This is a genomic window from Zhongshania sp., from assembly GCF_041584495.1.
Lineage (GTDB): Bacteria > Pseudomonadota > Gammaproteobacteria > Pseudomonadales > Spongiibacteraceae > Spongiibacter.
Genome location: NZ_JBFHDY010000016.1, coordinates 1 through 40,604, shown reverse-complemented (window position 1 = coordinate 40,604; position 40,604 = coordinate 1). Strand labels below are relative to the sequence as shown.

Here is a 40,604-nt window from a genome sequence, read left to right as displayed (position 1 = left end):
ATGACAGCCATCTTCGGACACCAACCGGCAACCGTCTCAGGCCCTTTGGTGCCACTTAGGAAGGTGATGCGGCTAAGCAAATCAAATTCGGCGTCTTCCGGAAAACTAAAGCCCTGCTCCATATCGGTATTAATATCACCAAGGCAAACACAATTGGCACGCACCCCGCGTTTGGCGTATTCGATGGCAACACTTCGAGTCAGCGCTAGCGCCCCGCCCTTACTTGCGCTGCAAGCTGCGCCCAATGACAAGGCCTGCAACGATGCCGTAGACGCCGCATTGACGATATTGCCCTGGATTTAAAGCCATTCAGGTAAGGCGGCCTTACACAGCATAAACGTGCCGGTTAAATTGACTGCAATAATCTACGACTACATTGCAAAACTGGCCTCATGGCAATGTGAAAACCTTAAAATACCTGCCATATTGACGACAACACCAAGCTTACTGTAATACGCCACACAAGCGGCCACGGTTGCTTCCGCTGCGCCAAGCGCACTCACATCAAAACACTCAGCGACCGCCGTGCCGCCCGCGGCATTGATCTCTTGAACTAAACTCGCCAAATCGTCCTGTTGGATATCGGTGCAGTAGAGCTTATCGCCTTCTGCGGCAAGCCTGACTGCACAAGTTCGACCGATAATAGAGCCGGCACCGGTAATTAACACCACTTTAGTGGTGAATCTCGTCACACTGACTCCTATTGTTATTTTTAAAATATATCTAGAAATTCAATCGATATCACTTAACGGCCGATATGCCTCAATTTCAGTAAAGCAAACTTGCCAGCAACACCGCGGCGACCAGTGACCCCATTTGCCAATGAGATGACGTGTTTCGTTCTTGTCTTAATTTCTTTGTCGACTAAGCTGGCCGCTACCGTAATAATTTTGCCATTGATACATTTGAGACCATCACCATGAGCGATCTCGACGACTTCCGCGCCAGTGTCAAAGCCTGGCTGCAGAACAACTGCCCAGTATCACAGCGCCAGCCCATTACCAGAGAAGAGCAAGTTTGGAGCGGACGCAATATGCGCTTTCCGAATGCCGACGCCAAACTATGGTTCGAGCGGATGCGCGACAAAGGGTGGACGGTGCCAGAATGGCCCTACGAATTAGGCGGCGGCGGCTTAAATGAGCGCGAGGCGAAAATACTGAAGGAAGAAATGAAAGCCCTTGGCTGTCGTACACCACTGTATGACCTCGGCATATGGATGCTCGGCCCCGCCGTATTGGAATACGGCAGCGATGATCAACGTCGCCAACATATACCCAAAATCGCCCGTGGTGAGGTGCGCTGGTGCCAAGGCTACTCCGAACCCAGTGCCGGCTCCGATCTTGCTAGCCTGCAAACCCGCGCCGAAGACTGTGGTGACCACTTTTTAGTAAACGGCAGTAAAATTTGGACAACCAACGCCGATAAAGCGGACTGGATATTTTGCTTAGTACGTACTGACCCCGACGCTAAAAAACAGGAAGGCATCAGCTTTTTATTGATCGACATGGATCAGCCCGGCGTCACGGCAAAGCCCATTCCGCTGATTAGCGGCGACTCTGAATTTTGCCAAACATTTTTTGACAATGTCAAAGTCCCTAAAAGTAATCTTATCGGCGAGTTAAATAAAGGCTGGTCAGTCGCCAAGTCTCTGCTCAAACACGAGCGCAAGCTTATGGCCGAGATTGGCGGCGACACCCCAGGGCCAAGCTTTTCGCCAGTACAAGCGGCCTTAAAGTACGTTGGCTTAGATGCAGAAGGAAAGCTTAAAGATCGTGGCCTGCGCGAGCAATTGGTCGCCCATGAGATGCGCTTCCGGGCACTTGGGCTCACTCATTTCCGCAGTTTTGAAGAACGTATGCACGGCAATACCGATAACAGTATTCCCTTGATTATGAAGTATGTAGGCACAGAAGAAACCAAGCGCAAGGAAGAGGTCTTAATGGCACTTCTGGGCAATCGCGCCCTCGGCTGGGACGATCCGGAGTTTAGCGATGACGAGCTACTCAGCAACCGAGGCTGGCTATTTTCAAAAGCCCTCTCGATCGCCGGTGGCACCTCTGAAGTGCAATTAAATATTATCGCCAAGCGTGTATTGGAACTGCCAGTATGAATAGCCGCAACCAATTCTCGGTAACTATGCTTGTCGCAAACGCTAAGGAGACCCGCAATGCCACTCGTACTCAATGAAGAGCAGCGCTTGCTGAAAGATACCGCCAAAGATTTTTTAAATAAAACCGTGCCCGTTGAGGCGCTGCGACAACTTCGCGACAGCAAAGATGCGCTGGGCTATAAACCAGAACATTGGCAGAAAATGTCTGAACTGGGTTGGGCAAGCATGGTCATCCCCGAAGCCTATGACGGCTTAGATTTCAGTTTTTTAGGCTTAGGTGCCGTACTTGAAGAGAGTGGCCGCACACTTGCCGCGTCGCCCCTTTTTGCCAGTGTCGTGCTTGGTGCGTCTGCCATTATTATTGGTGGCACCGAGCCCCAAAAGGAGACACTATTACCGCAAATTGCGAGTGGCAATTTGCGATTTGCCCTCGCGCTTGACGAAAGTGCTCACCACAGCCCTGACGACATTAACTGTACCGCAACAGCAACCGACAACGGCTATAAGCTTAATGGCAGCAAGACCTTTGTTCTGGATGGCCACAGCGCCGACCAGCTCATTGTTGTCGCCCGTAGTCAGCCCCAAAGCGCCGGTCGAGATGGCCTGAGCTTGTTCATTGTCGATGTAAACACCGCGGGCATTGAACGTAAACGCCACTACATGCTCGACAGCCGCAGTGCAGCGAGCATCCTATTTAATGATGTGCATATCTCGGGTGAAGCGCTACTTGGCGATGCAGACCAAGGCTGGTCACTACTCGATAATGTTTTGGATCGCGGTCGTATTTGCCTCGCGGCAGAAATGCTCGGCGGCGCCCTAGAATGTTTTGAACGCACGGTTAGCTATCTCAAAGAGCGAGATCAATTTGGCGTTAAAATTGGTACGTTCCAAGCCCTACAGCATCGCGCCGCGATTATGTTCACCGAGTTGGAATTAGCAAAATCTGTCGTGTTAGACGGTTTGTCGGCTATTGACGACCATAGAACTGACCTCGCACAACTAGCCAGTTTAGCCAAGGCACGCTTGAACGATGTATTTGAATTAGTGACAAATGAAGCCGTGCAAATGCATGGTGGCATCGGTGTTACCGACGAGCTGGATATCGGTTTATTCCTAAAGCGTTCCAGAGTCGCGAATCAAATCTTTGGTAATAGCAGCTTCCATCGCGACCGCTACGCCAGCCTCTGTGGCTATTAGCAAGTACCGCCCCTGCGCTAACGGGCCAGGGGCTTTAAAGCCTAATAGGAATTTAAAAGCGCAACACAAAGTCGGCATTATCGCGTGGCGCCCCCAAAAACAGGGTTAAACTTTTAAACAGCTCACTACCAGGCGCTGGCGACAGCGTAAGATTACCGCTCACCCGCCCACTATTCATCAACTGCAACTGACCACGCACACGGTTCGGATTATTCTCATCCACAAGTACTGTTAGCAAGCCATTTACACAGCTCAACTCAGCAGACACTGGCGCGATAGTACTGATACCGTCAATATCACCAAGCAATGAGGCCAAGGTAAGCGTCCCTGCAATCGAACTGCAGCCAGTGTTGCTCAGTCTGGCCGACGCCAACACCACATCGACGCCACCGTCAAAACCCATGCTCGGTAGCTGGGCAATACCCATCAATTCAGCAATTTTGCCATGCGCATCAACATCGCGGAGCTTAAGGGTATCTCCTGCCGCCAAGCCCAGTAGCGCAGTCACCTTCACCGGGCTAGCAATACTAATCGCCAATGGTACGCCACGAAACAGTCCCACTGGACTAAAGCGCCACTGCAATTGACTGGCATGAACATCACCGAATTGCACATGCTCAATCTGCCCCCGCCACGCACGGCCAGTGACCGTTCCGACTTTAAGCTCAGGCACTTGTTTGGCTAAAATGTCCGTCACCAACCACGCTGGGCTCGTCATCAACAAACACACTAAAAAGAAGACCGTACCGCAAACAACCCACAGGGAACGCCTCATCCCTCGGCCCCAACTGATGCCCGCAAAGACACACTGCCAGGCACATCTAATAAACTCATATTGACTGAATACAATGTCATACCCGCAGTAGATAGAGCTTCAATTAACTGCACTGCGCTAGTGTAATCGGTGCTGGCCACCCATAGACTGTAGCGCCCAGCCGACTGCGGCTCAATACGGTTAACATTGACGCCCAGTGCCGCTGCCGCGCGGGTTATTTGTTGCTGCGGCGAGCCCGATAGCGCACTCGCTGAGCCATTGCCATGCGCCGCTTGTAATTGCTTTGCCGCTTGCTGCATCCAAAGATAGGAACTACGACGCTGTTCGACGCGAGTTTGGGCATTATCGCGGGCCGCTAACAATGGCTGCCACAATAGCAGCCATATCATTAAGGGCACCGCCACCGCGGCCCCAGCGATTAGCGTAAAGCGCTCTTGCTCAGTGCGGCCCTCAAGCAGCTGGTTTAACCATTTCATTGCGCGTCACCCCGTATGCTTATCTGTCCCGTTATGCCGCCATCTTGCTGGCCGAAAGCGCCCCTCTCCACATTGACGCCCTGTGCCTTCAGCGTCGCCAGCCATTGATCTATTACTTCATAGGAGGCCGCGTTCAGGATTAATTTCATCACCGCAGGGTCGTTCTCATAATTTAGCTGTGCAAGCGTAATACCCGGCTTGGCCTTAGTCGCCGCCGCTACTTTTTCAAGCCAAGGCATCATCAAACCTTTGCCCCCCGCTTGTTCCAGCGCATTGAGCTGGCTGCGCATCTGACTGCGGGCATTCACCACCCGACTCCCCGGGAAGGTTTGCTGATATACCGCGACCATTGCCTGATCAAGCGCATCGGCCTCACGGTTATCCCGATACGTCTGCAGGCCTAAACTCATCCAATGCAAACCCAAAAGGGCCAGAAGCAAGATAAGCGGCCACCGCAAACGAGCAATCACCTCACCGCTTTCGTCTTTTAGTAAATACGGGCCACTTAGCAAGGACAGTGGCCAAGCTTGAAAACCGATTGCGAAGGCACGCAGCCTATTTTCACATTGTTCTATAACATGCTCACCCGCACCAAATCGGCTTTCCTCGCAGTCGCCAATGCAATACACCTGCACGGGCGTCGCGCTGATTTCAGGTCCGACAATTTGCTGCCACACCGCAAAGTTTTCGCTGCGCATACCCATAGGCTGAGCATGAATATTCGCCGCCACCTGGGTATTGTCGATAACAACCGTATTCGGAGGTAACACTGCGTAATCAGGTAACAACGCTTTAATACGCAAACCGCTTTCTCGCAAAAGGTCTAAACTGACTTTTACCACACTGTGATCGGCCACCAGCACATCCGTAGGCTGTTTTGCCTGCAATACACCGACCGCAAGATGAACAGCGTCTAAATCAGCGCAGAGTTTATCTTCAAGTTGATAGGGCAATGCCGCCATACCAACCCGACCACCCTTGGGCAATACCACGCGATGGGCACTGACCGCCGCGCCTGGTAAAAGTGCGTAGCACGGTACCGCAGCGCAAGATTCCGCCAGCGTGCCGAGTTCACGACCATTGGCCAACACCCCCTCGGCAATCACCTTGTGATGCTCATTGTCCCAATGCAGCCAGGACACAGGTGCCTCTGCATCAAGGGGTAGATCTAGTAACAACAGCGCGCTCAAAAAACTTCTCCATACTCACGGGCATAGACAACCGCCTTGCCATTTCGTAACACGATTCGACTATATAAATGCAGCTGACGCTGTTCGTAAAAAACATCGCTCAGCCCTTTAAAATAGTGCGAGCTGACACCCAAACCCTGAATATAAACAGTTGGCAATGGCTCTTCCGCCGAAAGCCCTAATTCAGCAATAAAGCTAGCCACATCGGGCCAACCATTTTCCGGACGACGCTCTAAAATCGCAAGTACTTCAGCAACGCTGAGTACATTACCAATCGCCGCAGCAAGTAATGGGGCCTGAGCCGGGCTAAGGGTATTGATATTTAATACGGTATTGACCTCGGGCAAAGCGCAGAGGTATGACGCCAGTCGCGACTGCTCACCCTCTTCAAACTCGGCAAAAAGGCCGAGCTCACTGACCGAGTCTATCAAACTATTTGGCGGCAGATAGGGATAATCTTTGGCGGTGTAAAGCAGGTCTTCAGCACCGTAGATACCTTCTGGGGAAAAGTCCTCGTCAATCCAATCTTGGCTGCGCTCCATAATAAATTCAGCGCGCTGCGGAGGAAACTCAAGATTGCTTAACAAACCACTAAACACCTGCTCTGCAGTTGTTAACTCCGCGCTATCACCCGTCGTCGATTCAGGCTTATACAGTGAATTAATATTAAAACAGGCCTGCTCATCGGTAATTAAGCCGGCAATAGAGCCGCCGTCAATGGGAAAAACAATGTCCTTGCGCGCCCAATCTTGACCTAAATGCACCACAGACTCGCCAGCAATATCCTCAAGGGCAAATACTGCAATACGCTCCCCGCCCAATGAATACCAATACGCCTGATCCATAATTCGCTGATTTAATAAACGCTGGCTGCTATAGCGCACACCATCAACAAGCCCTACCGCCAGCACCACCATTACGGCAACAATCAACAAGACCATCATCAGCGCTGCGCCGCGCTGGCGCACGAGCCTGGAAGACTTCACTGAATCGCCTCCGGCAACAAGACATTCAATCGAATATCGTCCCACACCCCAACGGCCATCAACATTCGCAGCGCCTTGGGTTGGCTGGCATTTATTTGGGTACTTGGTGGCCAAAAAGTTGACCAGCGTTCACCATCATATAATTCAACAACAAACTGACTCACATCAGTCAATAAAACTTGACGCTGCCAATGGGTATTACTCGCAGGATCGGCAACCCCCGCGCTGTAACGAATTAGCGCTTCGTCTTCTTTTACATAGCGAACCCGCTCTAACTTGCTGCCCAAACCTCGCCCCGGTAAAACCCGGCGACCAGCATGTACAAACTCCAATTCGCTGTCTTCACCGATCTGCGCCGCAATAATATTTGCAGGCATTACGTCGCCCTGTGAATCTCTCGGAATACGCGGGGTAAGCTGCTCTACGTCGCGGCGAAATATTGTCAACGCCAGTGCGAGGCGCTCAAGATTCTGCTGACGCTGTTCAATAACAGCCTGATTATTGAGCGAGCTATTCAGCAAGAGCGAAGCTGCGGTGCCAATTAGAGCCATAATGCCGACCGCAATCAGTAACTCAACGAGGGTAAAGCCCCGCACGTCATTATACGTTTTCATTTATTAAGGAATGCCGAACGCGTGGCCAACACATCAGTAGCTTTTTGCAGTGTCACTGTTATGTCCACGCGACGAATATCTGGGTGTGGCGTTTGCTCAACACTGCGCTGCCACGTAAAGTCAAAACCTGCCATGGATTCTTTGCCACTATTATTCGTTCCATAGCCATCGCGAAGAATATCAATTAAAATATTGTGGGCCACCAAATCGGCAAACTGCCGCTCTTCAATCGCGCTAATACTGCGCGCGCTCTCCGTGAGACTTTTGGTCAGCGTCACCGCAGCTGTCGCAAAGATCATCAGCGCAACCATAATTTCCAATAAGGTGAACCCACGCTGATGGCATTGGCGCTTAGCCCTCATGGTCCATCTACCGTAAGCTGTTCGTCAAAACTAAGTGACTCTGCGCCAGCCGTCGATAGCCGCCACTCAAAGGGCGAGACTTGGCCGTCTGACAAAAACAACAACTGGGGGTTCACCTCTTGTTCCGCTTCCTCATTATCCAGTCGCACTTTTTCGTGTATAACTTCACCGTCAACGAGAAGCTCGGTTTGAACATCATCTGCCAAGACGATATTTTTCGCTAACACACCCTGCGCAATTTTTTGCCAGCCATCAGCAGTTAATACGTAAAAACTGCCGCGCTGACGTTGCCATTGCAAACCCAAACTATGACCGCTAAAAACGGCCTCGGCGCGCGCACTACGCAAACTACCAATCAGTTTAAAGCGCTGTTCTTGCAATAAAGCGCTGCCGTCTTTAGACGGCAGCGTCAATGCTGCGACACCACTGAGCAGACCGATAATAAAAACAACGACCATTAATTCTAGCAGTGAAAAGCCGGACTCATTCCTGCCAGTTGACGATATCACGTGCAAGCCCTTCTCCACCTTCTTCCCCATCAGAACCGGTAGAGTACAAATCGAAAGGTCCGTGTTCACCCGGCTGGATATACACATAAGGTGTTCCCCACGGATCTTCTGGCAGACGCTTTATATAGCCATTACTGCGATAATTTTTGGGTTGATTGCCCGTCTCTGGCCGAGTAATCAGCGCCTGCAAACCCTGGTTGGTAGTGGGGTAAACATGGTTATCAAGCTTGTACATATCCAGTGCTTGCTCAAGTACCGAGATATCGGCACGGGCCTTCTCGACCATGGCCCGATCTTGGTTTTGTAAGACATTCGGGGCAACCACGGCAACTAGCAGGCCCATAATAACGATGACAACCATGATTTCGAGAAGGGTAAAACCCGACTGGCGGCGAGCTACCCAAGGCGACTCTTCTATCTCAAACATATCCACAAACTCCTAAAACTGAGTCAAATTATTTAACTGTAATATCGGCAGCATAATCGCCAGTACAATGGATAAAACCACCCCGCCCAACACCACTATCAGTAGTGGCTCAAATAGGCTAACAAACATCTGCACCCGCTGCTGCAACTCTCTTTCAAGGTTGCTTGCCGCACGCTGTGTCATGGCTTCCATCTCACCGCTGGCCTCACCACTGGCAATCATATAAATCGCAAGCGGGGGTAGCTCAGCCTCGTCCTGAAGGCAGCGGCTAAAGCTTTTGCCTTCGCGCACTTGCTCCCGCACCAGCGCCATGCTTTGCTTTAAATGGGTATTACCCAAGGTATCGCAAGCGACTTTGAGGGTCTCCAAAAACGGCACACCAGACGACATCAATATCGCGAGGGTTCGCAACATCCTCGCGGCATCCAGCTCCAGCATCAGCAGCCCCCACAAAGGCAGTTTCAAAATAGCCTTGTCAGCTTGTAAGCGATGCTCCGGCGAGTTCAGCCACCAACGGCCAAGTACCGCTACCGTAATAGCGCCTAAAACAATGTACAGCCAATTCGCAATTAAACCGTCACTCAAGGTAATGAGCACGCGAGTTAGCGTCGGCAAGGCTTGATCATAGTGAGCAAATTGGGCAGTGACCTTGGGCACCACAAACGTCATTAAGGCGCCAACCACCGCTAAGGCAACAAACATTAGCACCACAGGATAAAGAGCGGCCTGCACAATAACACCACGTAGTTTTTGACTGTCTTCGGTATAATCCGCTAACTGATCCAATATTAGCCCCAGGTCGCCGGATTTTTCTCCGGAACTCACTAAAGCGCGGAACACCGGATTAAATACCCGAGGATGTTCGTTCAAGCCATCGGCGAGTGAATGCCCTTCTAACACCCGCGCCCGCAAATCAAGCACAACTCGCTTCAGATAAGGCTTACGCGTATGTTTGGCGGTTGCCGCCAACGCTTCCTCTAGGGGAATACCAGACTGAATCAAGGTCGCCAAATGCCGTACAAACAAGGCCAAATCAGCAATACTAACCCGCGCACCAGCAAAGCTGCGCCGCGCATTATCGGCGCGAGTCTTGTCACGAGTTTGCTTTAGTTCGATGGGAAAAAGCTGCTGATCACGCAGCATCTGCCGCGCCTGACGACTGGAATCGGCCTCAATCATGCCTTTTTTATTGGCACCAGCGCTGTCTAGGGCACGGTATTCAAAGGCCGGCATTGCTGATCTCGCGTACGCTGCGCAATAATTCGTCAAGGCTAGTTTGGCCGTCTAACACAAGGCGCCGCCCCTCACCCATCAAGGACGGCATATGATCGCCAAGCTGACGCAGAATATCTTGCTCACCTGCACGGTTGTGAATTAATTCTGCAACCTCGCGGTCAATCACCAGCAACTCGTACACACCCTGCCTACCGCGATAGCCAGTATGCTGACACTCATCACAACCCGCCGCGTTAAAGGCGCCCTGACCCTCTAGTTTTGGGTCGCCCAACAACCGCGCTTCAGTCTTGTCTAAGGCAATGGGATGACGGCAAGTTTGGCAGAGTTTTCTGACGAGACGCTGAGCTAATACGCCTTTCAAACTCGAGGCGATCAAATACGGTTCAACGCCAATATCAACCAAGCGCGTCACCGCGCCAACAGCGGTATTAGTGTGCAAAGTCGACAGCACCAAGTGTCCAGTCAAAGAGGCTTGCACTGCAATCTCTGCAGTTTCCTGGTCGCGAATTTCGCCCAGCATCACCACGTCTGGGTCTTGACGCAATATCGCCCGCAAACCTCGCGCGAAGGTCATGCCGACCTTGGCGTGCACCTGGGTTTGGCCGATGCCTTCAATATCGTATTCCACCGGATCTTCGACGGTGAGAATATTTCGGCGCCGATCGTTGAGGGCCATTAAACCCGCATACAAGGTCGTCGTTTTACCCGAGCCAGTGGGGCCGGTGACCAAAATAATTCCGTTAGGCTGTTGCAAAAGATCTTTAAGGGTGTCCAAGGTACGCGACGGCATACCCAGTTGCTCTAGATCGATACGCGCTGCTTGCTTGTCGAGCAATCGCATTACCACTCGCTCACCGTAATTCGAGGGAATGGTCGATACCCGCACATCAACAGCACGGCCAGCTATGCGCAAAGAAACACGGCCATCTTGCGGTACCCGCTTTTCGGCAATATCAAGTCGCGACATAACCTTAATCCGCGACACCAACAATGGTGCCAAACGGCGGCTTGGTGTTAAAACTTCCTGCAAAATACCGTCAACGCGCAATCGCACCGACATCGTTTTTTCATAGGTTTCAATATGAATATCAGAGGCATCACGTTTTAATGCTTCACCGAATAAGGCGTTGATTAAACGAATAACCGGCGCGTCGTCTTGCGCATCAAGTAAGTCTTGAGACTCAGGAATCTCTTCGGCGAGGCGGTCGAGATCCACCTCACTGGAAATATCATCCATTGCCGACATTGCGTCGCCCTGCTGGCGCTGGAAGGTCTCATTAATTTTATCCTGTAACACTTTTTCTTCACAGAGCGTAAATACTAAAGGCTGGGGAATAACCCGCTGCACTTCGGCAAGCGCCGACGGCGGCGTTTGCTTGCAACACAGCAGCATTAATTCACCGCTGGCATTCTCTTCAATGAGAACGCGGTTACTGCGGGCAAAGGCATACGTTAGGGTTTGCGACATATCAGTGTGAAGCCTCGTTCACACTTACTAGATCGGCCTTGCTACAATCGCCCTCAGCTTCACAATCGGCGCGCAATTCAGGCCCAGTTGTCTTATCGTCATTCGCCTGAGACTCACTGGGAACCTCGCTACGCTTATTTGATGACGGTTGAATTTGACGTTTTTCAACGGCGTCTTCGGCTGGCGACATTGGCGGCGGCACCGGCTTATGAGGCAATATATTTGGTGGCGATGCATCCATACCAGTCCATTCAGGCAACACAGCGAGATCGGTAAATGGGAATAAGTTTATGCCCTGCTCCGCCTTCACTAATTGTTCGGCGCGAATAAAGTTGTACTTGCGTGCACTTAAATCCGACAAAGTAGCTTGATCACGGACAATGGTGGGACGAATAAATACCATCAAATTACGCTTAACCTTGCTGGTGCTGTCCGAACGAAATAAGCGGCCAAGAAATGGAATATCACCGAGCAAGGGCACTTTTGCAGTCTGCTCCGTCACTTGATCATCAATTAAACCGCCAAGCACAATGGTCGTGCCATCATTCACCAAGACAGAGGTTTTAATGGTGCGCTTATTGGTAATGACGTCAGCGGCGTTGGTTGATGGGCTTAATGAAGAAACTTCCTGCTCAATATTCAGCTGCACTGCATCGCCTTCATTGATCTGAGGCGTAAACAAAAGCTTGATACCCACTTCTTGACGACTAATCGTCTGAAAGGGGTTGGTATTGGTGGAGCTTGCCGTTGAACCGGTAATGACCGGAATTTCTTGGCCAACCAAAATCGACGCTTCTTCGTTATCCAAGGTCAATAGGCTTGGCGTAGACAGGATATTCGATTCTGAGTCGCTCGCTAACGCAGTTAACAAGGTAGCAAAACTAAAGGCGCCATCGCGCAGTTTACCCAGACCAATCGCCGCGCCGCGTACTCCGCTCGCGGCCGCTGCCGCCGCCTCTTCACCGGCGAGTAAACTAATAATGCCGGGGGTACTGCTGCTACCCGACGCGCCACCGCCAAAGTTAATGCCACCGGCCGGCTGATTGCCGCCAGTTTCGCCCTTAAACAACCATTGCACACCCAGTTCTTTAGCGCGATTGTCTGAGACTTCGATAATAATCGCCTCAACCAAAACCTGGGCTCGGCGAATATCGAGGTCGCGAATAACCGAGAGCAAATCCGTAATAATATGAGGGCTGCCCGACAGCACAATAGAATTGGTTTGTTCGTGGGCTTCTATATTAATCAATGACGACGAATCGCCCGCGGCAGCTGGCCGACCAGCAGCCTGGTCGCCTTTTACAATAGTATCACTAATGCTTTTAAGCACTGGCGCTAAATCGACCGCTTTCGCGTACTTGAGGTATTGCACACGAATATTAGACTGGCTGCTCACTTCACTGTCGAGATCAGCCACCAAACGTCGCAAATAGCTCCGCGTTTCATCATCGCCAAACAAAATCAAGGTATTCGTGCGAGGGTCCGCTGCGACAACCGGCTTTGAGGCACCGCGTTTACGGGTTTGTTGCGACAGAACCTTAGTAAGAATACGCTCGACTTCTTCGGCCGAGGAATTTTTTAAGACCACAGTTTCCATTAATTGCGAATCAACCGAGTTGATGGAATTAATAATCGACATCAAACGCCGCACATTAGATTCGCGGTCAGTAATCAGGATAATATTGGAGTCGGCGTAGCTTGTGATAACACCAACTTTATTATCGACCAGCGGCCGTAGTGACTTAACCAGCTCATCAGCATCGGCATTTTGCAGCTGTGCGATACGGGTAATAATAGATTCGCTGCGGCCCGTTGCATTACGGCCAAGCTGGACCTCTATGCCCTCAATTTTTGCTGCTTGGTTGGGAATAACCTTGAGTATTCCGTCACCCACCTCAACGGCAGAATAGCCTTCGACACCCAGCTGTAACAAAAATATTTGGTAAAGTTCATCGGCATCGAGCTTACGATGGCTCTGCACCGTAATTTTACCTTTCACCCGACTATCAACCACAATGGTTTTACCAGTGAGCTTGGCGACGGTGTCGATAAATTCGCCAATATCAACATTTTGCATATCCAGCTCAAAGCGCTCGGCCAAGGCCGTACCAGACACAGTTAAAAATAGACAAAATGTGATGCTTAACTTCAGTAGCAAGGATTTCATAGATCAAATCTTTTGGTAAGTATGGTATCTGCGCGTTTAATCAGCAGCTCGTAGGAGCTGGTGTTTTCCATCATTTTCATTAATTCTTGGGTTGACATATCGGAGAGCGGCTGGCCATTAACGGACAGCAACACGTCGCCAGGCTCCAGTGATAGCTGCGAGAATAGGCGTGTATCCCGCCCCGGTTTTACTTCATAACCTGTAAGTCTGCCGCCATCCATGACCGGATTCACAGAAAAAAAACGCACTAACTGCAATGGACTGTTTTGCACCGTGTCGCGGGGGTCACCCACTAATTCGCGAATACCTGCAGTGCTTAAATCGACATTTTCCGCATTGTTTGGACGGCTGTTCGTCGAGGCGGCCCGCAAACCGGCCGCACCAGCTTTCTGATCTAGCTCGATTTTTTCCTGTTTACGATTGTTCTCAATAATTATGTGGTCGGCCAATACCGCGAGTAAGGTAACGGTACCCGGCACTTCAATTTTCTCACCGATGCCATAGGCCTTCGTTTTATTACCGTGACGCAACACCGCAACGCCGCGCTCATCGTTACCCGCCACAAGGCCGATTACAGTAATTTTTAGAGCGCTACGCCGAATGTCTTTTTGAATTTCTGTCGCGGCCACCGCGTTACTCGGCCGCAGACCAAACAAAGGTACTGCCAGCAAACTTTGCACATCGTAATTTTTGGCGCTAGATTTGCTTATCGAGGTCGCGACCACTGGGCCGGCACTCGGTAGCTGCACGCCACGAAAAAGCGCAAGCACCTGCCAACACAAGCCCGCAAGAACAGCCAAAAGCAAAGCCGCTATTAGGGCAGTTAAGCAGCTAGCCAACCGAGGCGTGAGCATTTTCACCCATGTCATAGACTGCTCCACGTCTCAGTTTTCCCCCTGAAAGAAGGTTAGGCGCCGAATAGTAGCCGAATAATATGACATTTTTCTTACATCATCCTGTGTAATATGCGACACCCGAAACAGGCGCGTGCCCGACTTGCACTGCAGATCTAGGCCTATTTAAACACGCAGTGCTTAGCGTAATCTTTGGCCTCATTGCCAGACCAATCACCCTTGGGCTTGTTTTCCATGGCTGTACACCACGCATCACTACCAACTTCCGGCGCGCAGGCTGCGACTACAGCCACCGACAGGAGCAAAGTAACCACTGTTATTATTCTCTTCATGAGATCTTCCTAGCAGCACAAATATTCACAGAGTGTAACAGAGGGCGACACCCACAGGCACGACCCCCGGCTCAATTACGCTTAAAAAATAGCGATAGCTCAAACCTCAACCATATCAAAGTCGAATTTGCTAATACCGCAGTCTGGGCACTCCCAGTCTTCTGGCACATCGGCCCAAGCCGTTCCGGCGGCAATGCCGTCGTCAGGCCAGCCCTCAGCCTCATCGTATACAAACCCACAAATCACACATTCCCATTTTTTAAACTCGCTCACAAACATCTCCTCTTTCGGCTTAAGCGCCTAGCGATAGTAATATAGTTATCTCAGCTCGTGCGCGGAGCCGACAGCTGCCGAGTATACTATTGAATCAGTGACGCAAATATTAAGTAAATTCAATAATGTATGCTATGCATATGCTTAAAAATGGCCCAACTTAAAACCGCAACAGCAATACCACGCGCTGCTCACCCCGCTCCAGAGTGAGGGCCAACTGCTCAATATTTGCTAAAACACCATATATATCTGTCAGCGCTTCACTGCTGGCCAATGATAATCCATTAATCGCAACGACTCGGTCACCAGCTCGTAAAGCTAACGTTTCGAATAGGGCCTGATCTTTACCCGGCGACAAATAGTAGCGCCGCTCACCCAAAGGGTCGACCCTAACCTCGATATCGACAGCCCCCCGCAAAGACAGTGGGCGCTGGTATAAACGCTGGCGGTAATCGGCGATCAACTTCCTTGCCGCAGGATTATTCCGCAAATCGACAATCCGCGGCTCAGCCAAATTTAATGCATCATATTGCGCAATATTGAGCGCAAATATGTCACCTGCAGACGTCAATAGCGGCGCCAACAAAGCGTAGCCGCCACAATTATTAATTAGCACAGAATCATCAAGGATCTTGGCAAGCACCACACAGGGCAAAATAGTCTCGCCCGCGCGCAGCTGCTGTACATCACTGCCGATCTTGAGCTGGGCAAACGCGCCGCCCTCGTCATGACCGAGTGTCAGAAGCTGAAGCTTGCGACGTGGCCGAGGGTCCTCACCAAATGTACTGGCATTATCGGCATTAAAAATCATCTCCTCTTCACTCGCCGCATCATTCGCCGGGGACAAAGTATTTAGCATCACTAGTAACATCGCCGTCACACCACCAATACTCAATGCCTGAAGCCACTTCAACAACACATCAACCTCCGCTAGCCAAATTCAAACCACGCCTCATATACGAGACAATACCGGTATCAGATAATTACTGTAGGCCCACCACTGAGGTACAATAGCGCTTTTGGGCAATGACTCCCTGTAATGCAACTACATCTCGCCCCAATGGAAGGCGTTGTTAACGCCCGTATGCGCGCCCTGCTTACCGCTGTGGGCGGCATAGATCGCTGCGTAACCGAATTTGTCCGAGTTAGCGACCAGCTATTGCCGCCACGGGTATTTCACCGCTTGTGCCCCGAGCTTAATAACAACGGTCTCACGCCCAGCGGCGTGCCCGTTTACCTGCAATTACTCGGCGGCGACCCAGGGCCAATGGCTGAAAATGCAGCCCGCGCAGCCAGCCTAGGCGCTCCCGGTATCGACACCAATTTTGGCTGTCCCGCAAAATGCATTAATCGGCACCGCGGCGGCTCAGTTTTATTAGACGAACCAGAGCTACTACACCAAATCATTAGCGCTATGCGTGCGGCTGTACCAAAAGAAATACCTGTGACCGCAAAGATTCGCCTTGGTTTTAAGGACAGTAGTCGACTCACTGAAATTATCGCCGCTATCAGCGAAGCGGGCGCGAACGGTATCACCATTCACGCCCGCACCAAAGAGGATGGCTACAAACCACCTGCGCGCTGGCACCAACTTGCGCAAGCACACAAAATCACAAATATACCTATTATTGCCAACGGCGAAGTGTGGAGCCCCACAGACTTTACGCAATGCCGAGCCCAAAGCCATTGCGAAGATGTGATGCTGGGCCGAGGACTACTAGCGCGGCCGGATCTCGCCCTCGAAATCAAATCAGTATCAAAAGGTTTGCACTATAAGCGCGACACCTGGCCCGCAGTATTACATCTTGTTGAGGCTTTATTTGCAGACAGCATTGTAAATTGTGCACCGCGCCATGTCGGCGGACCTATAAAACAATGGCTGGGTTACTTGCGCAGAGAATACCAAGAAGCGCAGCTATTATTTGAGCGAATTAAACGCCTAAACACCGCTGCAGATATTACGGCGGCGCTAGACGAACACCGCCACTACCTAGCCATAGCAGCCTAAAGGCTAAGCAGTTAGCTTCGCTTTCAGATAATTCAGCTCATCCAAAGCGCCATCGTCGGTCTGAGACAGCACGTACTTTTCGACCTTACCGCCCACCAAGGGGATTTTCGCCTTGCAGTGATGACTCACAATGTACTCACAACCCGACGCCGTCGGCAGCAAAGACATTGTCGCACCCAGCTGCACTGGCTGTTTTTTAATCTCGATGCTCATCTTACCTTCCCAACCACCGTCTTTATGCTGCCAGGTTTCAACAAACACCAAGCTTTGCTGAGAATTAAACACCCGAGCCAAAACCGACGGTAACTCGCGTACCACCTCTCGACTCATTTTAACCGTGACCTGCTCGCCACGCTCTTCCACATCGCACTCGGCACTCAATTCACCTAGCGCTATACTGCGCTCTACGCGAAAATCCGGGTCACACAACAATGCCCAAACCTCATCAATACTGCGGTCAAACTGACACCTAACAGCCATAGTGCATCCTCAAAAATTGCATTATTTTTATCAACACTGCCAGTTTAACCTATCAATTCAGTCTGGCACACTATTTCTCAAACACCCGCTTATGCAACAACATGCCCGAAAACATTGCCAGCGCAAAAACCAGAAATGAGCTTGCCCCCGTTAGTAAGGCAGCAAGTGCTGGTGCGGGGCATAAGCCACTCAACCCCCAACCCGCACCAAACAAAACCGCACCCAATATTAACTTAATATCGACATCTTTCTTTGTTGGCAGAGCAAAGGTGTCGGCGAACCGGGGCTTTTGCTGCTTAAACACCACAAAAAAGCCAGGTGTGGTAATAAGGAGTGCAGCCCCCATCACTAGGGCGAGGCTAGGATCCCACTGCCCAGTAATATCCAAAAAGTTTTGGACTTTAGCCGGATTTGCCATGCCCGACACGGTAATTCCGGCGCCAAATAAAGCGCCCGCAAACACTACAAATAAGCGGCTCATACACCCCCTCCCAACAAATGACGCACAACAAATACCGTTACTACGCCACTCGCCATAAATACCGCTGTAGCGACCATTGAGCGTTGTGAAAATCGTGAAATTCCACACACTCCGTGACCTGACGTGCAGCCGCCCCCCATTCGGGTGCCAACACCAACCAATAAGCCGGCTACGACTAACACCGGCGTCGACGCGACGCGCTGCACACTCTCCAGGGCACCACTGAAATAAGCGGCCAATATTGCCCCAAGAAAGAATCCAAGTAAAAAGCTCAATCGCCAACTCCGCTCATCGCCGCGCTCACTTAGCGCCCCAGCCACGATACCGGATATACCTGCAATTCGTCCTTTAGACCACATTAATATGACAGCAGCTAAGCCAATTAAGCTGCCCCCAATTATTGCCAGCCAAGGTGTAAACACTGTGCTTTCAACCATCGCTACAAACTCCTAACATTAGCGCAAATCTGCTTTAAAAGCCTTTCGAGAGGTAAGCAAAAATATACCCCCCACGGTATTAAGCAGTATACCTTTATCACCACCAAACACCAGCGATCAAGACCAAACAGCAATTGTTTCACGCTACGCAATATTCTCGTTATTTAACCTAGTCAATGCTGGACCTAAAGCCCCGAATATAGCGCAAGCTTACACCAAGCCCAGAAGCAAAAAGCCCCAGTATTTCTACTGGGGCTCGTATACGGAACAAAGACTGGACTAGGCTATATAAGAATCTAGAAATAACTAGGCGCGAACTTTACTCCGCGTCATTTCCCCGCCGAGATGGTGGGGCTTAGACTGAGACAATCGACTAAACTCCTCCGCCTCATAAACTTCCAGTATCTGACTGAGCCTGCGACTTATTTTCGTACTCGCACGAATCATTTCCAGCTTGGGCCAGGTCGCCCGCTCACCCTCAAGTATAAAGAACTGCAATTCCTCCGGCTTTAACTCAGTCAATAGCTTGCGGGGATCAAAAAAGCGGTATCGAGGAATAATATTAATATCGCCCGTGTACTCCTGATTAATCACAGAATAGACAATATTGGCAATCCGCCGCACCCGAGGTGAATTTTTGAAATACTTTCTCGCAACACTGCTACCGACTTTAGAGACTTCTTTGAGGCTGCGCCCACCCAACTGACGTAACGCTGGTATTAAACCGCTATTTTCCGTTTTGGCGTCGTGTACAGCCCATAAAACGATGGGGTTGGTCTGACTTACAATAAAGTGGTTAACACCATACAGACGAGCAAGTCGCTTAGCAGGAAGATCATCACTTACCGAGCCATCAATCCAGCGCCGAGTAGCGAGGTAAGGCTGAGGGTGACCGTGCACATTTTTGGCTTCAAGCATGACTGGCGGATAAATTCCGGGAACCGCGCACGACGCCAGAACCGCCTTACGAATATAAACATTGGGGGACGCGATCGCATTCAAAAGCCGAGAGGTCTGATGTACGTCGGAGGGCGAAATGGAAATATTAATATGGCGACCCGTCCGCTCAAAGGCTTCTTGAAAAGTAATATCAGGAATCAATTTAGCGATTTTCTCTTTTAATAGCTGATGATTAATCCGTGGCGAGGACTCAGACAATCGACCATTGACCAAAGCAACCTCGGTCAGTAAAACCTTGCCCAAATTGTCTGCGTCAAGAAAATGCTTTAATTCCTCATCTGTCCGCGTACCCAATACCGCAGCGATCATTGAGCCAGCACTCGAGCCAGAAATAACGTCCGGCAATAAATCCTGCTCAACTAGCGCCTTGACAACACCCACGTGGAAATTGCCCAGCACCGCACCACCACTCAGCATTAACGCAGATTTACCGTAGCATTTATTAGCGCGCCTGAAGAAATCTAATCGCTCGAGAAAACTGGGGTGATCTGAATCAAGCTGAGCCAGATGATCAAGTGAGTCGCTTATTGCGTCAACATAATCGTGAACCAGCTGCTTGGTACCAAATTTCGCCCTAGCATACAAAACGGGCTTCCCCATCCCGCCCATATTGCCATGAATACCTTCATTCAAGGAAAAGAGCAGGCCAATATTGTCGTTGTTTTCGCGAAAATAACGCAGCCGCTCCAAGCGCGATCGAATTGACGCGTAGTCATAGAGGCTGGTCTTATCAATCTTTTTCCAGTGCTCTCTACCAGAACAGCGATCATGCTCTTTCGCTAGCGCTTTCCACTCCTCATAACTTGTTGAAAGCCGCAGTTTATTTTCTAGTTTCTTCACAATTTTCCCTATTCATCCAAACCACATACAGAGTTTATCAACAACACTGCTGTAAAACAGTAACGATCTTCAAGACGTAGACTTAGGGTGACTCCAAATACACTACCGACAAAATAAAACGCCGAAAAACCGACAAATCAACGAAATTAGTCAAATTTCTCTGCAAAATCTGTCAAAATTGGTGTATTTCTTAAAATGCTAACACGCCCTCTTGGCCAGCCTTATTTAATACTAGAATCTTATAACATGCCTTTGGGTAATGCTCTATGGCCCAAACTGCCGTTTTTAACAATAAGGTCACATGAACTCGGGGCGATCCGCCTAGATAGCTAGCAATTCACGGAATGCTGTTACGCCGCCGCACAGAAGCCTAGGCTACGCCCTGAAGGTCTTGCGGCTTGCCGTGTAAATGCCCCTGAGCATAATCAACGCCCAAGGCACGAAGTTGATCCATAATTTCTTGTCGCTCTACAAATTCGGCTATCGTTCTCTTGCCGAGCACATGACTAATGTCATTTATTGACCGCACCATGGCTTCATGAACGGGGTTTTTGTCCATATCATGCACAAAAAGCCCATCAATCTTGACAAAATCAACGGGCAACTCTTGCAGATAACCAAAGGACGACATTCCCGTACCGAAATCATCAAGAGCAAACTTCCCGCCCAATTCGTGTATTCGGTGAATAAAGCGAGTCACTACCGAGAAGTTCGTGATCGCCACAGTTTCAGTGATTTCAAAACAGATGATCTCTGGGTTAACCGTGCTGCGGCGCAGGCAGCGGTAAACGAACTCTAAAAATGACTCCTGACACAGGGACTGCCCTGAAATATTAATGGAATACATCACATTTTGCGTATTTAACTCGGGATTGCGCTGCAAATAGCTAAAGAAGCTTTTAATTACCCACCGGTCAATCTGAGGCATCAAGCCAAAGCGCTCTGCCGCGGGCATGAACTGGCCTGGACTGAGTACTTCACCGTTATAGCGCATTCGAACCAGTAGCTCGTTATATAATGCTGTACGTCGATTCTCATCCACCAGCGGCAAAATTCGCTCGGTTACCAAGCAAAAATCGTCCGCTGCTAGCGCTTTATTAATTCTATGCACCCAATCCATATCATCGTGCAAGCGACTAAGCTTCTTATCTCGCGTATCGTAAACATGCACCCGACCACGGCCGTCTTCCTTCGCTGAGTACATCGCCACATCGGCTTGACTCATCACGGTCTCACGGTCTAGTGAGTACTCGTCTACCAACACCACACCAACACTAATTGACACTTTATGCGCGATGCCGCTCCACAAAAAGGTCATGCGCTTCACCGCCTTCACGAGACGGCTTGCCACAGAACGAGCTTCAAAGGTGTCGACATTACTGAGCAAAACACCGAACTCATCGCCACCCAAGCGACACAACATATCACCGGTAAAAAGCTCTAGCTGCAAAGCCTGCGCTATATTTTTAATTAAATTATCACCAGACACATGCCCGCTGGTATCGTTAATCAACTTAAACTGGTCAATATCAATATAGAGTAAAGCATGAGTACGAGAACTCGTCGCCGCATCGTTAACAAGATTGGCCAAACGCCGTTCGAATTCCTTTCGGCCCATTAGCTCAGTTAATGGATCAAGCCCATTCTCACCGTCACCAAATAACTCTTCCTGGCTAGTAGCATTGGCGATAGCAATGCTATAGCCAATCTTGCTGCCGTCGTCGTCGAGCACATCAGACACTGACGCTAAATAGCGGCTTTCAATATTTGACGGCAGTACAACTAAAAGTGGCTTGCCATAATGACCGATACCAACTAATTGCTCGCTCAAAGCTCTGCCGTTCGGCACACTTACAAAAGGCAGCACTTCCGCGACATTTTTTCCTAACAATTCTACTAGTGGGAGGCCGGTTAGAAATTTAGCAGCCGCATTGACATAAGTAATACGGCCATGGAGGTCCACACACAAAAGACTGTGTGAAAGGTTATTAAGCACTAATTCCGCTCGCATTATTTTTTCCTACTCCGCCAAGGGGATAGTAAAGTAAAACGTAGAGCCTTTGCCTAGTTCAGATTCAAGCCATATCTTTCCGCCGTGCCAACGCACTATTTTTTCACAGATAGCCAAGCCAACCCCTGATTCTTTAACCACCCCTTCGCCACTGTCGCGGTGAAACAAGTTAAACAAGCCGCTGTGATGCTCTGGCGCGATGCCAATACCGGCATCACTGATTGAAAAAATCCAATTCCGCTCATGTGTCGTCGCGTTGATATAGATTTCAGGGGGCTTGCCTTCCGAGTAGCGAATCGCATTACCAATCAGATTCTGAAATAGTTGAGTCAATTGACGACGGCAAGCAAAAACTGTTGGCAACGTTTCGCAGTGCAAATTGGCATGGCTGACCTGAAACTCGCTATCCAAATTCAGCAGAACGTCACTGACAACAGAATTGCAGTCAACCATTTCCCGATTTTCATTAAAGCGACCGACTGACGTCAGCGCGACTAACTTATTTAAAGCTGACTGCATGGCATACACATTTTCGCGGATATCGAGAAATTCTTCTGCCAAACCTGTTGGAGGAAGCTCGTTTACCCTAGCGCCAATTTTACGCATTGCACCAACCACTTCGTTCAGCGGCATTTGTAAATCCCGAGCAGCCAAATGCGAGAGCTGCTCAATTTCATTAACCAGGCCAATAAGCTGATGACGACTTCTCGCCAACGCGATTAAATCTCGATAAGACGATAGCGCGGTATAAATAACCGAAAAGAGACGATCTTGGGTTAATTCCGTTTTCGCGCGATAATCATTAATATCGTAAACTTTCAACACTCGTCGCTCTGGCGCCAAACCTGGCTGACCTGTACGCAGAATAATACGCACAAAATGATTACCTATTTCTTGACGAATAAACCTCGCCACGTCCAAGCCTGCGCTGTCAGTTTCCATAACGACGTCGAGCAGAATAATTGCCGTGTCTGGATTTTCCTGAATCATCTGTCGCGCTTGCTCACCAGAGTAGGCGCTAACAAACTCCAAATGGCGACCCCCAAAACTAAAGTCATGAAGTGCCAAACGGGTGACTACATGAATTTCCTCCTCATCATCAACAATGAGGACTTTCCACGCATTCTTAGCTGTTGTCGCCGAATCCTGTGTCAGCATAGTACTTTGCTCGCTTGCCAGAATAAGCTCATCATTACCTGCCATTTTATCTGGGATTTCTTTGCTATTGGTATTAACCATGATTGTTCGACTCCAGCAACGCGACTGTCTCGTGGGCTATTGCAACGTTTCTTACAAACAGCTCAATCATTGCAATATCCGGAATTAAAAATACATCCTTCGCCGACACATACAGCAACTGCTCCATACCTGATTCTGTAATATAGTAGCTCACCCAGTAATTATCACCATAGTTGCTCGAGCGCTGCACAATTGCCGCGCTTAATCGATCGCCAACGTCGCTATCAAACGCTGAAATTTCGACTGTTCCTTCATAACCTGAATAGCAACCGGTAGCCGCCAGTATATTTAATGCATCACTTGCCGGCCGAGCCAACATTCCACAGGGCTGCACTAGCATGGCATCCTTATTTAAATACAGTAGTGCGGTTAGCTGCTGCAAAACCCCCTCAGAAAACACAGCCAAATTACGCCGCTCGAAAATATTGGCGGAGGCCTCAATGACTTTCAGCAAGCCAAGCCGATTATTCTCTAAGGCCATCAAGTCTCGATAAGAACACAAGCTGGTATACACTGTTGAAAAGAGCTTTTGCCTAGTTAACTCTGTTTTCTCTTTATAATCGTTTATGTCGTACTGCGTTATCACTTCCAGCTCAGGCGCTTGGCCAGGTTGTCCGGTGCGCAACACAATACGCACAAACTTATTATTTAACTCCCGACGAATATAGTGCACGAGATCAAGTCCAGCATGATCTGTTTCCATTACCACGTCGAGTAGGATTAAGGCGATATCATCGTGTTGAGCAAGTTGCTCTCGTGCTTCTGCAGCAGAATAGGCACTAATAAAAAGTAAACCACGCCCCGCTAATTCAAACTCTGCCAAGGCTAAACGCGTAACCGAATGAACCACCGCCTCATCGTCAACCAACAACAACTTCCATGACTCTAGACCGCTATCAACCTCGGTGGCTGTCGGCTCCGCTGCAAATTGCAACTTATCACCATCGTTTACGTCAAACTGACTCATATAACCCTACCTTAGCGACGTCTGGGGGAAAGAAAAGACTTATACAGCTCCCCTTCCCCACCTCACTGTCAATTTTGATTCGCCCACAAAGCTGCTGAGTTATCAAGTTAAACACGATATGCAAACCCAACCCACTGCCGCCACTACCTCGTTTTGTTGTGAAAAAGGGGTCGCAGACTCTAGCCAAATGCTCGGCGGGAATTCCGCTTCCGTCATCGTTAAACTGCAGCGATATTTCCCCAGCTTCGGACATCCCAACCTTCAATGATAAATTGCCATCTTCGCCGTTTGGATAGGCGTGATTAATCGCGTTCATCACTAAATTGCTTACGATTTGCGATATGGCGCCAGGGTAAGAGCGAATTATCAAGTTTTCATCACATTCTAGCGTGTAATGCAGACCAGCTTTCCTTACTTGCGGGTAGAGGCTTTGCATTACCTCACCCAAATATTCGCCAAGATTAAAACGCCTAATCTCACTGTTACACTGATCCACCGCAACACGTTTAAAGCTTTGAATTAAGCCAGCCGCCCGCTCAAGATTGCCCAGAATCATCTTAGTTGCTGATATGGTTTGTTCCCAATACAGGCGCAACGCCGACTGTGTTAAATCGCCCTGCTCATATCGCGCTCTGGCATTTTCGGTATTAGCCTGCAAGGTCGACGCAGCCGTCACTCCGACGCCAATAGGCGTATTGATTTCATGAGCAACACCGGCAACTAAGGCGCCAAGCGACGCCATTTTTTCGGTATTGATAAGCTGCTGCTGCGTCTGCTTTAAGCGCTGCAAAGTGCTACTCAATTCACGATTACTGACGTCAACCTCGCAAATTCGTAATTCCAGCTCTCTACGCGCATTAAGCACCTCTTGGTCGCGACGCTCAACATCAGCAATCATGTCATTAAAATTATCGCAGAGCTGACCAAATTCATCGTCAGCGAACTTATTCGCGCGCAAACGATAATCCCGATTGCGGCGAACCAAGCTTATAACCTCAAGCAAGCTCACTATTGGGAGCAATAGTTGCCGACCCAACCACGACGAAAAGCCGAAAGCAAAAAGCACGCTAACCGCCATCATTAACGCTGCCAACCACCAAATGGAGTGAATATAATCACTTAGATATTGATTATTAGTATGCAGCACAAGTTGCAAGCCATCGTGCTGAGCACTCGGCACCGCAACACGGAAATCATTCATTGACAAAGCAGGTAACTCTGGAAGACAAGCGCTCCCCCCCTGCTCAGCTTTATACATATACAAAAGCTTAGTCACTGGTTCGCCAGAATAAGCACAAATCGCCGCAATACTGGTGTCTAGCGCTAGCTTATGCACTGCCGATTCAAAGGCGTCAAGATCGCCCTGCTTAAGTATTTGCCCGAGCAAGCCCGCTATAACAGGGTATTTTTCTTGTCGGCTAGAATTAGATACACTTACCGCTAACAGTATACACATGCCGACAATCAAGCCACCGGCCATCAAGTTACTGGCGATAAGCGACCAAGCAAGCTTGCGGTCAAAGCTCGTTGTCGCTAAAAAATGGCGCAATTCAGTCGTCATTCCAATAACAGCACATAAAAACCCCCGTCTCGGTGACACTTAACACAGGAGAGCCACTGAAATACGGCTCAACTGCAACAGGCTGACTATGAAGCTAACTGTACTGCTTATATAGCTATATATAAAATAGTGTCATCTACTTACAAAAAATGCCGCTAATGCACCGAAGTGCTTGATTTCATGGGGACTTGGAATGGTCTTTCCGTATTATTAAGGTATTTGATTAAGAGGTAGGCTAAGGCAATATCATCGCCAAAGCCCCAAACTGAATTACTCGCCGAATAGATTCAGTGCAAAAAGAAGTCGACCCGGTCATCGTGGAAAATGTCAGCGCCAGGAGCCAACAGCTCCATGTAGCGATCAAAATACAGAAACTGCTTTAATAGCATCGTAAATGCCCGGGGAAAGCGAATACCGTAGGTTCTGGCAATATCACCTAATTCACTCAACAATGAGGTAATACCATCTGTTTGTTTGTTTTCGAGAACTGCCTGAGGGTCCAAGGCATTTAGACCATCAAATAAATTACGAATATCTCGGGTCAATGCGACTTCATCAACCACCTCACGGGTAATACCGACACTAATCATCGATTGCGCCATCAACTCATAGTTTCGTTCACTAATCGCCATGAATAAACTAAATATAGCCTGCCACGCCTCAGGCTGAATGCGACCAACCATACCAAAGTCAATAAACCCGACCCTACCGTCATTGAGCAGTAATAAATTGCCACTGTGTAAGTCGGCATGGAAAAACGCACACTGGGTCAGGCTCGCAAACCATGTATTGAGTGCGTTAAACAGGCTGTTGGCTCGGTCAAACCCTACCTCGCCCTTCGCCACGTCATTATTCAGTGCCGTGCCATACAAGCGTTCCATCGTCAGCACCTTTCGAGAGGAGGCTTGACTATAAGGCTTTGGCGCAAGTACATGATTATTGCCACTTTGCAACAAGAACGCGCGAAACTGCGTTAAATTATCTGCTTCTTTGTAAAAATCGCACTCGTCGATCATAGATTGGTACATTTCTTCTACCAACCCAGCTACAGCGTCTTTGTCAGTATTGGGTAAAATCAATTCAAACAAGCGAATACACAGGTATACCGCATTCATATCCGTCGTTAAAATCGTCTGCACTCCAGGCTTTTGCACTTTAACCACAACGTCTTCACCGGTGACCAAGCGCGCCGCGTGTACCTGCGCAATAGAGGCCGACGCCAAGGCCTTTTCATCGAAATGAGCAAACACCTCGGCAATAGGCTGGCCAAGGTCCTCTTCGATAATCTGTTTGATTTTATTAAAGGGTAGCGACGGAGTTTGATCTAGACAAAACTGAAATTCGTCTACATATTCCTTTGGAAAGATAGAAGGTGAACTAGCAATAAACTGGCCGAACTTAATATAAGTGGCGCCTAAATCCTCAAAAAGCTCGCGTAGCTCCCGCGGACTTGGTTGGCGGCGGCGCAACAGACACTTTAGCGCCCTAGGCGAGACTGCTGATGCGGTTTGCAACACCCGCCACGACCCCCTCAGGCCAAACTCTGCCAAACTGATGCGCCGACCGGAGGTATCGGCCGCCGCACTTAAGAATTTCGTCTTCGATGCAGCCTGCATCACCTTTTCCCTGACGCTACTGGAAAGCTTTTTAGCCATTTTTCCTTAATCCTCTGCGGGCCAGTGCCCGAAAATAATACTGCCGATTCAAGTAACACCATTGTAATCAGATAGTGCCGCGCTGTGCGTTACACTTCTATTACTCAACACCTTCAGCTCACAAACCAAAACACGAATAAACCGATAATAATGGAGTCATGGCTAATGCAGGATACCCGCATCTTATACACTGAGCAGCGCGTTAGCGCTGCCGAGCAAGAACAAGTAACAGACACCCTATGCAGTAAAACCAACGCCCGGGAATATCAAATAAACGGGCAGACCGTCACCCTCCCCGTCAACGTTAACAACGCCGCGATGCTCATGAATATGTTTACGGTCAATGCCGCTAAAGCGCAAGCACTCATAGCCGACAGCGGATTTAAGGTTGTTGAAATACTGCCCGGAACGGCGCTCATGCAATTGCTCGCCGTCGACTACCGAGAAAACGATTTAGGCGACTACAACGAAGCCGCCATTGTTTTTCCCGTCACCACGCCCGGCGAACGCAAGTCACTGCCATTTTTTGGCGCATTAAGCCGAATGATGCGCGGCCAGCTTGGCAATTTTGTCTACCGCATGCCCGTCAATCAAGACTTTACCACCCATGCTGGACGTTTTATCTGGGGCTTTCCAAAATGGGTTTGTCACGTCGACATTGATTTTGGGCCGAAAACTGCCTTTGCGCAGCTTCATGACGAAGGTCACGCCGTTTTCAGCATTAGCGCGCCAACAGGTGGCAAAACCGTCGCTAAACCACAGCGAGCACCGTCATTGGCGATTCGCAACAAACAAGCTTGGAAAACAATGGGCATTACCGAAGGCGAGGGCTTAAGTTTCAAACTCGGCGGACAAGTGCCTGAGATCGGTGAGCAGCACCCCCTAGCAATGGTATTGCGCAATCTCGGCCTACCCAAAAAACCTCTATTTAGTTTATCAATCCGCAAAGCCAAAATGCAATTTGATGGCCCAGAGCTGGTGAACATCGGAGAGCCCTTTGAACGCTAGCCCCTCCCTGTAACACACGGTGCTTAGCTGGCGACCAAACCCGCCAGCAAACCACTTTGGGCAATACCGTCAAATAAAAACTGCATCGCCAAGGCGCAGAGCAATACCCCAAATACTCGGCTAATCATATGCATGCCGGTAACGCCCAACCAATTTTGCAAACGACTCGCCAGCAATAATGCCCCCAGAGTCATCGTCATCACCAACAGCAAAGCAACCACGACCGCGCCCTGCTCAAGGAAATTGCCCTCGGCATGGGCCATTAACAAAATCACCGCACCAATAGCACCGGGACCCGCAATCAGCGGCGTCGCCAAGGGAAACACAGCAATGTCCGCCTTCTCTTCAGCTTCCATATCTTCATCGGTGGTGGTCGTGGTGGCCCCACTGCCTTTTACTGTAACGAGGTCGATACCAATTAATAGCAGCAAAATCCCACCGGCCGCGCGTAACGCCGCCAGCGAAATCCCCAAGGCATTCAGTATCATCTCCCCCAGTACCGCAAACGCCAACAATATCCCTGTGGCGATCAACACACCGCGAAGCGCTGTACGAGCGCGCTCTTTCGCGGACAGACTACCCGTTAGCGCAGCAAACATGGCGGCGACGTCAATAGGCCCAATGGTGGCAAAAAAAGTGGTAACCGAGACGCTAAAAGCCTCAATAACAGTGCTACTCAATACCATTAGGCAGCCTCAGTCTTTGCAATAGCGGCTGCCGCCTCCGCAATTAAAGCCGGGCCGCGATATATAAAGCCGGTATAAATCTGAACCAGAGATGCCCCCGCCGCAATTTTTTCAGCCGCTGATTCCCCGTCACTAATACCGCCCACGCCGATGATAGGCAGACGGCCCTGCAAGGCGTCAGCCAATATTCGAATAACCCGAGTTGAGCTGTCTCGTACCGGCCCGCCACTCAAGCCCCCTATCTCGTCGCCATAAGGTAAACCGACAACAGCATCGCGGGCAATGGTGGTATTGGTGGCAATAACACCATCAATACCCTGCTCAACAAACACCTCGGCAACCTTGCGGATATCCTCCTCAGCCATATCCGGCGCTATCTTTACCGCCATTGGCACATATTTACCGTGGGTGTCGGCCAGGCTTAATTGCGCCTTTTTTAATGCCGCCAACAAGTCGATTAATGGCTGCCCAAACTGTAAATCCCGCAAACCAGGCGTGTTTGGTGAAGACAAATTAACGGTGATATAACTCGCATAGGGATACACGCTGCGCAAGCCAAGTAGATAGTCATCTACGGCACGCTCGGCTGGCGTGTCTTTGTTTTTACCAATATTAATACCCAACACCCCGGTAAAGCCGCTGGCTTTAACCTGAGCTAGCAAATGCTCAAGGCCAAGGTTGTTAAAGCCCATACGATTAATAATCGCTTGGGCTTCCGGCAGCCTAAATAGACGCGGCTGCGGATTACCAGGCTGCGCCAATGGGGTCACCGTGCCAACTTCAATAAAACCGAAACCCAAGGCCGCCAAGCCATTGATATGTTTAGCGTCTTTGTCTAGACCTGCAGCTAAGCCCACTGGATTAGGGAATTCGATTCCCATAACAAGACGGCTCCGGCTGGGTATCGGACGCGCCAACAAGCCACTTAAGCCACAGCGTTCAAGCAGAGAGATTAAAACTAAAGATAGATGGTGAGCGCGCTCAGGAGACAAACAAAACAATAAACAGCGTAAAACAGCATACATGAGAAAAACCTTATCTAGAAAGCCGCAGAAACCCCGAATTCAGCGAAAAGAGGAATTCATTCCTCCTAAAAATTACGCTGAAGTATGCAAACCGCACTCACGGTTCTCTGCCACTTTGGTGGGGTCGAAATAATGCTTACAGCTTGGCAGTTTGTGTTCACTCATATAAGCCTGCACATCAGCCTCGGTCCAGTAAAAAATCGGGGCGACTTTCAGAATACCGCGACCATCCCATGACAATATATCGAGATTTTGTCTAAACTCCGTCTCCTCCTTGCGAATACCCGTCACCCATATCTTGGGCGCCAATTCCGCAAAGGCACGATTAAACGGCTCTAATTTAACTTGGCGGGTAAACTCCCGGTGCAGCTCAGGGTTGTCATCTGGGTGCGGAATTCCGCCCATAATGGCATTGCGATGCTCTGCGGTAATCAAAGGAACATAGGGCTTGATATTCGGTTTGAGCAGTTTTATCAATTGCTCGGCAACCCGGTAAGCGTCTGGCACATTATAACCGCTGTCTGCCCAAACCACCGGCATTTCAGGGGCCGTATCGGTTACAAGCTTCAGCATCACCGCCGCATTCGGTGAAAAGCTGGTAGACGCCATTATCGGCTCATTTAATGACACCGCCCAGCGAATAATCTCCTCGGCGGAGGCATTGCGCAGCGTACTATTTAAGGCGTCGAGATCAAGATCCATAATTTTGTCTATAAAAGCATTAAGAGGTCGGCGACTTTAGCACAGCAGCCCCCAAAATATAAATAAAAATCTTTAAAATCATACACTTATAACAAATACGAATATAGTTATAACAAAAGCAATGCTTATTCCTCGCGATACTCCTGGACACTTTTTGACACCACCTCATACACATCACTAGATAAATCCGGCTGCGCTAAAATTCGCTGTAATTCCGCACACATTAGCTGCTGCGCCGCCGGTAAATATTTCCGCCACTTGGTCAGCGGCACCAGTAAGCGCGACGCAATTTGTGGGTTGCTGCGGTTTAGCACAATAACTTGATCGGCAAGGAAGCGGTAACCGGCACCATCTTCGCGGTGAAAATTAACACTATTCTGTCCACAAAATGCACCAATTAAGGCCCGCACTTTATTGGGATTACGAATATCGAAGGCCGGGTGCGCCATCAGGCCTTGAACTGTTTCAAGCGTGCCTGGCAAGCGACACATGGCTTGCACTTGGAACCACTGATTAATAACCAAGGGCTCGTGCTGCCAATTTTGATAAAAGCGCTGAAGCGCTTCAGCCTTATATGGCGCAGTGCTGTTTACCAGTGCATTAAGCGCCGCTAAACGATCTGTCATATTTTCACTGTATTCAAATTGGCGAGTCGCAAGCTCACTGCCGGTGTCGTCATTTAATAACATCAGATATGACAATGCGGTATTTTTCAGGCTGCGCTGGGCTATCTGTCCGGCATCTGCAGCATAAACGGCATTGCTGGCACAGCGCGAATAACACGCCAGTAATTCCCCACGTAAGGCCTGAGCTATTGCCAAGCGCAAAGTCTCGCGAGCGCGGTGAAGACCAAGCACATCAACAGGGTGGAATATCTCAGCCAAATACGCTTCGGAGGGCAGCTGCAGCATCATTGCCACCATTGCACCATCGAGGGATTCATCGCTAAGCAACGCCCGGCAGGCGTCTAAATAAGCTGGTTCAGGTACGACATCACGCTCAGCAGCAATATCAGCAAGCGCTTGACTAAGCTCCGCCAAGCCCAGTTGCTGACTGGCATCCCAGCGACAGAAACCGTCGCTGTCACTGCTCATCAAGCGCAATAATTGCTCACGACTATAATCAAATTCCAGTTTCACTGGTGCAGAAAAGCCGCGCAGCAAGCTTGGTACCGGCTCTTCTTTAATTCCGGTGAAAGTAAAACTCTGCTCGGCCTTCGTCACGTTCAATACCATTTCAGTATTGTCTGCGGTTTCAGTATTCGGCACCGCATCCTGTAACTGCAAAGCGAGCTGACCGGCCTCCCCCAATAGCGCCACAGCAAAGGGAATATGAAACGGCGCCTTTTTACTCTGGCCTGGCGTTGCCGGACAGGACTGCTGCACATGCAGAGTATAAGTTTGTGCTGCAGCGTCATACTCAGCACTTACCATCAGCTTGGGCGTACCTGCCTGAGAATACCAATTGCGGAACTGGCCCAGATCTACACCACTAGCGTCTTCCATTGCCAACACGAAGTCTTCGCAGGTAACCGCCTGGCCATCGTGACGATCAAAGTACAGGTCACTACCCTTGCGGAACCGTTCTGGCCCTAACAGCGTGTGAATCATGCGCACAACTTCAGCGCCCTTTTCATACACCGTCACAGTGTAAAAATTAGAAATTTCAATAAAGGAATCTGGGCGAATCGGATGCGCCATTGGCCCAGCATCTTCGGCAAATTGCGCGGTGCGTAGCAGAGTAACATCCTCTACGCGCTTGACTGTTGGCGACCCCATATCAGCAGAAAACTCAGCATCCCGGAAGACCGTAAAACCTTCTTTTAAACTGAGCTGAAACCAATCGCGACAAGTGACCCTATTACCAGACCAGTTATGGAAATACTCGTGAGCTACTACCCCTTCAACCCGCTGAAAGCCCACGTCTGTGGTGGTTTCTGGCTTAGCCAATACACAGGAAGTATTAAAAATATTGAGACTCTTGTTTTCCATTGCCCCCATATTAAAATCGTCGACGGCCACAATATTGAAAATATCGAGATCGTATTCTCGGCCATAAACTTCTTCGTCCCAACGCATTGCGTTTTTAAGGGACACCATTGCGTGCTCACATTTATCCGCGTCTTTATCTTCAACGTAAATTTTCAATGCCACATCGCGACCACTCATGGTCTTAAACCGGTCTTCCACACAGGCCAACTTGCCAGCAACCAAGGCAAATAAATAAGCGGGTTTAGGAAATGGATCCTGCCAAACCGTTTTATGGCGCCCGTCGGCTAATACCTCCGCCGTGCTTAAATTGCCGTTAGACAGGAGTACCGGATAGCGCTGGACATCGGCAATAATCTCAACCGTGAACACCGACATAACATCTGGGCGATCCAGGTAATAGGTAATTTTGCGAAAACCCTCGGCCTCACATTGAGTACAAAACATACCGCTGGATTTATACAAACCTTCCAGCGAGGTATTGTCTTGGGGGCGAATGCGGGTTTCACAGCTGAGCACAAACTCGGCGGGCACACTAGCAATAATCAATTGCTCGCCACTTTGCGTCCATTCACTGGCATCAAGGGCGCGACCGTCAATAGCCAGCGAAATCAGCGCCAACTCGGTACCGTGGAGCGCGAGCGGCGCATTGCTTATGGTCGACGCTGGGTTGCGACGAATATGCAATTGCGAAGAGACCTTGGTGCTTTCTTCACCTAACTCAAATACCAGTGCAGTCGTATCAATCAAATACGCGGGAACTTGATATTCACTTAAATAAATCGTACTCGGCTGCGCGTCGCGCATGTAACTTCTCCTGAGCCGCTATGACTCACTACTTAATGCCAGGTGGTAACCGGCGTATTTGCGGATATTAATCACGCCCGTGTCAAAAATCAGGTACTGCCCCTTAATCCCCATCAACGTGCCTGCAATATTAGGCACTTTGTCTAAATTAAAGGATTTTACTTTAAGGGGATATTCACTCACCGGATATTCAATATGCTGTACCGGGACATCGCTTATTGGCTGAATTGCCTGTAAGCCAAAGCGCTGCTGCAGGGCAGCAATGTCGTCGGCGCACTCCACGGCAAGCGCATCACGTCGCGCAGCTAAATCAACACTGTCTGGAGAGCCTTTTAACATGGCCTGCCAGCTGGTTTTATCGGCAACGTGATTTTTGTAAAGGGTTTCCACTAGCCCGGACTGCAGTCGGGTGCTAACGCGAAAAATCGGCAAGGCGCTAACTGCGCCTTGATCAATCCAACGGGTGGGCACCTGAGTGCCTCGCGTAATTCCAACTTTTACACCCGATGAGTTAGCCAAATACACGACATGATCAATCATGCAATGACTTTCGCCCCACTCAGGCTCCCGACACGTCCCGGCCGCATAGTGGCATTTTTCTGGGCTAACAATACAAATATCGCACTGCGCCAAGCGCTGAAAACAGGGGTAGCAATAACCTTGATTAAAGCTCTTTTTAGTCAAGCGGCCGCAGTGTACACAATTAATTTGGCCCTGAAAATCCAGGGTCAGCGTCTTGCCGATAAGCGCATTCATAGGCACTAGCTGATCGCCAATCGGCATACTGTAAGTGGCCAAAGCACCGTCTAAATGGGTTTTCATTTTGGCCGCAGCGCCAGCGATAACACGTTCGCTCATGGGCTTACTCCGCCCACTTCAGAATCTGGTCACCATCATCGTGACGGTGGTCCTCGCCACACATTTCACCCTCGGCCTTTTTGCCACGATCGATATAACCTACCCGCTCGGTTTCATCCTGCATTTTAAGGTCATAGGCAATAACCCCAGCCATGCAGTGCTCGCGCTGTTCCACCGTTAAAACCCGACCGTCGGGCCATTTGCCAATTTCCACAGCACGCTTAAGCCCCTCGTAAATCGCCGGGGTAATATTGTCTACTAATTGTTCAAAATCCATCGATCACTCACTTCAAATAACTACTGGTCAAGCCGCGCCGCAGTATATCAGCTCGGGCCTGATTCGGGCTTACGATCTAACAAGGCGGCGGCCACTCCAAGAATTAGACCCAAAACCAAACCGCTGAGGTGCGCGGTGTTTGCCACTGCGCCCAGCCCAAGCAATTCAGTAAAGCCGGCCATACACACGAGCAACCAAACCACCATCACCACCGCAACGCCCTTAACCAAAGGAAATGGCGTCGCCGGTCGCAAGCGATTCCACACCACGATATAACCCAATAGGCCGTAAATCACACCGGACATACCGCCAAATAGCGACACGCCAATCATTGCCTGTGCAATATTGGAACCTGCCGCAATCAATAAAACCAGACCTAAAATGCGCACCGCACCCTGGCGCCGCTCGATCATGCCACCAAGTTCCCAAAGCCAGAGAGCATTAAAGACGATATGCATAAGACCAAAATGCAAAAAAGCCGGGGTAATCACCCGCCACAACTCACCCCGAGGCCACGCGCCCTGCAAATCGCCATCGACAATATGCAACTGATAAAAACTCAGCAGTGGCAGGATGTCAAAATGGCGATCAACTACCGGCAGGATACTCCCAAGCAAACTCAACAGTAATAAAACCACCACGACTGGCGCTGTCACCAAATTGCGATACCACGTTGATGGCACCTTCGCAGTGACCGCTGTCGACTCAAGTCTTAGCTCAAGGTCGCCAGACTGCAGGCGCTCGTATAAGTCTTTGACCTGCGTCACATGTGACTCCGCACCAACCCACACCACCAACATCCCCCGCTCTTCACTAATTCGATGGGGCACCGATAACTGCGATAAGAGTACCGAAAATTCTGATAGATCCGTGGTAACCGGAAGACGCAAACCGACAAACTCAGACATCTTCATCCTCTTTACCAATCTGCCCACCCCAACCCAATTTATCACGACAACTTGCATAAAAACTGTGATCTAAAGGGTGCACCAAACGCATCTTATGGGGCTTTTTACGCACATAAATAATATCACCGGGCTGGGTAGTAATACGCAATTGACCGTCACACGTTACCGGCGGTTGAACCACATTATTCCTACCTACCACCATCTTGATCTCGCTTTTACCGTCAATCACGATCGGCCGACTGCTCAAGGTGTGCGGGAACATAGGGACAATCACGATGGCATCCAAGCGCGGGTGCATGATTGGCCCCCCCGCCGACAAGGAATACGCAGTGGAACCGGTGGGCGTCGCAATGATTAAGCCGTCAGAACGTTGGCGGTAAACAAACTCGCCGTCTACATAGAGTTCAAACTCCATCATATGCCCCGAGGTACCCGAATTCAGCACAACATCGTTGAGGGCGTCACCCTTGCCAACAGGCTGACCGTCGCGCATGACTTCAACGTCGAGCAAAAATCGCTTTTCTAAACGGTATTGGCCATTGAGGACAGCACCAACTTGGCTTTCTATGTCATCTGGCGAAATATCAGTTAAAAATCCAAGCCGTCCGCGATTTACGCCAAGTACTGGCGCGCTATGTCTTGCCAAGGTACGCGCCGCCCCCAGCAAACTACCGTCTCCTCCCACTACAATAATGAGGTCGCAAACCTCACCAATCATACGACGAGTAGAGACGCGCAAACCATGTTCTGGTAAAAGCTCAGAAACCGCCTCATCGAGCACCACACTAAGGCCTCGGCGTTGTAAAAAGTCGATCAAGCGCCGCAGCGTCTCCGCCACACCGTTGCCCTCACGGCCGATCACACCTATATTGCGAAACTGTTCCATAATACCTACTGTTTGTACTTGGCCGCTTATTATACAGAAGCACGCTCAATATGGCCGCTGTGCTAAAGTCTGAGACACAATAGCGCGTTAATGCAAACGAAACACCACCCTCTAATCAGTGAGCTTGCGCAATTAACGCGCTTTATACCCGACAATGAAGTCCTGGAGAAAACCATTTTTTCTGCAAATCAATATCCGTTTCGCTCCCCGTTAGTCACTGCGCTTGCCTGGAGTTGCTTCAGCCCGCCGCTGCTCACCAGTATGTATTGCGCTGAAACAAGGGTGGCGACACCGCAACTGCCTTTGACCGATGAACGCAAAGAATGGCTAAACGCACTTGATCGCGACGACCACGCGCTGCGCCAATATATGCAGGCGCACTGCCACAGCAAACGACTTGGGCTGGTTTTTGAAAGCCTCTGGCATTTTTTCTTGCAGGAAGACCCCACCACCGAATTAATAGCTCACAATATTCCCGTGCGCGATGGCAATAAAACCCTTGGTGAATTTGATGTTCTTTACTATTGCCACAATAGCCAACAAGCCATACACCTAGAACTGGCGGTAAAGTTTTTTCTCGGCCTCAATCCAAGCCAACAACAACCCTCACTCAGCCATTGGTTTGGCCCGAATCGCGCCGACCGGCTCGACCGCAAGCTCGCCCGCCTCAGCCAGCACCAATTGCCCCTTGCACACACCGCCGCGGGCCGCGACACACTGAGCAAATACGGCATTTCAGCACCGGCCCAGCAAATCCAAGTGAGCGGCACGCTCTTCCATCGCGACGACGAAAAAACCGCCCACCAAAGCCTGAACCCAATGCACCAACGCGGCCACTGGCAAACCCTAAGTGAATACATCGGTCTCACCGCGAGTAGCTCGGAATCGACGCCCTGGCGCTACCTCGCAAAACCGCACTGGCTCGAGGGCCAATATGCAAGCGCCGCTGACCTTAACGCGGAGCACCTTAAATTGGCTAGGGAACGACCTATTATGGCAATTAACGCGGAGCAACAACGCCTTTTTATTGTTCCCGACCAATGGCCAGAAGCGATCTAGGTTGCTCGAGACACCCCCTCAGGCAACTGGGGGTAGCCCCTACGCCCCTGCATGCCACCACTGTGAATAAGCAACACCCGAGCACCTTCGGCAAACTCGCCGTTATTAATCATACAATCCACGGCATAAGCCATCTTTGCGGTATATACCGGGTCAAGCCTAATACCGTAGCGCGCCTCAAAGTCGAGCATAAATTCTTGCAGCGGCGCCGATAACCGGGCGTAGGCGCCGCCATGAAATCGATGATCCAACGACCAGTTCGATCGATGATGATCGAGCGCGAACTGCAAGCGCTGAATATCCGCAGCCATATACGCCTCCGCTTTTAGCACCGGAATCCCGATAAGCTGAACCCCATCCGCGATCTGCGCTGATACGCCAGCCAAAGTTGTGCCGGTACCGCACGCTAACACCACGGCATGATAATCCTGCCCACTCCTCGGGATCAGCTCGACAATACCCCGACAACCCTGAGCACCCAGCACATTCGCACCGCCTTCAGGTATCAGGTAGGGGCGCTTATACTGGGACGCAAGCTCAGCGACAAACCCCGCCTCGTGACGACGGCGATAATCACTGCGACTTAAAAAATGTAAATGCATTCCCCATGCAACGGCGTCTTGCAAGGTTGGGCTTAAGTCACGCCCAGCATCAGCGCGAACGCAGGCCACCGCAGCAAGCCCCTGGTCTTGCGCAATTGCCGCCAAAGCATGAAGATGGTTGGAGAAAGCACCACCAAAGCTGAGTAAGGTTTCCGCGCCAACCGCTTTTGCCGCCGATAAATTCAGGGCCAATTTAAACCACTTATTACCCGGTGCTAGCGCATGCATTTTATCTAAGCGCAAGATGTCCACCGTCACGCCCTTCTTAACAAAAGCCCGCTGTATCAAACTCGACACCATTACCCTGCCGCTTTAATCATCAACGCAGGGAATCACTATGCTCATGGCAGCGATCACTTTCACCAGGCCGGAATAATCGAGGTCGCATAATTTTGGGTATCGGCTCACCGCAATACTGCCCATCGCTATCCCTATGGCGACAAATAGGCAGGCGATAATGCGCCAACCACTCGTGATATTGGCCATCTGGTACTTCGCAGCGTGATGCTACGTACGCTAGCGGATCGTTTAAATAGCCAGGCATTTCGTCCTGCGATATCACCAGATGCTCAACACCAGGATGGTAGGCGACAAAGACCACGCCTTTTTCAGACATCGTCTGCAGGAGCTGATTATCACTATTTAGCATTAAACCGCGATTCTGCTCACGCAAAACGCTTAACTCTCGGCGCAAATCAACTATTTCTTTGGCGCGCAAATACAGTTCACGCTCGCGATCGCGCAGCGGTTCAGCCAGTTCGACGGCCTGCTCTTTGAGCTGGCGCTCTAAATTTTCAGCATGCTCGGCGCGCAATACGGCTATTTGTTGCTTGTGATCACGACCGCCACGCTCCATTAACGCATCGATTTCTTCACTTTTTTGCGCAACGAGACGCTTCTGGCTGGCAAACCGCGACTCGAGCTTTTTAAATCTCACATTTAAATCAGCTAAATGTTCTTTTTGCGCCTTGATGACTAACTCGCGCTCACGCAATTGCGCTGTTAATTCCTCCCCTTGCTGATCCAGCTTGCGCTGGAAAGCCTCCGCTTGGGTGAGCAAATTTAATTTTTCAGCGTTGCGAGACGCCACTAGCTTAGCGCGATACCGTCGATTAAAGACTGGGCCAAGACTGCCATCAGCTAGCGATTGCTTCACCGTTGAGCGGGCTGCACGAGTGTTCGGCGCTTCCGCGGCTGCAGTCGTTACTGTAGCGCGGGCAGGATCAGCACCGGCCGGAGCTTTGAAAAAATCGGCAACCCCCAATTGCGGGGCCGCCCGACTATCGCGATCACTAATTATACCGAGCCGATTGCGCTCTGCAGCCGCAATCATACGTTGGAAAGTCCCACCAGAGCCCATGTCTGGATCCCAGAGTTGGCGACGATACCAGGCCACTGGGCAGGCACTGCGACAGGCAACCTTAATAGGACCAGCGCCAAGGTCCGGGCCATAGCTGGCGTGATCCAGCAAATGCCGCAGCGGAATATTCCAATTACCCGTTACCCGACCGCGGGTATCAAAGCTAATGGTAAAAAAAACCGCCCCTAAAATTTTGAGACTATCCTCTATCTGCACAAACGCCGCGTGCACTTCGTCGCCAGCAAAATCCGCAATACCGACCACATCATCTAATACCGCTTCAAACTCAGAAAAAAACATCTCTTTAGCGACACTGTCGTCTTTGAAGAAAACAACTGCCTCGGTTAATGCCCCCAAGTGAACCTCCCAGCTTTGCTGAATGCACGGCAGTAAGCGCTGATTACGAGAACGACCGATAGCGAAGCATTATAGAAACACAATAGAGAAGCGGATAGTAAAACCGAATAAAACCTGTGCTAGTGCAAATCGACGACGCACGCCAGATAAGCGCAAAGATAATAAAATAGGGAAGTTGGCGGACCGGACGGGACTCGAACCCGCGACCTCCGGCGTGACAGGCCGGCATTCTAACCAACTGAACTACCGGTCCAGAAACAGCATCAAACCTAATGCGATGCTGGCGCATCATTTAGGCAAGAAAAAAAATTGGGGAGGTCTAAATAAAAGTTGGCGGACCGGACGGGACTCGAACCCGCGACCTCCGGCGTGACAGGCCGGCATTCTAACCAACTGAACTACCGGTCCGCATACTTTTACACGATAATGGTGGGTGATGACGGGATCGAACCGCCGACCCTCTGCT

The 40,604-nt window shown here is 50.1% G+C and carries 39 protein-coding genes, 2 tRNA genes and 1 pseudogene; 5 read left to right on the top strand and 37 right to left on the bottom strand.

Annotation, left to right across the window (positions count from 1 at the left end; genetic code table 11):
• Positions 1 to 668, bottom strand: a pseudogene (locus tag ABYP33_RS05035) (SDR family oxidoreductase); the annotation flags it as partial.
• Positions 669 to 919: 251 nt separating this feature from the next.
• Between ABYP33_RS05035 and ABYP33_RS05030 the strand changes: the two are divergent.
• A complete protein-coding gene (locus ABYP33_RS05030) occupies positions 920 to 2,110 on the top strand; it encodes an acyl-CoA dehydrogenase family protein (RefSeq protein ID WP_373089034.1) in 1,191 nt (396 codons plus the stop codon).
• A gap of 57 nt (positions 2,111 to 2,167) precedes the next feature.
• Positions 2,168 to 3,307, top strand: coding sequence for an acyl-CoA dehydrogenase family protein (locus tag ABYP33_RS05025; RefSeq protein ID WP_373089032.1), 1,140 nt, complete (start codon positions 2,168 to 2,170; stop codon positions 3,305 to 3,307).
• A 52-nt stretch (positions 3,308 to 3,359) separates the two neighbouring features.
• Here the strand turns inward: ABYP33_RS05025 and gspN are convergent, their stop codons facing one another.
• From gspN to ABYP33_RS04950, 15 genes are all read right to left on the bottom strand, one after another.
• Entirely contained in the window at positions 3,360 to 4,082 is a 723-nt protein-coding gene (gene gspN / locus ABYP33_RS05020; RefSeq protein WP_373089030.1) for a type II secretion system protein N, read from the bottom strand.
• Positions 4,079 to 4,558, bottom strand: coding sequence for a type II secretion system protein GspM (gene gspM, locus ABYP33_RS05015; protein ID WP_373089028.1), 480 nt, complete (start codon positions 4,556 to 4,558; stop codon positions 4,079 to 4,081). Before gspM ends, gspN begins: the two co-directional genes overlap by 4 nt.
• Positions 4,555 to 5,748: a type II secretion system protein GspL gene (gene gspL / locus ABYP33_RS05010; RefSeq protein WP_373089026.1), complete on the bottom strand. Its 1,194-nt coding sequence runs from the start codon at positions 5,746 to 5,748 to the stop codon at positions 4,555 to 4,557. Before gspL ends, gspM begins: the two co-directional genes overlap by 4 nt.
• The gene (gene gspK, locus ABYP33_RS05005) at positions 5,745 to 6,734 is read right to left on the bottom strand and encodes a type II secretion system minor pseudopilin GspK (RefSeq protein ID WP_373089024.1); all 990 of its coding nucleotides are present in this window, start codon (positions 6,732 to 6,734) and stop codon (positions 5,745 to 5,747) included. The genes gspL and gspK overlap by 4 nt, the downstream gene beginning before the upstream one ends.
• Positions 6,731 to 7,348, bottom strand: a complete 618-nt coding sequence (gspJ, locus tag ABYP33_RS05000) for a type II secretion system minor pseudopilin GspJ (RefSeq protein ID WP_373089022.1) — start codon at positions 7,346 to 7,348, stop codon at positions 6,731 to 6,733. The genes gspK and gspJ overlap by 4 nt, the downstream gene beginning before the upstream one ends.
• Positions 7,345 to 7,710 (bottom strand): type II secretion system minor pseudopilin GspI, encoded by a 366-nt coding sequence (gspI, locus tag ABYP33_RS04995; protein ID WP_373089020.1) that lies wholly within the window; start codon positions 7,708 to 7,710, stop codon positions 7,345 to 7,347. Before gspI ends, gspJ begins: the two co-directional genes overlap by 4 nt.
• Complete coding sequence (gspH, locus tag ABYP33_RS04990) at positions 7,707 to 8,219, bottom strand: type II secretion system minor pseudopilin GspH (protein WP_373089018.1); 513 nt, start codon at positions 8,217 to 8,219, stop codon at positions 7,707 to 7,709. The genes gspI and gspH overlap by 4 nt, the downstream gene beginning before the upstream one ends.
• Positions 8,194 to 8,646: a type II secretion system major pseudopilin GspG gene (gene gspG / locus ABYP33_RS04985; protein WP_373089016.1), complete on the bottom strand. Its 453-nt coding sequence runs from the start codon at positions 8,644 to 8,646 to the stop codon at positions 8,194 to 8,196. Before gspG ends, gspH begins: the two co-directional genes overlap by 26 nt.
• A gap of 12 nt (positions 8,647 to 8,658) precedes the next feature.
• Positions 8,659 to 9,879 (bottom strand): type II secretion system inner membrane protein GspF, encoded by a 1,221-nt coding sequence (gene gspF / locus ABYP33_RS04980; protein ID WP_373089014.1) that lies wholly within the window; start codon positions 9,877 to 9,879, stop codon positions 8,659 to 8,661.
• Positions 9,866 to 11,350, bottom strand: coding sequence for a type II secretion system ATPase GspE (gene gspE, locus ABYP33_RS04975; RefSeq protein ID WP_373089012.1), 1,485 nt, complete (start codon positions 11,348 to 11,350; stop codon positions 9,866 to 9,868). Before gspE ends, gspF begins: the two co-directional genes overlap by 14 nt.
• Before the next feature lies 1 nt (position 11,351).
• Positions 11,352 to 13,517, bottom strand: coding sequence for a type II secretion system secretin GspD (gspD, locus tag ABYP33_RS04970; RefSeq protein WP_373089010.1), 2,166 nt, complete (start codon positions 13,515 to 13,517; stop codon positions 11,352 to 11,354).
• On the bottom strand, positions 13,514 to 14,386 hold the full coding sequence (gene gspC / locus ABYP33_RS04965) for a type II secretion system protein GspC (protein ID WP_373089008.1): 873 nt from the start codon (positions 14,384 to 14,386) through the stop codon (positions 13,514 to 13,516). The genes gspD and gspC overlap by 4 nt, the downstream gene beginning before the upstream one ends.
• Before the next feature lie 146 nt (positions 14,387 to 14,532).
• Positions 14,533 to 14,703, bottom strand: coding sequence for a DUF3012 domain-containing protein (locus tag ABYP33_RS04960; RefSeq protein WP_373089006.1), 171 nt, complete (start codon positions 14,701 to 14,703; stop codon positions 14,533 to 14,535).
• 99 nt (positions 14,704 to 14,802) lie between these two features.
• Complete coding sequence (locus ABYP33_RS04955) at positions 14,803 to 14,982, bottom strand: rubredoxin (protein WP_040802670.1); 180 nt, start codon at positions 14,980 to 14,982, stop codon at positions 14,803 to 14,805.
• 154 nt (positions 14,983 to 15,136) lie between these two features.
• Positions 15,137 to 15,895: a hypothetical protein gene (locus ABYP33_RS04950; protein WP_373089004.1), complete on the bottom strand. Its 759-nt coding sequence runs from the start codon at positions 15,893 to 15,895 to the stop codon at positions 15,137 to 15,139.
• Positions 15,896 to 16,015: 120 nt separating this feature from the next.
• On the opposite strand from ABYP33_RS04950, the gene ABYP33_RS04945 reads away from it, so the two are divergent.
• Positions 16,016 to 16,984, top strand: a complete 969-nt coding sequence (locus tag ABYP33_RS04945; RefSeq protein ID WP_373089002.1) for a tRNA-dihydrouridine synthase — start codon at positions 16,016 to 16,018, stop codon at positions 16,982 to 16,984.
• A 3-nt stretch (positions 16,985 to 16,987) separates the two neighbouring features.
• Here ABYP33_RS04945 and ABYP33_RS04940 read toward each other — a convergent pair whose 3' ends face one another.
• The 9 genes from ABYP33_RS04940 to ABYP33_RS04900 form a co-directional block, all read right to left on the bottom strand.
• Positions 16,988 to 17,464, bottom strand: a complete 477-nt coding sequence (locus tag ABYP33_RS04940) for a DUF2505 domain-containing protein (RefSeq protein WP_373089000.1) — start codon at positions 17,462 to 17,464, stop codon at positions 16,988 to 16,990.
• A gap of 70 nt (positions 17,465 to 17,534) precedes the next feature.
• Positions 17,535 to 17,945, bottom strand: a complete 411-nt coding sequence (locus tag ABYP33_RS04935; RefSeq protein ID WP_373088998.1) for a DUF6691 family protein — start codon at positions 17,943 to 17,945, stop codon at positions 17,535 to 17,537.
• Positions 17,942 to 18,382 carry a YeeE/YedE family protein gene (locus ABYP33_RS04930; protein ID WP_373088996.1) on the bottom strand — a complete coding sequence of 147 codons (441 nt, stop codon included), beginning with the start codon at positions 18,380 to 18,382 and terminating at the stop codon, positions 17,942 to 17,944. Before ABYP33_RS04930 ends, ABYP33_RS04935 begins: the two co-directional genes overlap by 4 nt.
• Before the next feature lie 306 nt (positions 18,383 to 18,688).
• Complete coding sequence (locus ABYP33_RS04925; protein WP_373088994.1) at positions 18,689 to 20,182, bottom strand: DUF3336 domain-containing protein; 1,494 nt, start codon at positions 20,180 to 20,182, stop codon at positions 18,689 to 18,691.
• A 370-nt stretch (positions 20,183 to 20,552) separates the two neighbouring features.
• Positions 20,553 to 22,193, bottom strand: a complete 1,641-nt coding sequence (locus tag ABYP33_RS04920) for an EAL domain-containing protein (RefSeq protein ID WP_373088992.1) — start codon at positions 22,191 to 22,193, stop codon at positions 20,553 to 20,555.
• A gap of 9 nt (positions 22,194 to 22,202) precedes the next feature.
• Positions 22,203 to 23,432 carry an ATP-binding protein gene (locus tag ABYP33_RS04915; RefSeq protein WP_373088990.1) on the bottom strand — a complete coding sequence of 410 codons (1,230 nt, stop codon included), beginning with the start codon at positions 23,430 to 23,432 and terminating at the stop codon, positions 22,203 to 22,205.
• Positions 23,425 to 24,399: a DUF3369 domain-containing protein gene (locus tag ABYP33_RS04910; protein WP_373088988.1), complete on the bottom strand. Its 975-nt coding sequence runs from the start codon at positions 24,397 to 24,399 to the stop codon at positions 23,425 to 23,427. The genes ABYP33_RS04915 and ABYP33_RS04910 overlap by 8 nt, the downstream gene beginning before the upstream one ends.
• Entirely contained in the window at positions 24,386 to 25,960 is a 1,575-nt protein-coding gene (locus ABYP33_RS04905; protein WP_373088986.1) for a sensor histidine kinase, read from the bottom strand. Before ABYP33_RS04905 ends, ABYP33_RS04910 begins: the two co-directional genes overlap by 14 nt.
• 287 nt (positions 25,961 to 26,247) lie before the next feature.
• Positions 26,248 to 27,615 (bottom strand): ABC1 kinase family protein, encoded by a 1,368-nt coding sequence (locus ABYP33_RS04900; protein ID WP_373088984.1) that lies wholly within the window; start codon positions 27,613 to 27,615, stop codon positions 26,248 to 26,250.
• A gap of 165 nt (positions 27,616 to 27,780) precedes the next feature.
• On the opposite strand from ABYP33_RS04900, the gene ABYP33_RS04895 reads away from it, so the two are divergent.
• Positions 27,781 to 28,623 carry an acetoacetate decarboxylase family protein gene (locus ABYP33_RS04895; protein WP_373088983.1) on the top strand — a complete coding sequence of 281 codons (843 nt, stop codon included), beginning with the start codon at positions 27,781 to 27,783 and terminating at the stop codon, positions 28,621 to 28,623.
• A gap of 23 nt (positions 28,624 to 28,646) precedes the next feature.
• On the opposite strand, the gene ABYP33_RS04890 is transcribed toward ABYP33_RS04895, so the two are convergent.
• The 8 genes from ABYP33_RS04890 to ABYP33_RS04855 form a co-directional block, all read right to left on the bottom strand.
• On the bottom strand, positions 28,647 to 29,309 hold the full coding sequence (locus tag ABYP33_RS04890) for a MarC family protein (protein WP_373088981.1): 663 nt from the start codon (positions 29,307 to 29,309) through the stop codon (positions 28,647 to 28,649).
• Positions 29,309 to 30,334, bottom strand: coding sequence for a quinone-dependent dihydroorotate dehydrogenase (locus tag ABYP33_RS04885; RefSeq protein WP_373088979.1), 1,026 nt, complete (start codon positions 30,332 to 30,334; stop codon positions 29,309 to 29,311). Before ABYP33_RS04885 ends, ABYP33_RS04890 begins: the two co-directional genes overlap by 1 nt.
• A 72-nt stretch (positions 30,335 to 30,406) precedes the next feature.
• On the bottom strand, positions 30,407 to 31,036 hold the full coding sequence (locus tag ABYP33_RS04880) for a phosphoadenosine phosphosulfate reductase family protein (protein WP_373088977.1): 630 nt from the start codon (positions 31,034 to 31,036) through the stop codon (positions 30,407 to 30,409).
• Between the two features lie 125 nt (positions 31,037 to 31,161).
• Positions 31,162 to 33,831, bottom strand: coding sequence for an aminopeptidase N (pepN, locus tag ABYP33_RS04875; protein WP_373088975.1), 2,670 nt, complete (start codon positions 33,829 to 33,831; stop codon positions 31,162 to 31,164).
• Between the two features lie 18 nt (positions 33,832 to 33,849).
• A complete protein-coding gene (locus ABYP33_RS04870) occupies positions 33,850 to 34,689 on the bottom strand; it encodes a DUF2797 domain-containing protein (protein WP_373088973.1) in 840 nt (279 codons plus the stop codon).
• A 4-nt stretch (positions 34,690 to 34,693) separates the two neighbouring features.
• The gene (locus ABYP33_RS04865; RefSeq protein ID WP_373088971.1) at positions 34,694 to 34,966 is read right to left on the bottom strand and encodes a YeaC family protein; all 273 of its coding nucleotides are present in this window, start codon (positions 34,964 to 34,966) and stop codon (positions 34,694 to 34,696) included.
• A 47-nt stretch (positions 34,967 to 35,013) separates the two neighbouring features.
• On the bottom strand, positions 35,014 to 35,874 hold the full coding sequence (locus ABYP33_RS04860) for a rhomboid family intramembrane serine protease (protein ID WP_373088969.1): 861 nt from the start codon (positions 35,872 to 35,874) through the stop codon (positions 35,014 to 35,016).
• Positions 35,867 to 36,760 (bottom strand): NAD(+) kinase, encoded by an 894-nt coding sequence (locus tag ABYP33_RS04855; protein ID WP_373088967.1) that lies wholly within the window; start codon positions 36,758 to 36,760, stop codon positions 35,867 to 35,869. The genes ABYP33_RS04860 and ABYP33_RS04855 overlap by 8 nt, the downstream gene beginning before the upstream one ends.
• Before the next feature lie 90 nt (positions 36,761 to 36,850).
• Here ABYP33_RS04855 and ABYP33_RS04850 point away from each other — a divergent pair, with 90 nt between their 5' ends.
• Positions 36,851 to 37,819: a DUF1853 family protein gene (locus ABYP33_RS04850; RefSeq protein ID WP_373088965.1), complete on the top strand. Its 969-nt coding sequence runs from the start codon at positions 36,851 to 36,853 to the stop codon at positions 37,817 to 37,819.
• Here ABYP33_RS04850 and ABYP33_RS04845 read toward each other — a convergent pair.
• From ABYP33_RS04845 to ABYP33_RS04830, 4 genes are all read right to left on the bottom strand, one after another.
• Positions 37,816 to 38,721, bottom strand: coding sequence for a 1-aminocyclopropane-1-carboxylate deaminase/D-cysteine desulfhydrase (locus tag ABYP33_RS04845; protein WP_373088963.1), 906 nt, complete (start codon positions 38,719 to 38,721; stop codon positions 37,816 to 37,818). The genes ABYP33_RS04850 and ABYP33_RS04845 overlap by 4 nt on opposite strands.
• Before the next feature lie 19 nt (positions 38,722 to 38,740).
• On the bottom strand, positions 38,741 to 40,138 hold the full coding sequence (locus ABYP33_RS04840; protein WP_373088961.1) for a hypothetical protein: 1,398 nt from the start codon (positions 40,136 to 40,138) through the stop codon (positions 38,741 to 38,743).
• 176 nt (positions 40,139 to 40,314) lie between these two features.
• Positions 40,315 to 40,391: transfer RNA gene (locus ABYP33_RS04835), tRNA-Asp, on the bottom strand.
• A 78-nt stretch (positions 40,392 to 40,469) separates the two neighbouring features.
• Positions 40,470 to 40,546 (bottom strand) — tRNA-Asp (locus tag ABYP33_RS04830).
• Between the last annotated feature and the right edge of the window lie 58 nt (positions 40,547 to 40,604).

Coding starts and splice junctions, on each gene's coding strand:
- ABYP33_RS04845 (WP_373088963.1), bottom strand. CDS start 38,721: ATGGTGTCGAGTTTGATACAGCGGGCTTTTGTTAAGAAGGGCGTGACG.
- ABYP33_RS04890 (WP_373088981.1), bottom strand. CDS start 29,309: ATGGTATTGAGTAGCACTGTTATTGAGGCTTTTAGCGTCTCGGTTACC.
- ABYP33_RS04930 (WP_373088996.1), bottom strand. CDS start 18,382: ATGGTTGAAAGCACAGTGTTTACACCTTGGCTGGCAATAATTGGGGGC.
- gspN (WP_373089030.1), bottom strand. CDS start 4,082: ATGAGGCGTTCCCTGTGGGTTGTTTGCGGTACGGTCTTCTTTTTAGTG.
- ABYP33_RS04905 (WP_373088986.1), bottom strand. CDS start 25,960: ATGACGACTGAATTGCGCCATTTTTTAGCGACAACGAGCTTTGACCGC.
- gspC (WP_373089008.1), bottom strand. CDS start 14,386: ATGACATGGGTGAAAATGCTCACGCCTCGGTTGGCTAGCTGCTTAACT.
- ABYP33_RS05030 (WP_373089034.1), top strand. CDS start 920: ATGAGCGATCTCGACGACTTCCGCGCCAGTGTCAAAGCCTGGCTGCAG.
- ABYP33_RS04945 (WP_373089002.1), top strand. CDS start 16,016: ATGCAACTACATCTCGCCCCAATGGAAGGCGTTGTTAACGCCCGTATG.
- gspJ (WP_373089022.1), bottom strand. CDS start 7,348: ATGAAAACGTATAATGACGTGCGGGGCTTTACCCTCGTTGAGTTACTG.
- ABYP33_RS04885 (WP_373088979.1), bottom strand. CDS start 30,334: ATGTATGCTGTTTTACGCTGTTTATTGTTTTGTTTGTCTCCTGAGCGC.
- ABYP33_RS04955 (WP_040802670.1), bottom strand. CDS start 14,982: ATGTTTGTGAGCGAGTTTAAAAAATGGGAATGTGTGATTTGTGGGTTT.
- ABYP33_RS04935 (WP_373088998.1), bottom strand. CDS start 17,945: ATGAGCCGCTTATTTGTAGTGTTTGCGGGCGCTTTATTTGGCGCCGGA.
- ABYP33_RS04895 (WP_373088983.1), top strand. CDS start 27,781: ATGCAGGATACCCGCATCTTATACACTGAGCAGCGCGTTAGCGCTGCC.
- ABYP33_RS04855 (WP_373088967.1), bottom strand. CDS start 36,760: ATGGAACAGTTTCGCAATATAGGTGTGATCGGCCGTGAGGGCAACGGT.
- ABYP33_RS04880 (WP_373088977.1), bottom strand. CDS start 31,036: ATGGATCTTGATCTCGACGCCTTAAATAGTACGCTGCGCAATGCCTCC.
- ABYP33_RS04910 (WP_373088988.1), bottom strand. CDS start 24,399: ATGAGTCAGTTTGACGTAAACGATGGTGATAAGTTGCAATTTGCAGCG.
- ABYP33_RS04900 (WP_373088984.1), bottom strand. CDS start 27,615: ATGGCTAAAAAGCTTTCCAGTAGCGTCAGGGAAAAGGTGATGCAGGCT.
- gspG (WP_373089016.1), bottom strand. CDS start 8,646: ATGTTTGAGATAGAAGAGTCGCCTTGGGTAGCTCGCCGCCAGTCGGGT.
- ABYP33_RS04915 (WP_373088990.1), bottom strand. CDS start 23,432: ATGGTTAATACCAATAGCAAAGAAATCCCAGATAAAATGGCAGGTAAT.
- ABYP33_RS04870 (WP_373088973.1), bottom strand. CDS start 34,689: ATGAGCGAACGTGTTATCGCTGGCGCTGCGGCCAAAATGAAAACCCAT.
- gspI (WP_373089020.1), bottom strand. CDS start 7,710: ATGAGGGCTAAGCGCCAATGCCATCAGCGTGGGTTCACCTTATTGGAA.
- ABYP33_RS04960 (WP_373089006.1), bottom strand. CDS start 14,703: ATGAAGAGAATAATAACAGTGGTTACTTTGCTCCTGTCGGTGGCTGTA.
- ABYP33_RS04860 (WP_373088969.1), bottom strand. CDS start 35,874: ATGTCTGAGTTTGTCGGTTTGCGTCTTCCGGTTACCACGGATCTATCA.
- gspD (WP_373089010.1), bottom strand. CDS start 13,517: ATGAAATCCTTGCTACTGAAGTTAAGCATCACATTTTGTCTATTTTTA.
- pepN (WP_373088975.1), bottom strand. CDS start 33,831: ATGCGCGACGCGCAGCCGAGTACGATTTATTTAAGTGAATATCAAGTT.
- gspF (WP_373089014.1), bottom strand. CDS start 9,879: ATGCCGGCCTTTGAATACCGTGCCCTAGACAGCGCTGGTGCCAATAAA.
- ABYP33_RS04865 (WP_373088971.1), bottom strand. CDS start 34,966: ATGGATTTTGAACAATTAGTAGACAATATTACCCCGGCGATTTACGAG.
- ABYP33_RS04850 (WP_373088965.1), top strand. CDS start 36,851: ATGCAAACGAAACACCACCCTCTAATCAGTGAGCTTGCGCAATTAACG.
- gspM (WP_373089028.1), bottom strand. CDS start 4,558: ATGAAATGGTTAAACCAGCTGCTTGAGGGCCGCACTGAGCAAGAGCGC.
- ABYP33_RS05025 (WP_373089032.1), top strand. CDS start 2,168: ATGCCACTCGTACTCAATGAAGAGCAGCGCTTGCTGAAAGATACCGCC.
- gspE (WP_373089012.1), bottom strand. CDS start 11,350: ATGTCGCAAACCCTAACGTATGCCTTTGCCCGCAGTAACCGCGTTCTC.
- ABYP33_RS04940 (WP_373089000.1), bottom strand. CDS start 17,464: ATGGCTGTTAGGTGTCAGTTTGACCGCAGTATTGATGAGGTTTGGGCA.
- ABYP33_RS04920 (WP_373088992.1), bottom strand. CDS start 22,193: ATGCGAGCGGAATTAGTGCTTAATAACCTTTCACACAGTCTTTTGTGT.